General features: G+C 73.0%; 48 protein-coding genes and 1 riboswitch (2 of these 49 running past the window's edge). Of the genes, 24 read left to right on the plus strand and 24 right to left on the minus strand.

Going from position 1 to position 56,612, the window contains the following annotated elements:
* The 3 genes in view from ACGFZF_RS02605 to ACGFZF_RS02615 are tightly spaced (each overlapping or abutting the next) and all read right to left on the minus strand, a layout consistent with a single transcriptional unit that may run on beyond the window.
* Positions 1-579: the 5' end (the start) of a bifunctional RNase H/acid phosphatase gene (locus ACGFZF_RS02605; protein ID WP_393550684.1), read on the minus strand. It extends 897 nt beyond the left edge of the window; 579 of the gene's 1,476 nt are visible here — the first part of the coding sequence; its start codon is at positions 577-579; its stop codon lies beyond the left edge, outside the window.
* The gene (locus ACGFZF_RS02610) at positions 579-1,322 is read right to left on the minus strand and encodes a zinc ribbon domain-containing protein (RefSeq protein ID WP_393551007.1); all 744 of its coding nucleotides are present in this window, start codon (positions 1,320-1,322) and stop codon (positions 579-581) included. Before ACGFZF_RS02610 ends, ACGFZF_RS02605 begins: the two co-directional genes overlap by 1 nt.
* Positions 1,319-2,155, minus strand: coding sequence for a Nif3-like dinuclear metal center hexameric protein (locus tag ACGFZF_RS02615; protein WP_393550685.1), 837 nt, complete (start codon positions 2,153-2,155; stop codon positions 1,319-1,321). Before ACGFZF_RS02615 ends, ACGFZF_RS02610 begins: the two co-directional genes overlap by 4 nt.
* 861 nt (positions 2,156-3,016) lie before the next feature.
* On the opposite strand from ACGFZF_RS02615, the gene ACGFZF_RS02620 reads away from it, so the two are divergent.
* Positions 3,017-4,120, plus strand: a complete 1,104-nt coding sequence (locus ACGFZF_RS02620) for a hypothetical protein (RefSeq protein WP_393550686.1) — start codon at positions 3,017-3,019, stop codon at positions 4,118-4,120.
* A 572-nt stretch (positions 4,121-4,692) separates the two neighbouring features.
* Here ACGFZF_RS02620 and ACGFZF_RS02625 read toward each other — a convergent pair.
* The 3 genes from ACGFZF_RS02625 to ACGFZF_RS02635 are packed head-to-tail and all read right to left on the minus strand — an operon-like array spanning position 4,693 to position 7,607.
* Entirely contained in the window at positions 4,693-5,637 is a 945-nt protein-coding gene (locus ACGFZF_RS02625; protein ID WP_393550687.1) for a 3-oxoacyl-ACP reductase, read from the minus strand.
* Between the two features lie 14 nt (positions 5,638-5,651).
* Complete coding sequence (locus ACGFZF_RS02630; protein WP_393550688.1) at positions 5,652-6,728, minus strand: Zn-dependent alcohol dehydrogenase; 1,077 nt, start codon at positions 6,726-6,728, stop codon at positions 5,652-5,654.
* 24 nt (positions 6,729-6,752) lie between these two features.
* Positions 6,753-7,607, minus strand: a complete 855-nt coding sequence (locus tag ACGFZF_RS02635) for a MaoC/PaaZ C-terminal domain-containing protein (RefSeq protein ID WP_393550689.1) — start codon at positions 7,605-7,607, stop codon at positions 6,753-6,755.
* A gap of 439 nt (positions 7,608-8,046) precedes the next feature.
* On the opposite strand from ACGFZF_RS02635, the gene ACGFZF_RS02640 reads away from it, so the two are divergent.
* On the plus strand, positions 8,047-9,192 hold the full coding sequence (locus ACGFZF_RS02640) for a sensor histidine kinase (protein ID WP_393550690.1): 1,146 nt from the start codon (positions 8,047-8,049) through the stop codon (positions 9,190-9,192).
* A complete protein-coding gene (locus ACGFZF_RS02645; RefSeq protein WP_393550691.1) occupies positions 9,189-9,794 on the plus strand; it encodes a response regulator in 606 nt (201 codons plus the stop codon). The genes ACGFZF_RS02640 and ACGFZF_RS02645 overlap by 4 nt, the downstream gene beginning before the upstream one ends.
* A 10-nt stretch (positions 9,795-9,804) precedes the next feature.
* Here the strand turns inward: ACGFZF_RS02645 and ACGFZF_RS02650 are convergent, their stop codons facing one another.
* From ACGFZF_RS02650 to ACGFZF_RS02660, 3 genes are all read right to left on the minus strand, one after another.
* Positions 9,805-11,283 carry an MFS transporter gene (locus ACGFZF_RS02650; RefSeq protein WP_393550692.1) on the minus strand — a complete coding sequence of 493 codons (1,479 nt, stop codon included), beginning with the start codon at positions 11,281-11,283 and terminating at the stop codon, positions 9,805-9,807.
* Between the two features lie 108 nt (positions 11,284-11,391).
* Entirely contained in the window at positions 11,392-12,585 is a 1,194-nt protein-coding gene (locus tag ACGFZF_RS02655) for a lipid-transfer protein (RefSeq protein ID WP_393550693.1), read from the minus strand.
* 12 nt (positions 12,586-12,597) lie between these two features.
* Entirely contained in the window at positions 12,598-14,826 is a 2,229-nt protein-coding gene (locus ACGFZF_RS02660; RefSeq protein WP_393550694.1) for an acyl-CoA dehydrogenase, read from the minus strand.
* Positions 14,827-15,082: 256 nt separating this feature from the next.
* On the opposite strand from ACGFZF_RS02660, the gene ACGFZF_RS02665 reads away from it, so the two are divergent.
* Both ACGFZF_RS02665 and ACGFZF_RS02670 read left to right on the plus strand, forming a co-directional pair.
* Positions 15,083-15,490 (plus strand): DUF4259 domain-containing protein, encoded by a 408-nt coding sequence (locus tag ACGFZF_RS02665; protein ID WP_393550695.1) that lies wholly within the window; start codon positions 15,083-15,085, stop codon positions 15,488-15,490.
* A gap of 196 nt (positions 15,491-15,686) precedes the next feature.
* The gene (locus ACGFZF_RS02670; RefSeq protein ID WP_393550696.1) at positions 15,687-16,313 is read left to right on the plus strand and encodes a class I SAM-dependent methyltransferase; all 627 of its coding nucleotides are present in this window, start codon (positions 15,687-15,689) and stop codon (positions 16,311-16,313) included.
* Between the two features lie 1,100 nt (positions 16,314-17,413).
* Here the strand turns inward: ACGFZF_RS02670 and ACGFZF_RS02675 are convergent.
* Complete coding sequence (locus ACGFZF_RS02675; RefSeq protein WP_393550697.1) at positions 17,414-19,057, minus strand: hypothetical protein; 1,644 nt, start codon at positions 19,055-19,057, stop codon at positions 17,414-17,416.
* Positions 19,058-19,423: 366 nt separating this feature from the next.
* On the opposite strand from ACGFZF_RS02675, the gene ACGFZF_RS02680 reads away from it, so the two are divergent.
* From ACGFZF_RS02680 to ACGFZF_RS02690, 3 genes are all read left to right on the plus strand, one after another.
* Positions 19,424-20,326 carry an N-acetylmuramoyl-L-alanine amidase gene (locus ACGFZF_RS02680; RefSeq protein ID WP_393550698.1) on the plus strand — a complete coding sequence of 301 codons (903 nt, stop codon included), beginning with the start codon at positions 19,424-19,426 and terminating at the stop codon, positions 20,324-20,326.
* A 90-nt stretch (positions 20,327-20,416) separates the two neighbouring features.
* Complete coding sequence (locus ACGFZF_RS02685; RefSeq protein WP_393550699.1) at positions 20,417-21,256, plus strand: hypothetical protein; 840 nt, start codon at positions 20,417-20,419, stop codon at positions 21,254-21,256.
* A gap of 126 nt (positions 21,257-21,382) precedes the next feature.
* Positions 21,383-22,414, plus strand: coding sequence for an LLM class F420-dependent oxidoreductase (locus ACGFZF_RS02690; protein WP_393550700.1), 1,032 nt, complete (start codon positions 21,383-21,385; stop codon positions 22,412-22,414).
* Here the strand turns inward: ACGFZF_RS02690 and ACGFZF_RS02695 are convergent.
* Positions 22,411-22,968, minus strand: a complete 558-nt coding sequence (locus ACGFZF_RS02695) for a hypothetical protein (protein ID WP_393550701.1) — start codon at positions 22,966-22,968, stop codon at positions 22,411-22,413. The two genes, ACGFZF_RS02690 and ACGFZF_RS02695, sit on opposite strands and share 4 nt — an antisense overlap.
* A 248-nt stretch (positions 22,969-23,216) precedes the next feature.
* On the opposite strand from ACGFZF_RS02695, the gene ACGFZF_RS02700 reads away from it, so the two are divergent.
* Together ACGFZF_RS02700 and ACGFZF_RS02705 are read left to right on the plus strand one after the other, a co-directional pair.
* A complete protein-coding gene (locus ACGFZF_RS02700; protein ID WP_393550702.1) occupies positions 23,217-24,077 on the plus strand; it encodes a helix-turn-helix domain-containing protein in 861 nt (286 codons plus the stop codon).
* A gap of 290 nt (positions 24,078-24,367) precedes the next feature.
* Positions 24,368-24,727: a hypothetical protein gene (locus ACGFZF_RS02705; RefSeq protein ID WP_393550703.1), complete on the plus strand. Its 360-nt coding sequence runs from the start codon at positions 24,368-24,370 to the stop codon at positions 24,725-24,727.
* Between the two features lie 7 nt (positions 24,728-24,734).
* Here ACGFZF_RS02705 and ACGFZF_RS02710 read toward each other — a convergent pair whose 3' ends face one another.
* The 4 genes from ACGFZF_RS02710 to ACGFZF_RS02725 form a co-directional block, all read right to left on the minus strand.
* Positions 24,735-25,631, minus strand: coding sequence for a DUF2690 domain-containing protein (locus ACGFZF_RS02710; protein WP_393550704.1), 897 nt, complete (start codon positions 25,629-25,631; stop codon positions 24,735-24,737).
* Between the two features lie 133 nt (positions 25,632-25,764).
* On the minus strand, positions 25,765-26,838 hold the full coding sequence (locus ACGFZF_RS02715; RefSeq protein WP_393550705.1) for a prenyltransferase: 1,074 nt from the start codon (positions 26,836-26,838) through the stop codon (positions 25,765-25,767).
* Positions 26,835-27,587 (minus strand): class I SAM-dependent methyltransferase, encoded by a 753-nt coding sequence (locus ACGFZF_RS02720; RefSeq protein ID WP_393550706.1) that lies wholly within the window; start codon positions 27,585-27,587, stop codon positions 26,835-26,837. Before ACGFZF_RS02720 ends, ACGFZF_RS02715 begins: the two co-directional genes overlap by 4 nt.
* A gap of 130 nt (positions 27,588-27,717) precedes the next feature.
* Positions 27,718-29,031, minus strand: coding sequence for a glycosyltransferase family 4 protein (locus ACGFZF_RS02725; RefSeq protein ID WP_393550707.1), 1,314 nt, complete (start codon positions 29,029-29,031; stop codon positions 27,718-27,720).
* Positions 29,032-29,237: 206 nt separating this feature from the next.
* On the opposite strand from ACGFZF_RS02725, the gene ACGFZF_RS02730 reads away from it, so the two are divergent.
* A complete protein-coding gene (locus tag ACGFZF_RS02730) occupies positions 29,238-29,888 on the plus strand; it encodes a TetR family transcriptional regulator (protein WP_393550708.1) in 651 nt (216 codons plus the stop codon).
* Between the two features lie 59 nt (positions 29,889-29,947).
* Here the strand turns inward: ACGFZF_RS02730 and ACGFZF_RS02735 are convergent, their stop codons facing one another.
* From ACGFZF_RS02735 to fxsT (ACGFZF_RS02755), 5 genes are all read right to left on the minus strand, one after another.
* Positions 29,948-30,478 carry a hypothetical protein gene (locus ACGFZF_RS02735; protein ID WP_393550709.1) on the minus strand — a complete coding sequence of 177 codons (531 nt, stop codon included), beginning with the start codon at positions 30,476-30,478 and terminating at the stop codon, positions 29,948-29,950.
* 82 nt (positions 30,479-30,560) lie between these two features.
* Entirely contained in the window at positions 30,561-30,794 is a 234-nt protein-coding gene (locus tag ACGFZF_RS02740) for a ferredoxin (RefSeq protein WP_147977806.1), read from the minus strand.
* The gene (locus ACGFZF_RS02745; protein ID WP_393550710.1) at positions 30,794-32,263 is read right to left on the minus strand and encodes an aldehyde dehydrogenase; all 1,470 of its coding nucleotides are present in this window, start codon (positions 32,261-32,263) and stop codon (positions 30,794-30,796) included. The genes ACGFZF_RS02740 and ACGFZF_RS02745 overlap by 1 nt, the downstream gene beginning before the upstream one ends.
* 407 nt (positions 32,264-32,670) lie before the next feature.
* Positions 32,671-35,313 (minus strand): FxSxx-COOH system tetratricopeptide repeat protein, encoded by a 2,643-nt coding sequence (gene fxsT / locus ACGFZF_RS02750; protein ID WP_393550711.1) that lies wholly within the window; start codon positions 35,311-35,313, stop codon positions 32,671-32,673.
* Positions 35,314-35,466: 153 nt separating this feature from the next.
* A complete protein-coding gene (gene fxsT, locus ACGFZF_RS02755; RefSeq protein WP_393550712.1) occupies positions 35,467-37,866 on the minus strand; it encodes an FxSxx-COOH system tetratricopeptide repeat protein in 2,400 nt (799 codons plus the stop codon).
* A gap of 330 nt (positions 37,867-38,196) precedes the next feature.
* On the opposite strand from fxsT (ACGFZF_RS02755), the gene ACGFZF_RS02760 reads away from it, so the two are divergent.
* The 7 genes from ACGFZF_RS02760 (at position 38,197) to ACGFZF_RS02790 (ending at position 45,884) form a co-directional block, all read left to right on the plus strand.
* The gene (locus tag ACGFZF_RS02760; protein WP_393550713.1) at positions 38,197-39,234 is read left to right on the plus strand and encodes an MBL fold metallo-hydrolase; all 1,038 of its coding nucleotides are present in this window, start codon (positions 38,197-38,199) and stop codon (positions 39,232-39,234) included.
* A gap of 72 nt (positions 39,235-39,306) precedes the next feature.
* Positions 39,307-39,394, plus strand: a riboswitch (cobalamin riboswitch).
* Positions 39,395-39,493: 99 nt separating this feature from the next.
* Complete coding sequence (locus ACGFZF_RS02765; protein ID WP_393551008.1) at positions 39,494-40,753, plus strand: prenyltransferase/squalene oxidase repeat-containing protein; 1,260 nt, start codon at positions 39,494-39,496, stop codon at positions 40,751-40,753.
* Positions 40,754-40,827: 74 nt separating this feature from the next.
* The gene (locus ACGFZF_RS02770) at positions 40,828-41,514 is read left to right on the plus strand and encodes an SCO2322 family protein (RefSeq protein ID WP_393550714.1); all 687 of its coding nucleotides are present in this window, start codon (positions 40,828-40,830) and stop codon (positions 41,512-41,514) included.
* Positions 41,511-42,617 carry an energy-coupling factor transporter transmembrane protein EcfT gene (locus tag ACGFZF_RS02775; RefSeq protein WP_393550715.1) on the plus strand — a complete coding sequence of 369 codons (1,107 nt, stop codon included), beginning with the start codon at positions 41,511-41,513 and terminating at the stop codon, positions 42,615-42,617. The genes ACGFZF_RS02770 and ACGFZF_RS02775 overlap by 4 nt, the downstream gene beginning before the upstream one ends.
* Positions 42,614-44,329: an ABC transporter ATP-binding protein gene (locus ACGFZF_RS02780; protein ID WP_393550716.1), complete on the plus strand. Its 1,716-nt coding sequence runs from the start codon at positions 42,614-42,616 to the stop codon at positions 44,327-44,329. The genes ACGFZF_RS02775 and ACGFZF_RS02780 overlap by 4 nt, the downstream gene beginning before the upstream one ends.
* Positions 44,326-45,195 (plus strand): ECF transporter S component, encoded by an 870-nt coding sequence (locus ACGFZF_RS02785; protein WP_393550717.1) that lies wholly within the window; start codon positions 44,326-44,328, stop codon positions 45,193-45,195. Before ACGFZF_RS02780 ends, ACGFZF_RS02785 begins: the two co-directional genes overlap by 4 nt.
* Before the next feature lie 287 nt (positions 45,196-45,482).
* Positions 45,483-45,884: a transglycosylase SLT domain-containing protein gene (locus ACGFZF_RS02790; RefSeq protein WP_147977813.1), complete on the plus strand. Its 402-nt coding sequence runs from the start codon at positions 45,483-45,485 to the stop codon at positions 45,882-45,884.
* 142 nt (positions 45,885-46,026) lie between these two features.
* Here ACGFZF_RS02790 and ACGFZF_RS02795 read toward each other — a convergent pair whose 3' ends face one another.
* Positions 46,027-47,196, minus strand: a complete 1,170-nt coding sequence (locus tag ACGFZF_RS02795) for a steroid 3-ketoacyl-CoA thiolase (RefSeq protein ID WP_393550718.1) — start codon at positions 47,194-47,196, stop codon at positions 46,027-46,029.
* Positions 47,197-47,436: 240 nt separating this feature from the next.
* Here ACGFZF_RS02795 and ACGFZF_RS02800 point away from each other — a divergent pair, with 240 nt between their 5' ends.
* The 3 genes from ACGFZF_RS02800 (at position 47,437) to ACGFZF_RS02810 (ending at position 50,642) form a co-directional block, all read left to right on the plus strand.
* Entirely contained in the window at positions 47,437-48,684 is a 1,248-nt protein-coding gene (locus ACGFZF_RS02800) for a cytochrome P450 (RefSeq protein WP_393550719.1), read from the plus strand.
* 234 nt (positions 48,685-48,918) lie between these two features.
* Positions 48,919-49,977 carry a DUF2330 domain-containing protein gene (locus ACGFZF_RS02805; RefSeq protein WP_393550720.1) on the plus strand — a complete coding sequence of 353 codons (1,059 nt, stop codon included), beginning with the start codon at positions 48,919-48,921 and terminating at the stop codon, positions 49,975-49,977.
* Positions 49,974-50,642, plus strand: a complete 669-nt coding sequence (locus ACGFZF_RS02810; protein WP_393550721.1) for an O-methyltransferase — start codon at positions 49,974-49,976, stop codon at positions 50,640-50,642. Before ACGFZF_RS02805 ends, ACGFZF_RS02810 begins: the two co-directional genes overlap by 4 nt.
* Positions 50,643-50,667: 25 nt before the next feature.
* Here ACGFZF_RS02810 and ACGFZF_RS02815 read toward each other — a convergent pair whose 3' ends face one another.
* Positions 50,668-51,072: a hypothetical protein gene (locus ACGFZF_RS02815; protein ID WP_393550722.1), complete on the minus strand. Its 405-nt coding sequence runs from the start codon at positions 51,070-51,072 to the stop codon at positions 50,668-50,670.
* A 90-nt stretch (positions 51,073-51,162) separates the two neighbouring features.
* The gene (locus ACGFZF_RS02820; protein ID WP_393550723.1) at positions 51,163-52,251 is read right to left on the minus strand and encodes a serpin family protein; all 1,089 of its coding nucleotides are present in this window, start codon (positions 52,249-52,251) and stop codon (positions 51,163-51,165) included.
* 12 nt (positions 52,252-52,263) lie between these two features.
* Between ACGFZF_RS02820 and ACGFZF_RS02825 the strand changes: the two genes are divergently transcribed.
* Together ACGFZF_RS02825 and ACGFZF_RS02830 are read left to right on the plus strand one after the other, a co-directional pair.
* Positions 52,264-52,593 (plus strand): antibiotic biosynthesis monooxygenase family protein, encoded by a 330-nt coding sequence (locus ACGFZF_RS02825; protein ID WP_393550724.1) that lies wholly within the window; start codon positions 52,264-52,266, stop codon positions 52,591-52,593.
* 124 nt (positions 52,594-52,717) lie between these two features.
* Complete coding sequence (locus ACGFZF_RS02830; RefSeq protein ID WP_393550725.1) at positions 52,718-53,203, plus strand: GNAT family N-acetyltransferase; 486 nt, start codon at positions 52,718-52,720, stop codon at positions 53,201-53,203.
* A gap of 52 nt (positions 53,204-53,255) precedes the next feature.
* Here ACGFZF_RS02830 and ACGFZF_RS02835 read toward each other — a convergent pair whose 3' ends face one another.
* Positions 53,256-55,310: an MFS transporter gene (locus tag ACGFZF_RS02835; protein ID WP_393550726.1), complete on the minus strand. Its 2,055-nt coding sequence runs from the start codon at positions 55,308-55,310 to the stop codon at positions 53,256-53,258.
* 151 nt (positions 55,311-55,461) lie between these two features.
* On the opposite strand from ACGFZF_RS02835, the gene ACGFZF_RS02840 reads away from it, so the two are divergent.
* On the plus strand, positions 55,462-56,612 hold the 5' portion of the coding sequence (locus tag ACGFZF_RS02840; RefSeq protein WP_393550727.1) for a peptidoglycan-binding protein. 175 nt of this gene lie beyond the right edge of the window; the window shows 1,151 of its 1,326 coding nt (coding positions 1-1,151); its start codon is at positions 55,462-55,464; its stop codon lies beyond the right edge, outside the window.

Genomic DNA, 56,612 nt, shown 5'->3' on the forward strand with positions numbered 1-56,612 from the left:
GCTCCTGCCGGCGCCCGTGCCCGTCAGGGCCGCGCGGGCCCGTGCCGCGCCGGCCGTGGCGTCGCCGGGGGGACCCGACGGGGGCGGTGCGGCGGCCGCGCGGGCCGCGGCCGCGTCGCGGGCGGCGAAGGACCCCGAGGAGTCCGCCGGCTGCCACTGCCGGCCCTGCTTGCCCGCGTCCATCGCCTCGTTCGCGAGACGGTCGGCGTGCTTGTTCCGCTCGCGCGGGATCCACTCGTAGCGGACCTGGCCCGCCGGGTAGACCCGGCCGGCCTCCGCGGCGAGCGGCTTCATGTCGGGGTGCTTGATCTTCCAGCGGCCGGACATCTGCTCGACGACCAGCTTGGAGTCCATCCGGACGTGGACGGCGGCGTCGGGGAAGAGCTCGCGCGCCGCCTTCAGCCCGGCGATCAGGCCCTTGTACTCGGCGACGTTGTTGGTGGCGACGCCGATGTACTCGGCGGCCTCCGCGAGGGTCTCCCCGGTCGCCGGGTCCAGGACCACCGCGCCGTAGCCGGCGGGCCCCGGGTTGCCCCGGGAGCCGCCGTCGGCCTCGACGATCAGTTCCCTGGCCGTCATTACAGGCCGGACTCCGACGTGCGGACGAGGATCCGGCGGCAGTTCTCGCAGCGGAGAACCGTGTCCGCGGCGGCGGCCCGGACCTCGTTCACCTCGGTGATGTTCAGCTCGATGTGGCAGCCCTCGCACTTGCGCTGGTACAGCCGGGCGGCGCCGACGCCACCCTGCTGCTCACGCAGCTTCTCGTAGAGCTTGAGCAGGTCGGCCGGGACGGAGCCGGCGACCAGCTCGCGCTCCTTGCCGACGGAGGCGGCGTCGCGGTCCAGCTCGGCCTGCGCGGCGTCGCGACGGGAGGTCGCGTCGTCGGTCTTGGCCTGGACGGCGGAGGCGCGCTCGGTCAGCTCGGCCACCCGCTCCTGCGCGGACTCGCGGCGCTCCATGACCTCCAGGACGATGTCCTCGAGGTCGCCCTGGCGCTTGGCCAGGGAGGTGATCTCCCGCTGGAGGTTCTCCAGGTCCTTCGGGGAGGAGACGGCGCCGGAGTCGAGGCGCTGCTGGTCCCGCACGGCGCGCTGGCGGACCTGGTCGACGTCCTGCTCGGCCTTGGTCTGCTCGCGGGCGCAGTCGCTCTCCTCCGTCTGCGCGGCGACGAGCAGGTCGCGCAGCTGGGTGAGGTCCTTGGTCAGCGACTCGATCTCGGCGTGCTCGGGCAGGGACTTGCGCTTGTGGGCGAGCTGCTGGAGACGTACGTCCAGGGACTGGACGTCGAGGAGTCGGATCTGGTCGGCGGGCGCGGCGTTCAGTTGGGGGCTCCAGGGGAGGTGTGGTGGGAGGACCAGGGGTCGGTGACCGTCTTCGAGACGTGGACGCGGAGGTCCCAGCCGTGACGGTCGGAGATCTCGTCGAGCTGGGCGGCGGCCTGCTCGCACCAGGGCCACTCGGTGGCCCAGTGGGCGGCGTCGACCAGGCCCGGGCCGGGCCGGCCGGAGTGGGCGGCGTGCTGGGTGGCCTCGGAGACCGGGTGGTGGCGCAGGTCGGCGGTGAGGAACGCGTCCACGCCGGCGGCCCGCACCGCGTCGAAGAGGCTGTCGCCGGAGCCGCCGCTGACGGCGACCCGGCGGACGGTCATGTCGGGGTCGCCCGCGACGCGGATGCCCTGCGCGGTGGCGGGGAGCCGCTTCGCGGCGCGGGCCGCGAACTGGGCCAGCGTCTCGGGCTGGTCCAGTTCGCAGATCCGGCCGAGGTTGTTCTCGGGGACCAGGGGGCCGGTGATCCGCAGGTCGAGGGCGCCGGCGAGGGCGTCGGAGACCCCGGGTTCGGCGGTGTCGGCGTTGGTGTGGGCGACGTGCAGGGCGATGTCGTGCTTGATCAGCGTGTGCACGACGCGTCCCTTGAAGTGGGAGGCCGCGACCGTCGTCGTCCCGCGCAGGTAGAGCGGGTGGTGGGTGACGATCAGGTCGGCGCCGAGCGCGACCGCCTCGTCGGCGATCTCCTGGACGGGGTCGACGGCGAACAGGACGCGGGTGACGGAGGCGTCGGGCTCGCCGCACACCGTGCCGACGGCGTCCCACTGCTCGGCCCGCTCGGGCGGCCAGAGGGCGTCGAGTTCGGCGATGACTTCAGACAGACGGGGCACGGAGGAAAGGCTACCTGCCCTGCGTACCCCGTCCTCCTGCCCCGTGGGCGGCGAGGGCGCCACCGGTCCCGCCGCGTCCTGCCGGGGCGGGCCGCCGCGAGGCCCGGGGGTGCCGTGGAGGGGCGCGGACTCTCCGGACCCACCGGTCGGCGAGGTCGCCGCGCAGGTCGTCCAGGACGCGTCGGCCGCCGTCACGCCGAGCCCGAGGCCGGTTCTCCCTCCAGGTGCCCGACGGAATCGGGGTGGCCCGCGTCCTCTTCGGAGATACGTGGGGATGCCATCGTCTCCGTCGGCAGGGACGTGGCCGGAGGGCTTCACGCCGAACGGGACGACGTCGTCGAGCCCGCCGTCGTCGAGGACGACGACCCGCCTCGGGGCGGACTCGATCTTCGTCGCGCCGAGGGTGCTTGGGACGGTGCGGGGGAACCGGCCGGGCGGGGCGTCCGCGCCCACGGCCGCGGTCCTGGCGGCGGCGTCGCCGGTGTCCGAGCCGCCGGCGGCGCGGACTTCCCACCCCCGCCGTCCCTCTCACCTGCGCAGGCGTCCGGACCCCGTCGCCGCCTCCGCAGGCCGCGAGACCGGGCGCGGCGGCGTTGCCGCGGCGGCGCGGGAGGGGGAGGGACTCCCGCACGAGGACGGGTGCGGCGGCCCGCGACCGGTGCGGGAGAGGCGCCCGCACCCGGAGTCGCCGACTCCATGGAGGGTCGCCTTACCTCACGCACCCCTTATCTCTCCAGCACAACCCGCCCTTCCCCCTCAGCAAAATCGGTTCAGCGCCATCCCAATGTGTGAAAAGCCGGAGCTCGTGTTGTTCGGCTGGAAGTGCGAAAACTAGCTTCGGTGGCCGGAGGTGACGAGTCGATGACAGCCTGTGCCATCGAGACCGCGGCGGAGGACAACGGCGCGGTACGGCCGACAGAGATCATCATCACGGCGAACGGGGCGTACGCGGCACGGCTCGCGGGCGCCGGGGACGCCCTGTACGTGGAGCGGTGGACGCTCGACGGCCCGGAGCCGTACGCCGTCCCGCTGCCGCTGGACCAGCCCGAGGACCCCGCGACCCGGCTGCTGCCGCTGGCGGACGGACGGGTGCTCGCCGCGCGCCGGGTGGACGGGAACCGCCACACGTTCTCGCTGCTGTACCCGACCGGGCCGGGGACGGGCGAACTGGCCCTGGGCGCGGTGGAGGCCGAGGAACTGACCCTGCTGCCGCCCTCGCCGGACGGCATCTGCGCCTACGCCCTGTGCGCCGGCCCGGACACGACGACGCTGTGGCTGGTGGCCGGCGGGGCGTTCGGACCGGAGCAGGTCGCCGAGATCAAGGGCCGCTGCTCGGGCGGGGTGTGGCTGGACCGCACGGGGCGGATACTGGCCCTGGACCGCCGCGTGGACGACGGGCCGGTGAAGGCGGTGGCGGTCGACCTCGAACGGGGCGGCGAGGTGACACCGCTCCTCCAGATCACCGAGGAGAGCGACGACCGGCTGCTGATGGCCGACCCGGACAGCGGACTGCTGCTGCTCCGCTCCGACGCGCCGTCCCCGGGGCACGACCGGCTCGGCTGGGGCGTGCTCGGCAGCCTGCTGCCGGTCCGGTTCCCGGACTGCCTGCGCCTCGACGACGCCGCGGTCACCCCGTTCGCGGTGCAGCCGGGCCAGGTGCTGCTGCCGGAGAGCTGCGGGGTCGCGCTGCGGATCGACGCGGCGACCGGCAGCTGGGTCGGGATGTGGCGGCCGTCGGGGCGCCGGATGCACCAGGCGGCGGCGCCCGCGGGATGGCTCGCCGGGGCGGGACTGTGGACGCCCGAGGGCGTCCTCCGGCTGCCGTACACGACGGCGGAAGCACCCTGCGGCCTCACCGACCTGGAGGTGCCGTGCGAACCGGAACCGGCCGCGCTCGAACCCCGGGTCTGCCGGCCCGTGCCCCTGCAGCAGGCACCCCTCACGGATGCCAAAGCCGCTGGTTAGACTCACGGGTCGCACAGCAACAGAGATCACTACGGGGTGAGTTCCAGCATGTCGCAAGCAAGCACGGACGGGTCGGAGCCGAACGGGTCCGGCAAGCACCGCGGACCTTCGGCGCCGGCGGAGGACACCACGTCCTCCCCGCACGGCCGCCACCGTCGCGAACCGGAAGCGCACTGAGCGAACGGGCCCCGGGGGACTCCCCCGGGGCCCGTTCTCGTCTCCGCCGCGACCGGTGTCCGCGACACCGCCGCCGCACCCGTCCCGGTCCCGCCGGCGCTACCGACGCCGGGAGCCCGCCTGGACCGGCGAGCCCGGCAAGATCGGCAAGACGCCCCCTAGGGCGTGTTGCGAAAGTAGCGCCGTCCGCCCGAAGGGCGGGCCCGGCGGCGTCTGGTGCGTGCGATCGCAAGGCGGAGGGTCGCCCTCGTACCGGGCGTACTCGGGCGATCCCGACAACGCGGCGTGGGGGCCCCTCCCGTGCCCGAAGGGCTACGGGGGAGTGCGTGCCAGGCGTCGCCAGGCGGGGGCACCTCCCGGGCGAAGCCCAGGGGGAGGGACTTTCGCAACGCGCCCTAGCCCTTCTTGAGGCCCAGTACCTCCGCCGCCGCGAAGGTCTCCCCCGCCGGCCGCCCCGCGTAGTGCGCGGACAGCAGCCCGTCCAGCTCCTCGTAGGTGAAGACGTCCTTCGCCGTGTCGAACTTCGCCGCCACCCTCGGCCGGTCGACGATCGCCACCATCCCGCCGTGGACGACCAGCAGCTGACCGTTCACCGCCGCCGCCGCGGGCGACGCCAGATACCCCACGAGCGGCGCCACGTGCTCCGGCGACAGGGGATCCAGCTCCCCCTCGGCGGTCGGTTCCGCGAAGCCCGCGAAGACGTCCTCCGTCATCCGCGTCCGGGCCCGCGGGCAGATCGCGTTCGCCGTCACCCCGTACTTCGCGAGCGCCAGGGCCGTCGAGGTCGTCAGACCCACGATCCCGCCCTTGGCCGCCGCGTAGTTCGGCTGGCCCGCCGAGCCGGCCAGGAACGCCTCCGACGACGTGTTGACGATCCGGCCGTAGACGCCGGACTCCCCGGCCTTCGCCCGTCCGCGCCAGTGCGCCGCCGCGAAGTGCGTGGTGTTGAAGTGCCCCTTCAGATGCACCCGGACGACCGAGTCCCACTCGTCCTCGCTCATCGAGAAGACCATCCGGTCCCGCAGGATCCCCGCGTTGTTGACCAGGACGTCCAGCTTCCCGAAGGTCTCCACCGCCAGGTCGACCAGCTCCCGGGCGGTCCCGAAGTCGGCCACGTCGCCCAGGTGCGCGACCGCACGGCCGCCGGCCGCGCGGATCTCCTCGGCGACCCCTTCGGCCGGCGCCGCCGAGGCCGCGCCGGAGCCGTCGCGCCCCGGCCGGCCGTAGTCGTTCACGACGACCGCCGCGCCCAGCCGCGCCAGCTCCAGCGCCTCGGCCCGGCCGAGGCCCCGGCCCGCGCCGGTGACGATCGCGCTCAACCCCTCCAGAGGGAGTGCCATCTCGCGGTGTCCTCTCAGATCTCGATGCAGGTGCGCAGCGCCACGCCCGTGCGCATCTGCTCCAGCGCCTCGTTGATCCCCGACAGCGGGACCCGGTGGGTGATCAGCGACTCCAGGTCGATGCGGCCCGCGCGCCACAGCGCGATGGCCCGCTCGTACGAACGCAGCACGTCGCCGCCGCCGTACATGGACGGCAGGATCCGCTTCTCGTCGAAGAACAGCTCGAACATGCTGAGCTGGAGGTGGTCGTCGAGCGCGCCCGCGCCGACCACGCACAGGGTGCCGCCGCGCCGGGTCGTCTCGTAGGCGGTCCGGGCGGTGGCGGACTTCCCGACGACCTCGAAGACGTAGTCGAAGCCCTCGCCCGCCGTGATCCGCTGCTTGGCGTCGCCGAGGGCGTCGGGTGCCACCGCTTCCGTCGCCCCGAACCGCAGGGCGGCCTCGCGCCGGGACCCGACCGGGTCGACGGCGACGATCTGGGCGGCCCCCTGGAGCTTTGCGCCCTGGATGGCGGAGATGCCGACGCCTCCGCAGCCGATGACGGCGACCGACGAACCGGCCTCCACCTTGGCCGTGTTGATCGCCGCGCCGAGTCCGGTCGTCACGCCGCAACCGATCAGCGCCGCGATGTCGAAGGGCACGTCGTCGGGGATCGGGACGGCGCAGCCCGCGTCGACGACGACCTCCTCGGCGAAGGTGCCGGTGCCGGCGAATCCGAAGAGGTCCCCACCGGGTCGCTTGAAGTTGGGCGTGCCCGCGTTCATGAAGCCGGCCAGGCACAGCTGCGTCTGGCCGCGCTTGCAGGCCGGACAGATCCCGCAGGCGGGCAGCCAGCACAGCAGCACCCGCTGCCCCTCGCTCAGCCCGGTGACGCCGTCGCCGAGGTCGACGATCTCACCCGCGCCCTCGTGGCCGGGGACGAAAGGCGCGGGCTGCGGCAGCACACCGCTCATGGCGGAGACGTCGGAGTGGCACAGTCCGGTCGCCCGGACGCGGATCCTCACCTTGCCGGGGCCGAAGCCCACGGCCTCGACGTCGTCGAGCACTTCGAGTTTGTCCTGGCCGATCTCGTGCAGTACGGCTGCGCGCATGGTGCGGCTCCCTCCGGGATGGATCTACGAGTGTTCGACGAGGGTGTCGGCGAGGACCGGGGCGTCGTCGCGCTCCACGGCCGTCACCGTCACCTGGACGCGGCCGCCCCCGGCCCACATCCGGATGCGCAGGGTCTCGCCCGGGAAGACGACCCCGGCGAAGCGCGTGCGGTACGAGCGGACCCGGGCGACGTCGCCGCCGAGCACGGTGTCCACCACCGCCTTGAGGGTCATGCCGTACGAGCAGAGGCCGTGCAGGATCGGCCGGTCGAAGCCGGCCAGCTTGGCGAACTCGGGGTCGGCGTGCAGCGGGTTCCAGTCACCGGAGAGCCGGTAGAGCAGCGCCTGGTCCTCGCGGACGGGCCGCTCGACGGTCCTGTCCGGCTCGCGGGCGGGCGTCTCGAGACGCTCGGAGGGGCCGCGGTCGCCACCCCAGCCGCCCTCGCCCCGGACGAAGATCTGGGCGTCGCTGGTCCACAGCGGGCCGTCGTCGTCGGCGGTCTCGGAGCGCAGCACGAGGACGGCGGCCTTGCCCTTGTCGTGGACGGCGGCGACGCGGGAGGTGGTGACGGCCCGGCCCGCGACGGGGATCGGGCGGTGCAGGGTGATGCTCTGGCCGCCGTGCAGGACCGCGGCCAGGTTCACGTCGATACCGGGGGCGGAGAGGCCGCCGACGACGCCCATGCCGGCGCCGGCGACCGTGGCGAAGCTGGGCAGCACGTGGAGCCGGGACTCGAGGGTGTAGCGGAGCTCGTCGGGGTCCGTGGCGGGCGTGCCGGCGCCGAGACCGAGGTGGTAGAGCTGGACGTCCTTGTGGTCCCAGCCGATCTCGGCACTGCGGGGCTCGGCGGCGACGGCCTTGGCGGCATCAATGGGCATCGGGATGCTGCTCCTTGGAGATCCGTGGGGATCCGTGATGAGGGAAGGACCTCGGTGCGACCGTCCGCACCGTCGGCCGCACCGAGGCCGTGCGGGACCGCCCCGTACGCGCCGTTCTAGAACGCGTTCTAGGTCGGTGATCCTCATGTATAGCCGAGCCGTCAGGAGTTGTGAACCCTCCTGACGGCATGTCAGATGTCGTGTCGGGCAAGGGACCCGGGACATTTGTCACCGCCGGGTCCGTACATTCACGCCTGCCGCCGCACCCGCCCCGCTCCGTAGCGTCGTGGACATGAAGAACGAGCGGCCGGGCCATGACGGAAGGCAGCCGCCCCGGCGCACCCACCGTCACCGTGATCGCCTGCTGGGCGCTGGTGTTCGGCGGGTACGCCGTGGTCTCGTACCGTCGTGCCGGCCTGACGGCCTGAGGGGAGCGGTCATGAGAGGCACGAGGAAACGACGCGCACGCATGGCGGAGGAGACGAGGCCGCCGAACGGCTTCGCCCTGCTGCCCTGGCTGCTGATGGGCATGGGCGCGGTCTCCAACCTCCTCCACGGCGAGACACCCAATCCCTGGATCGGCGGGATCGGCGTCCTGCTCTTCAACTCCCTCTACATCTCGGTCGTCTTCCGCGCCTTCCACCGGCGCGGCCGGGAGGCGCCGGCCACCTGGTGGCTGCTCGGCACCATGACGGCGGTCACCCTCTTCCTGGCCCTCGCGTACGGCGGCCCCTGGCTGCTCTACTTCCCGCTGCTCGGCCTCGCCGCCGGCTCGGTCCTGCGCGGCCGGAGACTGGCCCAGGTGGTCCTCCCCCTGTGCGTCGTGGCCGGCGCCGTCGCCGGCTACCGGGACGGCTGGGGCGCGATCGACGTCGCGTACGGCACCTTCATCTCGGCCATGGTCACGTCCGCGGTCCTCACCCTCTCCGAGACCGTGAAGGAACTCCGCCGCACCAAGGAGGAGTTGGCGCGCGCCGCGGTGGAGAAGGAACGGCTGCGGTTCTCCCGCGACCTGCACGACCTGCTCGGCCACACCCTGTCCGTCATCGTGGTGAAGTCGGAGGCCGCCCGGCGGCTCGCCCCGCGCGACATCGACGCGGCGCTGGCCCAGGTGTCCGACATCGAGTTCGTGGGCCGCCAGGCCCTGACCGAGATCCGCGAGGCCGTCACCGGCTACCGGGAGGGCAGTCTCGCCACCGAACTCGACCGGGCCCGCGACGCCCTGTCCTCGGCCGGGATCGAGCCGGTCGTCCGGCAGTCGGGCCCGCCGCTGGCACCCCAGACGGAGGCCCTGCTCAGCTGGGTCGTCCGGGAGTCGGCCACGAACGCCGTTCGGCACAGCCGCGCGACCCGCTGCGAGATCGACGTCGGCGGCACCACCGAGCGGGTCCGGCTGACGGTCACGGACGACGGCCGCGGCGCCGACGGGAGCGCCACGGGCAGCGGACTCACGGGCCTGCGCGAGCGCGTCGCCTCCGCAGGCGGCACCCTGGAGTCGGGACCCGCGCCGCGCGGCGGGTTCCGGGTCACCGCGGAACTGCCCGTGGCGGCCCTGGTGTCGACGGAGCTGGAGCCGACCGAATGATCAGAGTTCTCCTCGCCGAGGACCAGGGCATGATGCGGGGCGCCCTGGCGCTGCTGCTCGGCATGGAACCCGACATCGAGGTCGTGGCCCAGGTCGGCCGCGGCGACGAGATCGTGGACGCGGCCCTGGCCGGCCGCCCCGAGGTGGCCCTGCTGGACATCGAACTCCCGGGCCGCTCGGGCCTGGACGCCGCGGCCGACCTGCGCGACCAGGCCCCCGACTGCCGGGTCCTGATCCTCACCACCTTCGGCCGGCCCGGCTACCTGCGCCGGGCGATGGAGGCCGGCGCGGCGGGCTTCCTGGTCAAGGACGGCCCGGTGGAGGAGCTCGCGGAGGCGATCCGCCGGGTCCTGCGCGGCGAGACGGTCATCGACCCGGCCCTCGCCGCGGCCGCCCTCGGCGCGGGCCCGAACCCGCTGACCGCCCGCGAACGGGACGCGCTCGGCGCGTCCGTCGACGGGGCGACCATCGCCGACATCGCGGCCACGCTCCACCTCTCGGAGTCGACGGTCCGCAACTACCTCTCCTCGGCGATCGGCAAGACGGGCACCCGCAACCGCATGGAGGCGGTACGGGCCGCACGGCAGCAGGGCTGGCTGTAGCACCGGTGGCTCACAGGCGGCCGGGAGTCCCCGGCGCTCGGACCGCGGGCCCGGGAGACACCGCGCGCCGCCGCTTCGGCAACCACAGCAGCATCAGCAGCGCACCCGCCAGCAGCACCCCCGCCGCCGTGCGGAAGGCCAGGGCGTAGCCCTCCGTCAGGGCCTGCGGGTCGGCGGCACCGTCCGTCCGGGACGCGGCGACGGTGGAGAGCACCGCCAGACCCAGCGCGCCGCCCATCGTGCGGGAGGTGTTGACCAGCCCCGAGACCAGCCCCGCCTCGCCGGGCGGCGCGCTCGACGTGGCGAGGGTGGCGAGCGGCGTGGTCAGCAGCCCCATACCCGCCATCATCAGGATGCCGGGACCCAGGATGGTCCCCAGGAACGTGCCGTCGGCGGTCATCGTGGACTGCCAGGCGAAGCCCGCCGCGGCCACGACCGCACCGATGACCGCGAGGGCCCGGGCGCCGGTGGCCGGCATCAGACGGGGCGCCAGCTTCGATCCGAGGATGACGCTGACCGAGCTCGGCACCAGCGCGAGCCCGGCCTCCAGCGGCGTGTAGCCGAGAACGTTCTGCGCGTACACCGTCATGAAGAACCACATCGAGAACGACGTCGAACCGCACAGCAGGATCGCCACGTTGGCCGCCGAGACCGCCCGCGAACGGAACAGCCGCAGGGGCATCAGCGGCGCCGCCGTACGCGCCTCCACCACGACGAAGACGGCCAGCAGCACCGAACCGCCGAGCAGCGGCACCAGCGTCGAACGGGAGCCCCAGCCCCCCTCCTCCGTCTGCACGATGCCGTAGGCGACGGCCGCCAGGCCGCCGGTGACCAGCACCGCGCCCGGCAGGTCGAGCCGCCGGCCCGCCGCGGTCCGGCTCTCACGCAGCCACAGCGCGGCGCCGGCGAGGACGAGCACCCCGACCGGGACGTTGATCAGCAGGACCCAGCGCCACGACAGCAGGTCCACCAGGACACCGCCGACGAAGCCACCCGCCGCGCCACCGGCCGCGCCGACCGCCGTCCAGGTCCCGATGGCACGGGTCCGGGCGGCGCCCGCGGGGACGGCGGCCGTCACGATGGTGAGCGTCGCGGGCGCCAGGACCGCGGCCCCCAGCCCCTGCACGGCCCGGCCCGCGACGAGCTGCCAGCCCTCCTGCGCCAGGCCGCCGGCCACGGACGCCGCGGTGAAGAGCCCGAGGCCCAGCAGGAACATCCGCTTCCGGCCGAACAGGTCGGCCGCGCGCCCGCCCAGCAGCATGAAGCCGGCGAAGGCGATCGAGTACGCGCTGAGCACCCACTGCAACCCGGTGGCCGACAGGCCGAGATCGGCCCGCATCGACGGCAGCGCGACGTTCACCACGGACACGTCGAGGACGACGAGGAACTGCCCCGCACAGGCGGCGAGCACCACCAGCCAGGCGCGCGGTGCGGGGCGTGCGTGGGCGGACTGTTCCGCGGCTGACTCGGTGTGGACCATGCCGGTCATGGTCGCAGAGCCTCCGTGGCCCGTACATCAGAAAATCGATGTACGGGCCCGGGACCACGGACGTAGGCCCTGCCCGCCCGCCCCCCCTGGGCCCCTTGAGGACACGCCCTAGGAGCGGCGCAGCAGGGTCACCACGGCCGCGCCGCCGAGGCCGATGTTGTGCGCCAGCCCCACCCGCGCCCCGGCCACCTGCCGGGCACCCGCCTCACCCCGCAGCTGCCAGACCAGCTCGGCGGCCTGCGCCAGCCCGGTGGCGCCCAGCGGATGCCCCTTGGAGATCAGCCCGCCCGACGGGTTCACCACCCACCGCCCGCCGTACGTCGTCGCGCCGGACTCCACGAGCTTCCCCGACGCCCCCTCCTCGCACATCCCGAGGGCCTCGTACGTCAGCAGCTCGTTGACGGAGAAGCAGTCGTGGAGCTCGACGACGTCGACGTCCTCGATGCCGAGGCCCGACCGCTCGTACACCTGCCGGGCCGCGGCCCGGGACATCGGCAGGCCGACCGCGTCGATGCACGACCCGGAGGCGAAGGACTCCTCGGTGTCGGTCGTCATCGACTGGGCCACGATCTCCACCGCCTTGTCGTGCAGGCCGTGCTCCACGACGAACCGCTCCGACACGACGACCGCGGCCGCCGAGCCGTCCGACGTCGGTGAGCACTGCAGCCTGGTCAGCGGCCGGTGGACGGTCTTGGCGGCGAGGACCTCCTCGACCGAGTACACGTCCCGGAACTGGGCGTAGGGGTTGTTCGCCGAATGCCGGTGGTTCTTGGCGCCGACCGCCGCCAACTGGACCTCCGTCGTCCCGTACCGCTCCATGTGCTCACGGGCCGCGTTGCCGAAGATCTGCGCGGTCGGCGGGGACATCTCGAAGCCGTGGCCGGCGGCCATGATCCCGTAGTGGCGGGCGACCGGCGAGGCACTGAAGTCGCCGGCGCCCGATCCGCCGCCGAGCGCTCCGCGGGTCATCTTCTCGAAGCCGAGCGCGAGGACGCAGTCGGCGACCCCGCCCTCGACGAACTGGCGGGCCATCATCAGCGCCGTCGACGCCGTCGCGCAGTTGTTGTTGACGTTGTAGACGGGCACGCCGGTCAGCCCGAGCTCGTACGCGGCGCGCTGCCCGGCCGTGGACGCCTGGAAGCAGTAGCCCACCGGCACCTGCTCCACCCGCGCGTAGTCCACGCCCGCGTCGGCGAGCGCCGCCGCCCCCGCCTCCCTCGCCATGTCCCAGTACTGCCAGTCGCGCGTCTCCGGCTTCTCGAACTTCGTCATCCCGACGCCGACGATGTACGCCTTCCCCATCTTCCGATCCCCTCAGTCCCGCGGCAGGCCGAGCAGCCGCTCGGCGACGACATTGAGCTGTACCTGTGTGGTGCCGCCCGCGATCGTCAGACAGCGGGACATCAGCAGCCCGTGCACGGCCCGCTCCCCCGCCCCCTCGCGCACGGCGCCCTCCGGCCCGAGCAGTTCGAGCGTGAGCTCGGCGACCTTCTGCTGGTGGAGGGTCTGGACGAGCTTGCGGACGCTGGCTCCGGCGCCCGGTTCCAGGCCCGACACCTGGAGCATCGTGGTGCGCAGCCCGATGCAGGCGAGCGCGTGCGCCTCGGCCGCGAGCGCGCCGATCCGTACGCGTACGGAGTCGCCGGCGCCGTCCGCCCGCTCGATCAGCGCTTCGAGGCCGGAGTCGAAGGCGACCTGGTCGGCCATGTGGACCCGTTCGTTGCCGAGGGTGTTGCGCGCGACGCGCCAGCCGTCGTCCACGGCGCCCACGACGGCGTCGGCGGGCAGCAGCGCGTCGTCGAAGTAGACCTCGTTGAAGAGGGAGTCCCCGGTGATCTCCTTGAGCGGCCGGATGTCGATCCCCGGCGTGTTCCTCATGTCGACGAGGAAGTACGTGAGCCCCCGGTGCTTGGGCGCGTCGGGGTCGGTGCGGGCGAGCAGGATGCCGTGGTCGGCCCACTGCGCCGCGCTCGTCCACACCTTCTGCCCGTTGATCCGCCAGCGGCCGTCCTCGGTCCGTTCGGCCCGGGTGCGCAGAGCGGCCAGGTCCGAGCCGGCGTCCGGCTCGGAGAACAGCTGACACCACAGCCGGTCGCCGCTCAGGGTGGGGCCGAGGTGGCGGGCCTGCTGCTCGGGGGTTCCGTAGGCGAGCAGGGAGGGGACGACCCAGGTGGCGATGCCGAGCCCGGCGAGGGTGACCCCCGCCGCGTCCAGTTCCCGTTGCACGGCGAGTTGCCGCAGCGGTCCGGCGTCGAGTCCGTACGGCGCCGGCAGGTGCGGGGCGGCGTAGCCGGTGGGGGCGAGGGCGCGGCGCGCGGCGCGCGGGTCGAGGCCGACGGCGACGGCGAGCGCCTCACGGGCGTCGGCGCGGAAGTCGTCCGCTTCCGGAGGCAGTTCGAGGCGCAGCTCGCGACGGACGCCGTCGGCGGCGAGACGGACGGCCCGGGAGCGGTGGCCGTCACCGCCGCCCAGGAGCTGCCGGGCGACGAGGGCACGGCGCAGCTGGAGGTGGGCGTCGTGCTCCCAGGTGAAGCCGATCCCGCCGAGGATCTGGATGCAGTCCTTGGCACACGTGTAGGCGGCGTCGAGAGCGGTGGCCGCGGCGAGGGCGGCCGTCAGGGACCGCGGCCCCGCAGGGCCCGCACCGGCCGCGCGGGCCGCGTCCCAGGTCAGCGCGCGGGCCTGCTCGACCCGGACCAGCATGTCGGCGCAGAGGTGCTTGACCCCCTGGAACCGCCCGATGGGCTGCCCGAACTGCTCGCGCACCTTGGCGTACGCGGCGGCGGTGTCCAGTGCCCGCGCCGCCGTCCCGCAGGCGTCGGCGGCGAACAGCACGGCGGCGAGGTCCCGCACGAGGGCGGAGTCGACGGCGAGGAGCCGGTCCCCCGGGACGTGGACCCCGTCCGCGGCGACCTCCGCGGTCGGCCGGGTGGGGTCGGCGCTCTCGTGGGTCCGTACCGCGAAGTCCCGGGCGTCGGCGGCCAGCCAGACGGTGCCGCCGGCGGTGCGGGCGGCGAGGACGAGCAGGTCGGCCTGCCCGCCCCCCAGGACGGGCGGCGCGACGCCGTCCAGCCGGTACCCGTCGGCGGTGCCGACGGCCGTGAGGGTGCCGGGCCCGAGCGCCACGGCCCCGGTCCGCGCCCCGTCGGCGAGACCGGCGAGGAGACCGGCGGCTTCGCGGACGGGGGAGGGAACGGCCGCCCCGGTCGACCGGGCACCCGGGGCGGCGGCGTCGTGGGCGCGCCGGAGCACTTCCGCGGCGAGGACGGTGGGGAGGTAGGGCCCGGGCAGCAGCGCCTGCCCGGCCTCCTCCAGGACGACGGCCAGGTCGACGAGATCGCCGCCCCCGCCGCCGTGCTCCTCGGGCAGGTGGACGCCGAGGAGTCCCTGCCCGGCGGCGGCGTCCCAGTAGGCGGGCCGGCCGGTGGCGATGTCGGGGACGTCGAGGTGCTTGCGCACCTCCTCGGGAGGCACGGTGCGCGCCAGCCATCCGCGCACGGACCCGGCCAACTCCCGCTGTTCCTGCGTGATGGCGATGCCCATGCGCGGCAGACTAGAACACGTTCCAATCTGACGGAAGGTCAGATACACGCCGAATGCCGAACGTCGACCGCCGACCGCACGGCGAGGAGGACCGTGGGACGGGGGCCCGCGCCCGGGCCCGCCGCGCGCAAGGGGACCCAACCCGCGCACGGCGACTCCCGCCCACCGCCCACCGCCCGACTGTCAGTGGCAGCTGCCACGATCCCGGTACGCACGTCGAACCGGCGGCGATCGAGCGATCGGAAGTGAACACATCATGGGCACCTGGGACATCGGCCCCTTCGACAACGACACCGCCGCCGACTTCTCGGGCGACCTGGACGACACACCCCCGGCCGAGCGCGCCGCGCTCATCCGGGCCACGCTCGGCGAGGTGATCGAGACGGGCACGGACTACCTGGACAGCGACGTCGCGGTGCAGGCCGTCGCCGCGGCCGCACTCGTCGCCTCGCAGTGCCCGGGCGGCGACCCCGTCCCCACCCCGTACGGCCCGGACGAAGCACTGCCGGAACTGCCGGTGGAGCTGCGCCCGCTCGCGATCGAGGCCCTGGACCGGGTCCTCACGGAACCCTCGGAACTCCTCGAACTGTGGGACGAGACGGACGAGGCCGGGCCGTGGAAGGCGACCCTCGTCCGGCTGCGCGAGGTCCTGGCGCCGCGCTAGGACCTGTGACGCTCCACCCTCCGGGCCGGGTCGCTCAGCGACGGCGGGGAGGGCGGGCGGGGGCACGGGGCCGGGACCCGCCGGCGGGCGTCGACGCAGGTGGCGGCGGCCCCACCGCGACGGCGGGTGTGGTCCGCCCGCGGCGCGTAGGGCACCATGGGCGCTCGCACGTCTGTACCCGCCAGTAGGAGGACCGATGCCCGCTCCGGAGATTCTCTCCGCCTTCGAGGCCGCGAAGGGCTTCATGCCCGTGAAGGAAGGGCTCGCGCTGTACGAGGCCGCCGCCGAGGCGGCGAAGCTCGGGCTGCCGCTCCTCGAGGTCGGCACCTACTGCGGGCGCTCGACGATCCTGCTGGCGGACGTGGCCCGGGAGGCGGGGACGGTCGTACTGACCGTGGACCACCACCGGGGCAGCGAGGAGCAGCAGCCGGGGTGGGAGTACCACGACGAGACCGTCGTGGACCCGGAGGTCGGCCTGATGGACACCCTGCCGACGTTCCGCCGGACCCTGCACAAGGCGGGCCTGGAGGACCACGTGATCGCGGTGGTGGGGCGTTCCCCGCAGGTCGCGAAGGTATGGACCGGAGCGCTGGGCTTCGTCTTCATCGACGGCGGCCACACGGACGAGCACGCGACGGCGGACTACGAGGGCTGGGCACCGAAGGTCGCGGAGGGCGGGATCCTCGTCATCCACGACGTCTTCCCGAACCCGGAGGACGGCGGCCAGGCCCCGTACCGGATCTACTGCCGGGCGCTGGAATCGGGCGACTTCGAGGAGATCTCGGTGACGGACTCCCTGCGGGTCCTCCGCCGCAAGCCCTGAGGGGGCGGGGGGGGCGCTTGGGGGGTGGGCCTTTGGGGTCTTGGGGCCGGGCGGTCCCCGTTGGCTTCTGGTGGTTGGCCGCCCCCTCTCCGAGTGTGGCAGCCGGGTCCGTGCCCTCAAGGGCGCTCCTCGTTCCTCGTCGCGTCGCTGCGCGATGGCCTGGCGGCCACCCTTGACCGCCCGGTCCCGGCTGCCTTTTCACACTCGGAGGGCGGCCCGGGGGGATGGGCCCAGGCGGGGGGTTCGGGGTGCCCCGGGCGCCGTAGGCGGCCGTCTGTCTTGGGGTGGCTTCCCGCTCCCGTTGAATGGGGTGACCCGGCAGGGCTTAGCGGCAATCCGTCGTGTCCTGGCTGGGATTCATGCCCCGCTGGTCATTCTCCGGTGGTGGGTGAAGCCGAATCCGCAGCCAGCATTGCTAGGACGGGCCAGGAGCATGGGCCGCGCGGGGCGGCAGGCCGGGCGGGTCCCATCCGTCCCACCAGTCCCATCGCCGGTCTGGGATCGGCTGCCCGATGACGCTACGGCGTACATTAAGCCCCCCGAGAGTCCGATATGCCCCGTGAAGTCCCATATCCCGTCCGGTTACCGCGAGTAATGTACGCGCTAGCGTCATTCGGGATGACTCCGCCTGCCGGGATGGACCGGGCCGGGTGGTGGAGGCCCGCCCTTGTCGGCAACCATCCCAAGGGCTCTCGGATTCGGCTTCACTCCATCGGACATTGACCAGCGGGGCATGAATCCCCGCCAGGAATCGAGTCGCACCCGCTAAGCCGAGCCCGACTGCCCCATTCAATGGGTGCGGGAAGCCACCCCGAAAGCCCTCGGCCGCCGACGGCGCCCGAGAGGCACCGGCCCCCCGCCTGGACCCCCTCCCCGGGCCGCCCTCCGAGTGTGAAAAGGCGGGTGAAGGCGACGGGTCAAGGGTGGCCGCCAGGCCATCGCGCAGCGACGCGACGAAGGAGCGCCCTTGAAGCGGCGCCGCAACCCGCCACACTCGGAGAGAGGGCGGCCAACCACCAGAAGCCACCCAAGACCGGCCCGCCCCAAGACCCCAAAGGGACCCGCACCCCCCCAAGCCCCCCAGCCGAGGACACCCCCCCTCAGAACCCCAGCCCCGAGGTCACGTACAGGCAGTTCGTGTAGCTGTACCCCGACTCGATCTTCGTCGTGCTCGCCTTGTTCACCGCCATCGACGTGTTCGAGCTGTCCCGCTTCTGCAGGAAGTGGTAGTTGCCCGGCGGGAGCAGCAGGGTCGCCTTCGGGTACTTGGACGACGGGCCCGTGCACGCCTTGACCTTCTGCGTGTTCAGCGCGGCCAGGCTGCCGGGGTACGTCCTGCACGTCCCGCAGGACTTCAGCGTGACCCGTCCGGTGATCGGCCCCGTGTAGAGCAGTTCGACCTCCCCCGGCCCGTCGTTGGACACGACCATGACCATCCGGGATCCGCCGGGCGCCGTCGCCGGGGGCAGCTTGCCGCCGGCCGCCGGGGCCTCCTGGGCGATCTCCGCGGCGATGGCGATGTTCCGTGCCTGGGCGGCCCGCCGGCTGCCCGGGTACTTCGTGACGAAGTCGGTCATCGACGTCCTGGCGTCCGTGTACTCCTTGTCCTTGAACTGCTTGACGCCGCAGTTGAAGTCGCCCTTCTCCACCGCCTCGCCGTTCTCCCTCGCGAGCGCGGTGTACGTGTCCCGGGGCAGCAGGTCGACGGTCGTGCCGACGCGCCGCAGTTCGGTCACCGTGTCGCACGGGTCGGTGGAGGAGCCGTCGAGCGTGGCGGCGCGGGTGCGGATGCTGTCCTTGACCGCGGCCTCGACCTTGGTCGCGTGCGGCGACTGCGGGAAGGTCGTGAGCAGGGCGTTGAGCTGGTCTCCGGCCGTCCGCTCGGCGCCCGCCTTGCCGATGCTGCTGGTGCCGCACTCGTACCAGGACTGGGCCAGCGGTTCGTCGGCCTTGCCGATCAGGCCGGTGAGGAGCCCGCGGTCCACCTTCGTCGGCAGGTCGCGCAGGTGCTTGAGGGGTTCGACGGCCTCGCAGTACTTCTTCTGCTCGTACGGGACGGACACGCTGCGGTAGTAGGCGGCGAGCCGGTCGGGGACGAGCCGCCCGGCGCGGGAGCCGGCGTGCTTCGTGCCGAGTTCCTGGTACGTGGCCAGCGCCTTGCGGTAGTTCTCCGCGGCCCCGCCGAAGCTCTGCCCTTCGACGGCCTTCACGAGGGTGTCCGCCGCCGCCAGCCGGTCGAGGTACGACTGCTCCACGGCCTCGTCCCGTGCGGCTCCGTAGGCCACCGAGCCGCCGACCGGCACGAGCAGCAGGACGACGGCGAGCGGGAGCGCGAACCGCAGTCGGCTCGGTCTCCCGCTGCCCGCGTCCGCCGGGCCGGCGGGGCCCAGGACGAGCGGGGCGCGCAGTCCGCGCCGTGCCCCGTCGGCCGCGGCGGCCAGCAGGAAGAGGCCGTAGCCGATGAGTGCGCCGGCGGGCACGCCGTCGACGTCGGCGGGCAGGGCGATCACGAGCAGGATCACGGTGGCGGCCCAGCACACGGCGGCGGACCGCCAGTGCTTGAGGAGCACGTAGCCGAGGCCGAGGCAGGAGAGGTTCAGCAGTCCGACCAGGACGGCCTGGGCGGGGTTCGATTCCAGGGGCACCGGCGGGCCGGGCATGCCCGGCGTGGACGAGCCGATGACGGGCGGCTGCCCGGGGGGCGGCGGGATCGCTCCGCCCGCCGCCCAGGGCGAGGCGGTCACGGTCGGCGCCCCGGGTCCGCCGCCGGGTGCCCCGGCCCCCGCACCCGCTCCGGCGCCGAATGTGCCCCCGGGGCCGTAGGCCCAGGGCGTCTCGGCGACGGTCCTGCCGTCGCCCGTGTCCGGAGCGTCCGGCCTCTCCGGTAAGGCGTCCGCGGCACCGGGTACGCGGTCCTCCGGCTCCGGACGTGCCTCGTGCTGCTCTTCCCCCGCCACAGTGCCCCCCGTGGTCCGTGCGCGGTGCTGCTCACCGGCGCACCCTCCCCATACCCGTCACAATCCCTCCACAGTCACGCGGTGCCGACGAACTATGCGATCGAGATCGGCGGGCCGCGCATCGCCTCCGGCGGCTCGCATTAGAGTCGCGGGGTGCCGTACGACCACCGGAAGTCCCTCGCCCCCGCCCTCGCCCTGCTCGGATGCGCTCTCGGGTGCCTCGCGCTGGCGGGCTGCGGCGGGGCGGCCGACCCTGCGACGGGTGTGCCCGACGCCACATCGTCCTCTCGGGCGCCTCGCACCTCCGCGGCTCCTTCCGACCCGTCCGGCTCGGCGGAGGCCACCGGCACCACGGGCTCCGGAGACGACGCTCCCGGCCGGCTTCCCCTGGCCGGCCGCACCGTCGTCGTCGATCCCGGACACAACCCCGGCAACTTCCGGCATTCCCGGGAGATCAATCAGAAGGTCGACATCGGTACCGCACGCAAGGAGTGCGACACGACCGGCACGTCGACCCGTGCCGGCTACACCGAAGCCGCGTTCACCCTGGACGTCTCCCATCGCCTGCGCGATCTCCTCGAGGGGCTGGGCGCGAAGGTCGTGCTGACCCATGACGCCGACCGCCCCTTCGGCCCGTGCATCGACGAGCGGGCCCGGACCGGCAACGCCGCCCGGGCCGACGCCGTCGTGTCCGTGCACGCCGACGGCTCCGCCACGGGGAACCGTGGCTTCCATGTGATCCTGCCCGCACGTGTCGACTCCGGCGGCGCCGACACCGCGAAGATCGTCGGCCCGTCCCGTGCGCTCGGTGAGGACATCGCCGCACAGTTCGCGCGCGCGACGCACACATCGCCCTCCAACTACATCGGTTCCGGTACCGGATTGGACGTCCGCGACGATCTCGGCGGGCTCAATCTCTCAACCGTCCCCAAGGTCTTCGTCGAATGCGGCAATATGCGTGATCCGAAGGACGCCGCACTGCTGGCCGATGCGGCATGGCGCCAGAAGGCGGCGCAGGGGCTCGCGGACGGCATCAGGACCTACCTCGAGGGGTAGAACCGGCGAGCGATAGATTCGCTCCGTACGATGGGGCCGCCCCCGTGCTTCGCGCCACCCCGACGAGACGACCCGACGAAGGACTCTTACGTGAATATCCGCTCCCTCACTCGAGGCGATGGCGTGCTGATCGGTGCAGCGGTGGTGCTGTTCATCGCCTCGTTCCTCGGCACTTCGAGCTGTGAAGCCAGCGCGTCGATCTGCGACTCCATCGACATCCCCAACTCCTGGGAGATCTCGCCGCTGGGCTGGGGCTCGTTCTTCCTCGGCATCGCCGGTGCCGCGCTGGTCGTCGTCTCGCACGGCCTGCCGCAGCAGCGCAAGGTGGCCGGCCTGGAGCTCGGCCAGGTCGGTGCCGCGTTCGGCATCGCCTCCGCCTGGACGCTGCTCATGTGGGTCTTCGAGTCGGAGAACGCCGGCGCCGGCCTCATCCTCGGCCTGATCGCCGCTCTGGTCCTCGCGGGTGCGGCGGTCGCCGGTCCGCTGGTGCCGGCCCTGAAGGCCCCGCTGATGAGCGCTCCTTCTCCGCAGGCGCAGCAGCCGTACGGCGTGCAGCCGGGTCAGCCCGGCGTCCCGAACGGCTACGGCTACCCGGGCGCCCAGCAGCAGCCGTACCCGGGGCAGCCCGACCCGCAGCAGGGCCAGCCGCACGGTTCCCCCTTCGGTGCCCAGGGCCAGCAGCCGCCGGCCGCCGCCCAGGCCCCGCAGGCCCAGGCCCCGCAGGGTTCGGGGGACTTCTCGCCCTTCTGGTTCGCGGTACCGGTCGCCCGTCCGCTGTACGGGGAGGACGGCTCGCCGTCGCCCATCGCCGAACTGGCCCCCGGTACCTGGTACCTGGCGGTCGAGCAGCGTGGTCCCGGCCTGATCGCCCAGACCCAGGACGGCCGGCGCGGTGTCCTGCAGGACACGACCGGCATCCAGCGCGGCTGACCGGACGCATCGGCGGCAGTACCGCCCGACGGCCCCGCCCCCGGAATCCCTTCCGGGGGCGGGGCCGTTGCCGTACAGTCCCCCCATCCATGAACTGACGCTCCGTCAGAAAGGTTGGTGGGGGCCATGCGTCTCGGACTCGCCCTCGGCTACTGGGGACGCGGCCCCTCCCCCGACCACCTCGCGCTCGCCCGGGAGGCCGAGGGACTCGGCTACGACTCCGTGTGGACGGCCGAGGCCTGGGGGTCCGACGCGTTCACCGCGCTGACCTGGATCGCCGCGCACACCAGCCGGATCCGGCTCGGCACCGCCGTCGCGCAGATGGCGGCCCGGACCCCGACCGCCACCGCCATGCACGCGCTCACCCTCGACCATCTCTCCGGCGGGCGGATGATGCTCGGCCTGGGGCTCTCCGGACCGCAGGTCGTCGAGGGCTGGTACGGCCGCCCCTTCCCGCGCAGCCCGCTCACCGCGACCCGCGAGTACGTGGACGTCGTCCGCCAGGTGCTGCGCCGCGAGGGGCCTGTCGCGCTGGACGGGCGCTTCCACTCGCACCCCTACGCGGGGGCGGACGGCACCGGGCTGGGGAAGGCGCTCAAGCCGATCACCCACCCGCTCCGGGCGGACCTGCCCGTCCTGCTCGGCGCCGAGGGGCCGAAGAACATCGCCCAGACCCTCACCCTCGCGGACGGCTGGCTGCCGCTCTACTGGTCGCCGACCCGGTACGCGCAGGTGTACGACCTGCCCGCGACTCTGCCCGAGGGTTTCCTGGTCGCTCCCCTGGTCCGCGCCCGGGTCTGCGACGACCTCGCCGAGGGGCTGCTGCCGGTCAAGGCGATGCTCGGCTTCTACATCGGCGGCATGGGGCACGCGGCCCGCAACTTCCACGCCGACCTGATGGGGCGGATGGGGTACGAGGCCGAGGCCCGGCGCATCCAGGAGCTGTTCGCGGCCGGGCGGCGCGAGGAGGCCGTGCTCGCCGTGCCGGACGCCTTCGCGGACGAGATCTCGCTCGTCGGGCCGAAGGAGAGGATCGCCGAACGGCTTGAGCTCTGGCGCAAGGGTCCGGTCACCGACCTGCTGGTGACGGCGCCGGACCCGGCGACCCTGCGGGTCCTCGCGGAGCTGAACGGCCTCGGTTCCCGGGACACGCCTTAACCGCCCAGCTGGGAGGTGCTCGGGACCTGGTCGGTGACCTCGGCGCCCGCGCTCCTGCCCGCGTCCTTCACGCTGTTGATGACGTTCTCGAAGGCGCCGACGTCGGCCTCGCTCGCCTCGCCCTTGCGGAGCTTGGTGCCCAGGTCCTTCAGCGACTCGATGCCGGCGGTCAGCGGTGCCACCGCCTTGGAGAGCAGCTCGTCGCCCTTGGCGTTGTTCACCGCCGCCTTGAGCCGGTTGTAGGCGAAGGCGCCCGCGAGTCCGGCCTTGACGAGGGCGAACTTCTGGCCGTCCGCGCCCTTCCTGAACCTGCCTTCGCGGTACGGCTTGATGATCCACTGGTAGGTGGCCCCGGCCGCCAGGCCCGCGTTCGCCACGAAACGGGTCTTGGCGAGCTTCTGCTGCTCGACGGTGCCCGTCGGGCTCGCGCTGCCGCTCGCGGAGGGCTCGTCGTCACCGCCGCAGGCGGTGGCCGTCACGAGCAGGGCGCAGGACAGCAGCAGCGCCACGACGGCGCGGCGTATCGGGTGGGCGGGCACGGCGCTACGGGACACGGCAGACCTCCCTGCTGGCTTCCGCGTCAGCCTCGCCCCGCCGCGCGCGCTCCGCCACCCGGGGGACTCCGCTCTCGGCTCCACCGGTCGCCGGCATGTCCCTCGTTCACGGCATCACAGCAGGTCAGGGCCGTGGGACGTCCCACTCCATCCCTGGGACGGCGCCGCCTCTGGTCCTGCCCGACCGGGTGATCCGAGAGTGATCGGGACGGTCCGGGACCGTTCCGGATCCTGGGGGGATTTCGTTCATGGTGAGGCGCCGTGTCTGCGAGGCGGGCGGAAGATGCCAGTGGTTCTACGCGCGGCCGGACGCGCGGCTCCGGCCGGGCATCGGGGTGTACAGGGGCTTCCGGTCGACGGCCGGTCTGGCACAGGAGCGGCTGGTGGTGCCGAGCGGCCGGGTGTCGCTGCTCATCGGGTTCGGCAGCGAGATGCGGCTCGGGCGGGCGGGAGTCCGGCGGGAGTCCGGGGCCCGCGCCCCGGTGCACACGTCGGTGGTGTCGGGGTTGCACACCCGTGCGCGGGTACTGGGTCATCAGGGGGACCTGCACGGGGTGGAGCTGACCCTCGCGCCCTGGGCGGCGTACCGCCTGTTCGGCACTTCCCTGGGCGAGCTCGCGGACACGGTCACGGATCCGGTCGACGTGCTGGGCCGCCGGGCCCGGGATCTCGCCGGCGCGCTGGAGGCCGCTCCCGACTGGCGCGGACGGTTCGCCGTGCTCGACGAGACGCTGCTGCGCTGGGCGGCCGAGGCCGCGCCGTCCCGCGAGCCGTCGCCGGCGGTGCTGGGGGCCTGGCAGTTGCTGAGCCGGACGTCGGGGGCGGTGCCCATGGCGGAGTTGGCGGCTCGGACGGGGTGGAGCCTGCGCCATCTGGAGAGTCGATTCCGCGAGCAGATCGGGCTGCCGCCGAAGCGTCTGGCCCGCATCCTGCGGCTCAACCGAGCGATCCGGCTGTTGACGGCGGGGAGCTCCGCCGTCGACGCCGCGCTCGGCTGCGGCTTCTACGACCAGTCCCACCTCAGCCGCGAGTTCAAGGCCATGACGGGCATGCCGCCGGGCCGGTTCCTGGCGGCTCGTGCCGCGGCGAGTCCCTGGCTGGCCGGCTGACCGGCGGGCGGGGACGGGCGGGCGGACGGGCTGAACCGGCGGGCGGGGACGGGCGGGCGGACGGACGGGCTGAACCGGCGGGCGGGACGCCCGCGGGACCCGGGCCGACGGGACGTCGCCCGCTGTTCGTTTTTGTCCAAGACCCGGCAGCGGGAGGGGTGGCAGTCTTCCGTCCCGAACGACCCGACGACACGGGGGTGCGTCGGGTTGTCCGTCTTCCTCGCGTGCCGCGTGCCGGCCCGGCGCTTCCTCCGGGCCGGCTTCCACGCCCGTCCTCTCCAGGTGAGTCCATGAAGAACCGGAAGAACCGCTTGAAGTCCGCGTCCGTCGCCCTCGCCGGCCTGCTGGCCGCGACGTGCCTGAGCGGCGCCACCGCGAGCCCCGCCGCCGCGGCCTCGTGTCCCTGGCCCTACGTCTGCTTCCAGGACGGCAACGGCACCATCCTGACGATGTACAAGGACACGGGCTGGCAGACCACCAGCGCCAAGACGCGTACCGCGCGCTGGGTCACCAACGCGCGGAACGAGGACTGCGCCTGGCTGAAGTTCTCCAGCGGCTTCATCGACCAGCTGCGTCCGGGACAGAGCTTCGGCCTGGGCTCGGGCGTCGTCGCGATCAACATCACGTACGGCTGCCCCACGTCCGTCTGAGCCCGGGTCAGCGCTCCTGGCTGGGCACGAAGTAGCCGGTGCAGCTCTGCTTGCCCTTGGGCAGTGAGGCGCAGACCCAGGTCGAGCCCGACTCCGGCGCCGCGATCAGGGGTGTGTAGACGTCCCGGTCGTAGTGCACGACGTCGGCCGCGGCGGCGCCGTCCGAGTTGTTGACGACGACGGTGGCGCCGACCTCGGCGAAGGTGATGCGGCCCCAGGCCGCCTGGCAGGCCTTGCTGTACCGCAGCTCCATCACCAGGTCCTTGGGGATGGAGCCGGTGCGCACGGTGACGGCGTCGGCGCCGCAGTTCATCTTCTTCGGGTCCTTGCCCTCGCACCCGGTCCCCTCGCAGCCCGTCGCGGGGCCGGCGATCTTGACGGTGGGCCGGGCGGCCGGCTCCTCGCCGCCGGTGCCGACGCCGGCGTAGGCGGCGGCAGCGCCCGCCACCAGGACCAGACCGGCGACGGCCGACATCCACAGCCCGCGGCGTCCGCGCCGCGCCGGGGCGGCCTCGGCACCGCCCTCGGGGGCGGCATCCACACCCGCGACGGCCGGCTGCGGCACGACGTCGGCGGCGGCGCCCGCCTCCGCCGTACCGGCGCTCCCGTCGGACTCCGGGAGTTCGGACTCCCGCCCGGTGGCGGCGGATTCCCGCTCCCCGTCGGCCCGGTCCCACACGTCGAGGAGTCGCGCCGGCGGCGTCTCGCACAGCCGGGCCAGGCTCTCGACCGCGTCACGCGGCGGGAACTGCTTGCCGTTCACCCATCGTTCCCACGACGACTTCGCGTAATGGGTCTTCTTGCTGAGCTGGGCGAAGCTCAGTCCCGACGCCTTCTTCAGGGCGAGCAGTTCGCTCGCCAGCTCCTCGGCCGCGGCTCCGGATCTACCACTGACAGTCCCCACACCGTCCACCTGGTCCTGCTCTCCCGCATCTGTCACGCATGTTCATGCCAGCCATGAACGCGGACATCGTAAAACCGGGGAGGGGACCACTTTGCCGTGGCTTTACCGTTTGGGGGACACTGTTCCAAAATGGTCAACAGCAGTCGGGATCCAGCCCCTTCGGCAGCCTTTCGCCGCCGAACACCGCCACCGTCGCCTCGTCGCCGCCGAGTGCCGCGACGGCGAGCAGCAGCGATCCGGCGGTCCAGGTGGTGAGTTCCTCGGGCCACACGGCCGCGTCGCCCTCGAAGACGTATCCCGTCCAGTACATGCCGCCCTCGGCCCGCAGGTGCTGGATGGACTGAAGGATCTCCAGAGCCCGGTCCGACTCCCCCGTCGCCCAGAGGGCGAGGGCGAGTTCGCAGCTCTCGCCGCCCGTCACCCAGGGGTTGGGCAGCACGCAGCGGACGCCGAGTCCGGGCACCACGAAGTCGTCCCAGTGCGCGTCGATGCGGGCCTTCGCCGCCGGCCCGGTGAGCGCGCCGCCGAGGACCGGGTAGTACCAGTCCATGGAGTAGCGGGACTTGTCGAGGAAGCGCTCGGGGTGACGGCGGATCGCGTGTCCGAGGGCGCCGGCCGCGAGCTCCCAGTCGGGCTGCGGTTCCTCGCGCGTCTCGGCGATGGCGAGGGCGCAGCAGAGCGCCTGGTGGATGGACGAACTGCCGGTCAGCAGGGCGTCGTCGACCGGCGTCCCGTCGGCCTCGCGCTTCCAGCCGATCTCGCCGCCCGGCTGCTGGAGCGCCAGCACGAACTCGACGGCGGCGTAGACGACGGGCCACATCCGGTCGAGGAAGGCGTCGTCGCCGGTCGCCAGGTAGTGGTGCCAGACGCCGACGGCGACGTAGGCGACGAAGTTGCTCTCGCGACTGTGGTCGGTGACCCGGTCGTGCTCGCCGTCGTGGTACGCCGCGTACCAGGAGCCGTCCCCGTTCTGGTGCCGGGCCAGCCAGTCGTACGCCCGGGCCGCGGCGGCGTGTTCGCCGGCCGCGTCGAGGGCCATCGCGGCCTCGGTGTGGTCCCAGGGGTCGAGGTGGTGGCCGCGGAACCACGGTATGGCGCCGTCCGCGCGCTGGCCGGCGAGGATGCCGGCGACGGTCTCGGCGGCCTGCTCGGCGGTCAGGACACCGGGCAGGAGCAGGTGTTCCGCGATCCGCTCGGGACTCGTCACGCGCCGGCCCCGGCGGCGTCGGAGCCGGTGGAGGGCAGGTGGGGCTTGGTCGCGTAGACCACGAAGCTCTTGCCGACCACCGGGTTGAGCAGCTGCTCGGCGACCCGGGTCACGGCGGGCTTCTTCATGATGTCCCAGACCAGGAGCTTGTGGTACGCCCGGACCGGCAGCGCCTTGTCGTTGTCCACGCCGAAGGCGCACTTGAGCCACCAGTAGGGAGCGTGCAGCGCGTGGGCGTGGTGGCTGCCGTAGGGCCGCAGGCCGGCCTGGCGGATCTTGCCGAGGAGTTCGTCGGCCTTGTAGATGCGGATGTGGCCGCCCTCGACCTCGTGGTACTCGTCGGAGAGCGCCCAGCAGACCTTCTCGGGCCCGTAGCGCGGGACGGTGATCGCGATCCGGCCGCCGGGGCGGAGCACCCGGACCATCTCGGCGAGGACGCCCTTGTCGTCCGGGATGTGCTCCATGACCTCGGAGATGATCACGACGTCGAAGGAGTCGTCGGGGAAGGGCAGGTTGAGCGCGTCGCCCTCCATGGCGGTCGCGGTGGCGCCCGCCGGGGCCTCGCCGGCCTCCTTCATCGCCGCGAACCACTTGGCGACCTCGCGGATCTCGTCGCCGTTCTGGTCGAGGGCCACGACCTGGGCGCCGCGCCGGTAGCACTCGAAGGCGTGCCGGCCCGCACCGCAGCCCAGGTCGAGCACGCGGTCGCCGGGGGCGAGCGGGAAGCGGGTGAAGTCGACGGTCAGCACGAGGTCTGCCCTTCCGGATGGCCGGGGGCCGCGGGGCGGCCCGGAGTCGTACCCGCGGTGCGGGACAGGGGGGATCCCGCGGGGCGGGAGTGGGGGTGGTGGTTCGGCGCGGCGCGGTGTCCGCGGGCGGTCACCGGCGCGCTCCCTGGCGGGCGATCGCCTCGCGGTAGAGGTCCGCCGTGCCCTGGGCGGCCCGGGCCCAGGTGAAGTTCGCCAGGACTCTCGCCCGGCCGGCGGCGCCCAGGCGGGCGCGGAGCTCGGCGTCGTCGAGCGTCCGGCCGAGGGCGGCGGCGAGCGCGCCCGCGTCGCCGGGGGGCACCGCGAGGCAGGTCTCGCCGTCGGGGCCCGCGACCTCGGGGATCGCGCCGCCGGTGGTGGCGACGAGGGGGGTGCCGGTCGCCATGGCCTCGGCGGCGGGCAGGGAGAACCCCTCGTACAGGGAGGGCACGCAGGAGACCTGGGCGGAGCGCACGAGGTCCACGAGCTCGGCGTCGGAGATCCCCTTGACGAACTCGACGGCGTCCTGGAGTCCGTAGCGCTCGATGGCCTGGGCGACCGGGCCGTCCTCGGCGCGCTTGCCGACGACGACGAGGTGGGCGGCCGGGTTCTCGGTGCGCAGCTTGGCGAGGCCCTCGATCAGGTGGATCAGGCCCTTGAGGGGGACGTCGGCGCTGGAGGTGGTGACGATCCGGCCCGGGACCTCGGCGACGGAGGGGTCGGGCGACCACAGGTCGGTGTCGGCGCCGATGTGGACGACGCGGATGCGGGTGTCCCGTACGCCGAGGTGGTCGACGATCTCCTGGCGTGAGGTGCCGGACACGGTCAGCACGGAAGGCAGCCGGCGGGCGACCCGCTTCTGCATCCGGGTGAAGGCGTACCAGCGGCGGACGGAGGCGCGGCGCTTCCAGTCGGCGGCGGCGTCGAGTTCGAGCTGCCGGTCGACGGTGATGGGGTGGTGGATGGTGGTGACCAGCGGGGCGCCGATCGCGCCGGGGCCGCCGAGGAGTCCGTAGCCGAGCGTCTGGTTGTCGTGCACGACGTCGAAGTCGCCGCGGCGGGCGGCGAGCATGCGCCGGGCGCGCAGCGAGAAGGTGAGCGGCTCGGGGAAGCCTCCGGTCCACATGGTGGCGACCTCGAGCGCGTCGATCCAGTCGCGGTACTCGTCGCGCTGGGGCGTGCGGAACGGGTCCGGCGACCGGTAGAGGTCGAGGCTGGCCAGCTCGGTGAGCGGAACGCCTTCGTCCAGGGTCGGGTAGGGCTGGGAGCCGATGACCTCGACGCTGTGCCCGAGGCGGGCCAGTTCGCGGGAGAGGTGCCGTACGTAGACCCCTTGGCCGCCGCAGAACGGGTTCCCCTTGTACGTCAGGAGAGCGATCCGCAACGGACGGTCACCGTCGATGGTGACGCCCTGGCGGGGGCCTGCTTCTATGGCCTCAGCGGTCACTCGCTGCCCCCTTCGAGCTTGCGTTTCGCGGGAGCGTAACCGCTCGCGCTAATCTAGAACAAGTTACAGACTTGATCGTTCTTGATCCTTCAAGGAGCACTGAATCTACCGGCAGGTAGCTCCGCCGTAAGAGCCGGATCAGGTGATTCGCGCCACGGCGGGCAGCGCGCCATACTGTCGCTCCCTCACCGCACGGAACGGGACCCATGACCGCGGAAGACAGACCCGACTCGCCGCCCCTGACAGAGCGCCAGGAGGCGCGCCGTCGCCGCATCCTGCACGCCAGCGCGCAGCTGGCCGGGCGGGGCGGCTTCGAGGCCGTACAGATGCGTGAGGTCGCCGAGGCGGCCGGGGTGGCGCTGGGGACGCTGTACCGCTATTTCCCCTCCAAGATCCATCTGCTGGTCGCGACGATGCAGGACCAGCTCCAGCACATGCACGCCACCCTGCGGAAGCGGCCCCCGGCGGGCACGACGGCGGCGGAGCGGGTGGCGGAGACCCTGATGCGGGCGTTCCGCGCGCTCCAGCGGGAACCGCAGCTCGCGGACGCGATGGTGCGGGCACTGACGTTCGCCGACCGGAGCGTCAGCCCGGAGGTGGACACGGTGTCCCGGGTGACCACGGCGATCATCCTGGACTCGATGGGCCTGGAGCATCCGACACCGCAGCAGCTGTCCGCGGTGCGCGTGATCGAGCACACCTGGCATTCGGCCCTGATCACCTGGCTCTCGGGCCGGGCCTCGATCGCACAGGTGAAGATCGACATCGAGACCGTCTGCCGGCTGATCGACCTGACGGCGCCGGCCGAGCCGTCCACGCCCCCGGAGGGCCGCGGACGGCTCACGGCCTCGCACTGAGCGACCGGCCGCCGGCCGGCCGGGCCGGCGACGCGCGCCGCCCGCGCGACGACCGGGGCTCAGGACTTCTTGTTCTTCTCCAGGTCGGCCTTGAACAGCGCCTCGCACTCCGCGCCGTTGTCCGTGGCGACGAAGAGGACCATCTGGAAGCCGGACATGCCGTGCCGGCTGGCCTTCACGGTCCAGTCGCTCTTGGTCAGGGACATGACGGTGGAACCGCTCTGGTCCACCTTCTGCCCCTCCTTCCAGCCGCCCTCGCCCAGCGCCGCCGTGGTGGCGTCGAAGGACTTCTTCGGGTCGGCCGCCTTGTCGGCGTCGGCCTGCCAGGACACCATGCAGTTCTTGAGCTCGGCCGGCACCGGGTCGTCCGCGGTCTTCTCGGTGAAGCCCGCGGCCGTGGCCGCCGCCGTGATCTCCTTGGTGACCGCGGCGCCGTCGAGGCCGCCGCCCGCCTCCGAGCCGCCGCCGGAGGACCCGGCGGTCGAGCCCGCCGACGACGAACCGCCCTTGTCCGAACCGCCCTCGCTGCCGCAGCCCGCGACCAGCATCACCACACCGGCGGCCGCGGCCACCCACTTCGCCTTGCGCACAACGCTCCCAATCCTGGGCGCACGCGGGCCCGTTGCCCCCGTGATCAAGGCAGAAGTTTTGCACGTGGGAACGACTCCTCGGTTACTCCTCCGGCGGGAAGACCGGCTCCCCGCCGTCCAGGAGGGTGATCAGGATCGCCTCCACCGGGCAGCCCTCGGCCGCCGCGAGGACCCCCTCGTTCGCGTCCGACTCCGGTGCGGTGGGGTGCGACTGACGGGCCGTGTCCAGCCGGAAGCCGTGCGGGGCGTGGTTGACGCACATGCCGGAACCGATGCACACCCCCCGGTCGACCTCCACGAGCCAGCGGTCCCCCATCACGCGCCACCGGGCCCCTCGTACCCGGCGGGCAGGTGGATCATCTTGTGCTCCAGGTACGCGCCGAGCCCCTCGGGACCGAACTCCCGCCCCAGGCCGGAGTTCTTGTAGCCGCCGAACGGGCCCAGCATGTCGAGGCTGAAGGTGTTGACGTTGAAGGTGCCGGTGCGCACCCGGCGGGCGAAGTCGATGCCGTGCTCCACGTCCCCGGTCCAGACGCTGCCGCTCAGCCCGTAGTCGGAGTCGTTCGCGATGCGCAGGGCCTCGCTCTCGTCGCCGTAGGGCAGGAGACAGACGACCGGACCGAATATCTCCTCCCGGGCGATGCGCATCGAGTTGTCGACACCGCCGAAGAGGGTGGGCTCGACGTACCAGCCCCGGTCCAGTCCGGCCGGCCGGCCGCCGCCCGTGAGGACCTTGGCGCCTTCCTCCTGGCCGAGCCTGATGTAGTCGAGCGACCGCTGCTGCTGGCGCCGGGCGACCAGGGGGCCGACCTGGGTGGCCGGGTCGAGCGGGTCGCCGACGGCCAGTGCGCCGGCCGCCGCCGCGAACGCCTCGGCGATCTCGTCGTACCGGCTGCGCGGCACCAGGATCCGGGTCTGGGCGACGCACGCCTGGCCGTTGTTCATCCAGGCGGCGGGGACGATCCCGGCGACGGCGGTCGCCAGGTCCGCGTCCGGCAGGACGACGGCCGCGGACTTGCCGCCGAGCTCCAGCGTGACGCGGGTGAGGTTGCGCGAGGCCACCTCCATCACGCGCTTGCCGGCGGCGACGGATCCGGTGAAGGAGACCTTGTCGACGCCCGGGTGCCCGACCAGGTACTCGCTGACCTCGCGGTCGGCGGGCAGGATCGACAGCACGCCCTCCGGCAGTCCGGCCTCGGCCGCGATCTCGGCGAGGATGTACGAGTCGAGGGGGGACTCCGGTGACGGCTTGAGGATCACCGAGCAGCCGGCGAGCAGCGCGGGGCCGAGCTTCGCCGCGGCCGTGAACTGCGGCACGTTCCAGGGCACGACGGCGGCGACCACGCCCACCGGCTCGCGGCGCACCAGGAGCGGCCCGAGCACGCCCGCGCGCCGCTCCTCGTACGGGAAGGCGCGCGCGACGGTGATGGCGGCGTCCCACACCATCATCGCGCCGAGCGCCTGCGCGAGCACGCTCCACGAGTACGGGGAGCCGTTCTGGGAGGAGATGGAGCGGGCGATCTCCTCGTGGCGCACCGCGACGGCGTCCTTGATGTGGCCGACGACCTCGATCCGCTCCTCCAGGGTCGTCCGCGGCCACGGCCCGTGGTCGAAGGCCGCGCGCGCGGCGGCGACGGCCCGGTCGACATCGGCCTCGGAGGCGTGCGGCACCCGGCCGATGACCTCCTCGGTGTGGGGCGAGACGACCTCGATGACGTCACCGCCGAGCGGGTCGGCCAGTGCTCCGCCGATGAACAGCTTTCCGTGCTCCACAAGCTCGGTCATGACCGACTGCCTCCCGGAACCCGCGATGTTTTCTGACTGTGTTTCAGAACTGATACCAGTTCTAGTTATACTTGGCCAGGCTCAGCGCAGGACAGGATCAGCGCAGGACAGGCTCCCACCAGCGGGTTTGGCGCGGGTGGGGCCTGTGTCATGCCGCTTGGGCCGTCTCTGGGCCGTCTCTGGGCCGTCAGCGGCTCCGTCGGTCCGCCGGTACCTGTCATCAACGGCGTTACGGGTGCGGCTCTCGCTGCTCGGCACGAGGTGCGTGTACACCCGCAGGGTGGACCTGGGGTCGGCGTGGGCCCAGGTAGCCGACCGCGCAGGTCGTTGTGCCGCTCAGACCTGGGGAGCGGATGGTGTTCGGGCCGAAGACTTCACAGCTGCGTCAGCACGGCGGACACGGCTCTCTAGCGGCGCTTCTTGCGCTTCCGGCGCTGGCCTGCCTTGCCACCGGAGGCGCGCAACTTCTGGGCCTCGAACGGTCTGCCCAGGGAGATGAGTACCCGGGCGAGACTCTCGGTGATCTCTTGAGTTTCGGGGTGGTTCTCGCCCAGGACGCGTCGGCTTCGGGCATGAGCGTCCCTGAGGAGCTTCTCTGCTGCTGCGAACTGTCGAAGACGGCACAAGGCGCTGGCGAGGTTGTTGGCGGAGGTAAAGGTGTCGGGGTGGTCCTCGCCCAGGACGCGGCGACGGCGTTCGAGGGCGTCCTCGTGCAAGCGGTGTGCCTCCTCGTACCTCCCCAGCCGGTGCATGGCGCTTGCGAGGTTGTTGGCGGAGGAGAGGGTGTCGGGGTGGTCGTCGCCCAGGACGCGGCGGCGGCGTTCGAGGGTGTCCTCGTCCATGCGGCGCGACTCCTCATACTCCCCGAGAAGGTCCAAGGTGACGGAGAGGTTGCTGGCGGAGATGAGAGTGTCGGGGTGGTCCTCGCCCACGACGCGGCGGCGGCGTTCGAGGGCGTCCTCGTTCAACCGGCGCGACTCCTCGTGCTCCCCGAGACTGCCCAGGGAACCGGCAAGGTTGTTGGCGGACTGGAGGGTGTCGGGGTGGTCCTCCCCCAACACACGACGCCGACGTTCGAGAGCATCCTCCTGCAAGCGACGCGCCTCCTCGTACTCCCCGAGAAGGTCCAAAGTGACGGAGAGGTCGTTGGCGGAGGTGAGGGTGTCGGGGTGGTCCTGGCCCAGGGTGCGGCGACGGCGTTCGAGCGTGTCCTCGATGATGAGGCGCGCCTCGGCATGTCTCCCGAGATCAGCAGTGGCATGGCCGAGGTACTGCGCGATCCCGAGCGTGTCGGGGTGCTCCTCGCCCAGGGTGGTGATCCAGATGGCGTGGAGAGTTGCGGCCAGGTCGCGGCCGGCGCGTGCCTGCCCGCTCACGCAGAGATAGCGGGCGGCCCGGATGAGTGTCTGGTGCAGTGGAGGGTGTGGGGCGGCGGCGTGCAGGCGGGCGTTGAGGTGGGAGGTCAGAGCGGCCCACGTCGGCCAGAAGACCGGGTCCACCGCGTCGCTCGGCGCAACGGCGGCCAGAAGGGTGGTGACGTCGACCTCTGCCGCGGTGGCGTCGGCTTCGCCGGTGTGGTCGCGGACGATGGCCTGGGTGAGTCGGTGGATCTGGAAGGTTTCGTGGTCGACGCGGGCCAGGCCGGAGCGGGCCAGGGGCTGGAGCGCGGTCTGGGGCCACATGATGTCGTCGGGGCCGACGGTGAGCGTGGCGAGCCGGTCGCGGCTGGTCTCCAGCCAGGCGGTGGGGATGGGGTCGGGTCCCAGGAACGCGGCCAGGCGCAGCAGTTCGGCGGCCTGGGGGTGGCTTTCGGCCAGACCGGTGGTGGCGATGGCCACCGCGGCCGCCAGAGAAGCGGGATAGTGAGGCGGGCCACCGTTGCCCATCAGAGCCGTGGTCTTGCTGGTGAGCAGGTGGCGGTAGCGGTCCGGGGTCATGCCGGAGGTGATGACGCCGACGGCCTGGGCCAGGGCCAGGGGCAGGTCGCCGAGTTCGCCTGCGAGTGCGTCGGCCTGCTGTGCGGCGATGCCGGGGATGCGGTTGGTCAGGTAGGCGACGGAATCGCCGCGGGGGAACACGTCCAGGCCGTGGCTCGGGACGATGTCCTTCCAGCCGGGGTTGCGTGAGGTGATCAGAACGTGGCCGGGGCCGGTGGGCAGCACCGCCTCGAAGGCACCCGGGTCGTCGGCGTTGTCCAGGACGATCAGCCAGCGGTCCCTGGTCCGTAAGTGCTGGAGCAGGGAGCGGGTGACGTGGTCGGTGCCGGCCTCGGGCCGAGCGACACCCAGCCGGGCGGCCAACTCGGCGTAATGCACCGGGATCTGGTCCGCCTGCTCGGCATCGATCCACCACACGATGTCGTACTGGCTGGCGAAACGGTGGGCGTACTCCAGAGCGAACTGGGTCTTGCCGATCCCGCCCAGGCCGTGCACGGCATGCACCACCGCCTGCCGGCCCCCCACCAAGCCCTCCCGCACTTGCGTCATCGCCGCCTCGCGGCCGGTGAAATGCGGATTGCGACCTGGCACGTTCCACACCCCCGGCACACCCGCACTGCTCGGCAACCGCGGACGCCCGTCAGAAGCGGTCCCTGAGGAGGCGGAGACCGCTACACCGCCCGGGAACGTTGGAGCGGCGAGCGGGCCGGTGGGGCCGTCGACGGCGTCCCGGAGCGCGGCGATCGCGGCCGGCTCGTCCAGACCGTGCAGGTCCTTGCGGATCGCCGCAGTCAGGATGTCGGGGATGTCGCCGCCGCTGAGAGGTTCGATCGTCAGCGGGATGAACCGGCGCCGGCCCGCGACGACGGAGGTCCACTCCTCATGGGTCCAACGCTCAGGATCGAAATAGCTGTCGGAGAACAGTGCCACCACGGCAGTGGCGCGCCGCAGCGCCTGATCCATCCGCTGCACGAAGTTGTCACCGGTGCGCCAGTCCCACACGTCCAGCTCCACACGATGACCGGCCTCACGCAACTGCCACGCCACCCACTCCGCCCACGCCCGATCAGCCCCGGCGTAGCTGACGAACACCGACTCCGCTTCCCCCGGCATTCCTCGTCCCCCTCCAACGCGCTCATGCCCCGCACCCACCGCGGAAACCCCACCCATGCTCCTGCCTCTCCGGCGGCCTCAGGGCGTGAATCCAGAAACCCGATCACAGGGGCCCACCCGCACCATTCGGCCATCCGCATCTTTGGCGCTGGATCAGGCGGACCCGTCTTCCGCCAGCCCTTCAAGCTGCTTGGCGCTGCGCAGGGTGTCGGGGTGGTCCTCGCCCAGCACACGTCGTCGGCGGTTCAGCGTGTCCTCGGCAAGGGCGTGTGCGGCTTCGTTCTCCCCCAGCGCGGCCAGCAAGATCGCAAGGTTGTGAGCGCTGGTCAGGGTGTTGGGGTGGTCATCACCCAGCACCCGGCGTCGGCGGGTCAACGTGTCTTCGCCCAGGACACGTGCGGCTTCGTTCTCCCCCAGCGCGGCCAGCCAGATCGCGAGGTTGTGGGCGCTGCTCAAGGTGTTGGGGTGGTCATCACCCAGCACCCGGCGCAGTCGGGCGAGCGTGTCCTCGTCCAGTTCACGTGCGGCCTCGTGGTCCCCTAGTGCAGCCAGCCTGTTGGCGAGGCTGTGAGCACTGCTCAAGGTGTCGGGATCGTCCTCACCCAGCACGCGTCGTCGTCGGGCGAGCGTGTCCTCGTCCAGTTCACGTGCGGCCTCGTGGTCCCCTAGTGCAGTCAGCCGGATGGCGAGGCTGTGAGCGCTGCCCAGCGTCTCGGGGTGGTCCTCACCCAGTACCCGCCGCAGTCGGGCCAGAGTGTCTTCTGCCAGGGCGTGGGCCTGCGTGAGGTTACGGGTTTCGCCGTAGGCGCGGGCGAGGTAGTTGACGGCCCACCGGGTGTGCTGGTGGTCGGGGCCCAGTTGCTGCGTCCAGGTGTCGTGCAGCTGTTGCAGGCGGGGCAGGGCGATCGGGGCGCTGCCGCGGTCTATGAGATAGATACATGCTTCGCAGGCCGCGAACCTGCCGTCGGCGGTGGCGAAGTCGCCGGGATCCAGGGCGAGCAGGTGGGGCACCAGGGCGGGCCAGGCGGGCCAGGTCGCAGGGTCCGATACTCCACCGGGGTAGGCGGTGGTCAGGAGGGTTTCCGCCGCCCGGGCCGCGTCCGCGTAGTCGGCGGAGTCGAGCTGGTCGCGGATCACCGCCTGGGTGAGGCGGTGCAACTGGATTGTGCCGTCCTGGATCCGCGCCAGACCCTGCGCAGCAAGGGCACCCAGCGCCGTGCGGACTGCGAGTGGGTTGCCGAGCAGTTCCGTCAGCGACGGCGACGGGTCGGTGACGGGGTGCGTGCAGGTGTGCAGGGGGAAGGGTTCGGGTGCCAGCAGCGTGCAAGCCCGCAGCAGAGTCAACGCGTCGGGATGTGTGGTGGCCAAGCGCTGGGTGGACAGGCGGATCTGGGCCGCCAGCGAGACCGGATAGGTGTCGGGGCAGCCCTCGTCCAGGACCTCGCTGATCCGCTCCCGCAGCAGGGTCAGGTACTGGGGGACGGTGAGGCCGTCGACGAGGAGGGCGGCGGCCTGGACCAGGGCCAGCGGCAAATCCTCCAACTCCTCGGCCAGTCGGCCCGCATCGCCCTCGCTCAGGCCCGGGACGCGGGAGCGCAGCAGGGCGATCGACTCCGAGCGGGCGAAGGCGTCCACCTCCACCGCCACAGCCTGGGAATGCCAGCGAGGATTACGGGAAGTGATCAGCACATGCCCATTCCCGCCAGGCAAATACGGACCCAGCGCGGCGGGGTCCTCGGCATTGTCGAAGACCAGCAGCCATCGCCCCCGGGTGCGCAGTTCCTCCGCCAGCGCCGCGCACGCCTCAGCCGGCGAGGTGTCGCTCTGCGCCGCTCCGGTCTTCACCGCGAGCTGCGCCAACTGGTCCGGAATCAGAGCGGGTTCCTCGGAACGGACCCACCAGACCAGCTCGTACTCCCCGGCGAACCGGTGCCCGTACTCGATCGCCAACTGCGTCTTGCCCACCCCACCCCGGCCGCGTAACGCCTGCACCGCCACCCGAGACCCCGACGCAAGTGCCTGCCGCAGCCGCACCAGCAGGTCGTCCCGGCCGGTGAACCCGGCGTTGCGCCCCGGCAGGTTCCACACCCGCGGCAGACTCCCCGGCAACCGCGGACCCGACCCGCCCATCCCCCGTAACCGGCCCGCATCACCGGGGAATCCGGGCCGGCCGTCCGGACGGCGCGGCCCGCCCACCGCCTGCAGGAGCACCGTCCGCGCCTCGTCCTCGCCCAGCCCCACCAGCGAAGGCGCGAGCAGCGGGCGCAGGATGGGCGGGGCGGGCGCGGAGTCGATCCGCACCGGTATCAGCCTCTGCTTGGCCGCGAGGACGGCCGTCCACTCCTCGGTCGTGAACCGGTCCGGATCGAAATACGCCTCCGAGAACACCGCCAGCATCCGCCCCGAGGCCAGCGCGGCATTCATCTTCAGGACGAAGTTCTCACCCGCGCCCCAGTCCCAGTAGTCCAGCTCCACCTCATAGCCGGCATCCACCAACTGCCAGGCCACCCACTCCGCCCACGCCCGGTCCGCCCCCGCATGACTGACGAACACCCGACCACCATCGCCGACCAACCCACACCCCCGACGCAACCCCGGCACCAGACCACCGACACTAGGCCAAACAACCCCACACCCGCCCACACATCACCCCACTCCCCCACCGATCCACGGATGCGCACCCTGCGTGGGCAGCCTCCGGCTGAGAAGCGGACGATCGCCAGGTCTTCCCGCAGGCATCGACTCCGGCGCCCTGACCGGCGCGAAGGCGATCCAGGGGAATTCGCGCGCCTCTCTCACCCCACCCTCTCTGACGCCTCGTCAGTTCTCGTTATAGTGGCCCTGGTCGAGCAAGTGCCGTGCGTCGCGCAGAGATGAGGGCCCATGACCCAGGTGACCGAGCACGGTGGAGGCGTCTGGTCGATCCGGGTCCCCATTCCGGACAACCCTCTCGGGCACACCCTCGTCCACCTCCTCGACACCGATCGCGGGCCCGTCCTGATCGACACCGGCTGGGACGATCCGGCGTCGTGGAGCGAACTCTCCGACGGACTGGAGGCGTTGGGCACCTCCGTGCGCGAGGTGCACGGTGTCGTCATCACCCACCACCACCCCGACCACCACGGCCTCTCGGGCAAGGTCCGCGAGGAGTCCGGTGCGTGGATCGCCATGCACGCCGCCGACACCGACGTCGTACGCCGGACCCGCGCCTCCGAGCCCGCGGCCTGGCTCGACTACCTCGCGCGCAAGCTGGCCGCCGTCGGCGCCCCCGAGGAACACACCGCCCCGCTGCTCGCCGCCCGGTCGGGCCGCCGGATCCGGACGCTTCCCGGACTGCGCTCGGCCCTGCCCGACCGCGAGATCGTCCCCGGCGAGCTGCTCGACCTGGCCGGACGCCGGCTGCGGGCGATCTGGACGCCCGGCCACACGCCCGGGCACGTCTGCCTCCACCTGGAGGAGGAGCATCCCGCGCGACTGCCCGGCCACGGCCGGCTCTTCTCCGGCGACCACCTGCTGCCCGGCATCACCCCGCACATCGGGCTCTACGAGGACCCCGACGACGCCACCGTCACCGATCCGCTCGGCGACTACCTGGACTCGCTGGAGCGCATCGGCCGCCTCGGCGTCGCCGAGGTGCTCCCCGCCCACCAGCACGCCTTCGCCGACGCCGCCGGCCGGGTGCGCGAACTGCTCGACCACCACGAGGAAAGGCTGACCGGCCTGCTCGACCTGCTGACGACGCCGCTCACGCCCTGGCAGCTGGCCGAGCGGATGGAGTGGAACCGGCCGTGGGAGCAGATCCCGAACGGGTCGCGGAACATCGCCGTCAGCGAGGCCGAGGCCCATGTGCGGCGGCTGGTGAAGCTGGGGCGGGCGGAGCGGGCCGAGGGTACGGACCCGGTGGCGTACGTCGCGGTGTGAGGCGCCTCGCACCCACGGGGCGGGCCCCCTACGGCCCGGTACAGTGGGCGCGTCGTCATCATGCCCGTGCGGGGGGAAGCCGGTGGGAATCCGGCACTGACCCGCAACCGTGAGCCGTCCTCGCAGCCTTCCCGGCCGCCGTCGGTGAGTCGGAATGCCCCGTCCGGGACGTGAACGCCGGCACCGTCGAGGAATACGGAGCCGAGCCTGGTGCCCTGTGCGTGCCGGTGCCCGGCCGCAGGAGAGGCCAGCACGCATGATCATCGTTCGCCGAGGCGCCGCCGCGCTCGCAGCCGCCACCGTGCTGTGCACCGGGATGGCCCCGACCGCGTTCGCCGCGCCGTCGCCGTCGCCCACCCCCGCGCCCGTGATCCCCGCCGGGCTGTACGGCGAGAAGGACCCGACGTACGACGGTGTCTGGCGCCAGTCCCTCGCCTTCATCGCCCAGCGGACGAACAAGGTCCAGCCCGCCGAGCAGGCCGTGGCCTGGCTGCAGCGCCAGCAGTGCGAGAGCGGTGCCTTCGCCTCGTACCGTCCGGACCCGGCCAAGCCCTGCGACCCGGCCACCATGCTCGACACCAACGCCACCGCCGTCGCCGTCCAGGCGCTGTCCGGGGTGCGCCGCGAGAGCGCCGACCCCGAGGCGGTCGGCACGGCGGCCAAGGCCGGCGCGGGCTGGCTCAAGGGCGTGCAGAACAAGGACGGCGGCTGGGGTTACAACCCCGGCAGCCCCAGTGACGCCAACTCCACCTCGATCGTGATCGGCGCGCTCGCCGCGCTGGGCGAGAAGCCGGGCGAGGTCAGGTCCACCGCAGGCAGGACCCCGTACGACGCGCTGCTCGGCTTCGCCGTGCCCTGCGCGGTCAAGGACGGCGCGGGCGCCTTCGCCTACCAGCCCGACAAGAGCGGCAAGCTGCTCGCGAACGCCGACGCGACGGCTGCCGCGACCCTCGCGGGTCTCGGCAAGGGCATCACCGCGCGCGGTGTGACGCCGGAGCAGGCCCCGGTCTGCACGGACCTGCCCAAGCCGACCGCCGAGCGGGCCGCCCTCAACGGCGCCTCCTACCTGGCCACCGCCCTCGCGAAGACCGGCCATCTGGACACCCCGCCGATGCCCGGCGCCGCCGAGACGGCCCCGCTGCCCGACTTCGGCAACACCGCCGACGCGGTCGTCGCGCTCGCCGCGTCCGGCGCCATGAAGGAAGCGAACGGGGCACTGACCTGGCTGGAGCAGAACGCCCTCGGCTGGGCACGGGACAACGGCCCCGCCGCCTACGCGCAGCTCGTCTTCGCCTCGAACGCGATGGGCGTCGACCCGCGCCACTTCGGTTCGACCGACCTCCTCAAGGCGCTGAACTCCACCGGCCCGGCGCCGCAGGCCACGGCCACCGCCGCGTCCTCGGCGGGTGACGAGGCCGAGGACGACGACTCCGGCTCCTTCGACCTGTGGTGGATCATCGGCATCGGCATGGTGGTGGGTGTCGGCATCGGCTTCCTGATCAGCGGCCGCAAGAAGTGAGGGCCCGGCTCGCCGGCGCCGCCCCGGGACCGGCCGGCCGGTCGCGCCCGGGCGCCGCGCCGCGGTCCGCCGCCGTGCTCGTCGTCGCCTTGCTCGCGGCGGTCTTCGCGGCGCTGGCCGGCGCCGCACCCGCGCAGGCCGCGGGCTACCGGTACTGGTCGTTCTGGGAGAGCGACGGCGGCGGCACCTGGGCGTACGCCACGCAGGGCCCGGCGACCCTCCGGCCCGCGGACGGCGACGTGAACGGCTTCCGCTTCGCGGTCAGCAAGGACTCGAACGACGCGGCGCGTCCCTCGGTCGCCCCCGACTTCACGGCGGTGTGCGCCGACACGAAGGCGAAGGCCGGCACCAAGCGCGTCGCGGTCGTGGTCGACTTCGGCGTTCCGGCGGACGCGCCGCAGGGCGAGAAGCCGCCGGCCCCCGCGCTGAGGACCGGCTGCGCACAGGTGCGCGAGGACGCGACGAGCGCGGAGGCGCTGGCGGCGGTCGCCAAGCCGCTGCGCTACGACAGCGCCGCGCTGCTGTGCGGGATCGCGGGCTACCCGGCGCGGGGCTGCGGCGAGCAGGTGGCGGACACGGCGCCGTCCGGCGCGACCGCCACCGAGACGCCGGGCGGCGCTCGGCCGACGTCCTCGGACGGCACGCGGGAGAGCGCCGGGAAGGACGACGGCGCCGGCCCGTCCGTCGGGATCGTCGCGGGCGGAGCGGCCGTGCTCCTGCTCGGTGGCGCGGCCGTCCGGCAGGCCCGCCGCCGGCGATGACACCGCTGCACGCCCCGGAGGCGAACCGCTCCAACGCCCTGCACGCCGGCGCCTGGTGGCTGTGGGCGCTCGGCCTGGCGGTGGCCGCCTCCCGCACCACCAACCCGCTGGTCCTCGGTCTGATCGTCGGGGTCGCCGGCTATGTCGTGGCGGCCCGCCGTACCGACGCGCCCTGGGCGCGCTCGTACGGGGCGTTCGTGAAGCTGGGCCTGTTCGTGGTGTTCCTGCGGGTGGTGTTCTCGGTCGTCCTGGGTTCGCCGATCCCGGGTTCGCACGTGCTGTTCACGCTGCCCGAGGTGCCGTTGCCGGAGTGGGCGCAGGGGGTGCGGATCGGGGGCCGGGTGACCGCCGAGCAGGTGGTGTTCGCGCTGTACGACGGCCTGAAGCTGGCGACCCTGCTGATCTGTGTGGGCGCGGCGAACGCGCTGGCCAATCCGGCGCGGCTGCTCAAGTCGCTGCCGGGTGCGCTCTACGAGGCCGGGGTGGCCGTGGTGGTGGCCATGACCTTCGCGCCGAATATGGTCGCGGACGTGATGCGGCTGAGGACGGCCCGGCGGCTGCGGGGGCGGTCGACGGGCGGGGTGCGGGCGGTTCTCCAGATCGGGCTGCCCATCCTGGAGGGCGCCCTGGAGCGGTCGGTCGCGGTGGCGGCGTCGATGGACGCGCGCGGGTACGGGCGTACGGCGCAGGTCCCGGTGGCCGTGCGGCGGACGACGAACGTGCTGACGCTGGGCGGGCTGCTCGGGATGTGCGCGGGTTCGTACGGTCTGCTGGCCGCGGAGGGCGCCTCGTACGGGCTGCCGCTCGTCGTCGCCGGACTCGTCGCGGCCATGGCCGGGCTGCGGCTCGGCGGCCGGCGGGCGGTCCGGACCCGGTACCGGCCGGACCGGTGGGGGGTCAGGGCGTGGCTCGTGGCCGGTTCGGGTGTCGCGGTGGCGGTGCTGATGATCCGGGCGAACGCGTACGCGTACGGGGCGCTGCATCCGGGGGTCGTGCCGCTGGTGGCGCCGGAGCTGCCGGTGTGGCCCGCCGTCTCGGTCCTGGTGGGCCTGGTGCCCGCGTTCGTCGCTCCGGTGCCCGCTGCCAAGGAGGTCTCCTCGTGATCCGCTTCGAGAACGTCTCGGTGACGTATGCCGAGAGGGGTGCGCCGACGCTGCGGAATCTGGACCTGACGGCCCCCGAGGGCGAACTGGTGCTGCTCGTCGGCCCGTCGGGGGTCGGCAAGTCGACGTTGCTCGGCGCGGTGTCGGGGCTCGTCCCGCACTTCACGGGCGGGACGCTGACGGGCCGGGTGACGGTCGCGGGGCGGGACACCCGGACGCACAAGCCGCGCGAACTCGCGGACGTGGTCGGGACGGTGGGCCAGGATCCGCAGGCGCACTTCGTGACGGACACGGTCGAGGACGAGCTGGCGTACGGGATGGAGTCGCTGGGCCTGGCGCCGGCGGTGATGCGGCGCCGGGTGGAGGAGACGCTGGACCTGCTGGGGCTGGCGGAGCTGCGCGACCGGCCGATCGCCACCCTGTCCGGGGGGCAGCAGCAGCGGGTCGCGATCGGTTCGGTGCTGACCCCGCATCCGCGGGTGCTGGTCCTGGACGAGCCGACGTCGGCGCTGGACCCGGCGGCGGCGGAGGACGTGCTCGCGGTGCTCCAGAGGCTGGTCCACGATCTGGGGACGACGGTTCTGATGGCGGAGCACCGTCTTGAGCGTGTGGTGCAGTACGCGGACCGGGTGCTGCTGCTGCCCGAGGGTGTGATGGGTCCGCCGGCCGAGGTCATGGCGGTGTCCCCGGTGTGTCCGCCGGTGGTGGAGCTGGGTCGGCTCGCGGGCTGGAGTCCGCTGCCGCTGACGGTCCGCGACGCACGTCGTGAGGCGGCCGGGTTGCGGGAGCGGCTCGGGGACGTGTCCCCGGCGAGCCCTCTCCCGGCCGTGCCGCCGCTGCGGGACGCCGGCGACGCCGGCCCGGCTTCCGAGGCGTCCGGCTCCGGGCGGCGCGGGCGGTTCTCGCCGTTCCGGCGGCGTCGGAGCGGCGAGAGCGTGGACGCGTCGGGGCGGGCCGGGGCACCGGGCCTGGTCGACGTCCGAGGGCTCGGGGTGCGGCGGGGCCGGGTCGAGGCGCTCCGGCGGGTCGACCTGCGGGTCGCGCCGGGTGAGACGGTCGCGCTGATGGGGCGCAACGGCGCCGGGAAGTCGACGCTGCTGGGCTCGCTCGTGGGGATGGTCGAGCCGACGTCCGGCAGTGTGCTGGTGGGCGGCCGGGCCCCGCACCGTACGGATCCCCGCGAGCTGATCCGGCGGGTGGGCCTCGTGCCGCAGGAGCCGCGGGACCTGCTGTACGCGGACACGGTCGCCGCCGAGTGCGCGGCGGCCGACGCGGACGCGGGCGCCGCGCCCGGCAGCTGCCGCGCCCTCGTGTCGGAGCTGCTGCCGGGGGTGTCGGACGGGACTCATCCCCGGGACCTGTCGGAGGGCCAGCGCCTCGCGCTCGCCCTGGCCGTCGTCCTCACCGGGCGTCCGCCGCTGCTGCTGCTCGACGAGCCGACCCGGGGTCTGGACTACGCGGCCAAGGGCCGGCTCGTCGCACATCTGCGCGCGCTGGCCGCCGAGGGGCACGCGATCGTGCTCGCCACGCACGACGTGGAGCTCGCGGCGGAGCTGGCGCACCGCGTGGTGATCCTGGCCTCCGGCGAGGTGGTGGCGGACGGCCCGACCGCCGACGTGGTGGTCTCCTCCCCCGCCTTCTCCCCTCAGGTCGCCAAGATCCTCGCCCCGCAGCCCTGGCTCACGGTCGAGCAGGTACGGGAGGCGCTGTGACCGCGGGGGCCCGTCCGATCCGGCTCGGACCGCGTTCCGTCGCCGCTCTCCTGCTCGTCTCCGTGATCGGGCTGATCGCCATCGGGTGGCCGCTGCTCGCGGACGGTGACGCCGCGGTCACCACTCATGCCGCGGACGCGCCGTGGCTGTTCGCGGCGCTGCTGCCGCTGCTGATCGGCGTGGTGGTCGCGACGATCGCCGACTGCGGCATGGACGCGAAGGCGGTCGCGATGCTGGGCGTGCTGGCGGCGGTGGGGGCCGCGCTGCGGCCGCTGGGCGCCGGGACGGCCGGGATCGAGCCGATGTTCTTCCTGATGGTGCTGAGCGGCCGGGTTCTGGGGCCGGGCTTCGGTTTCGTCCTCGGCTCGGTGACGATGTTCGCGTCCGCCCTGCTCACCGGCGGGGTGGGGCCGTGGATGCCGGTGCAGATGCTGGCGATGGGCTGGTTCACCATGGGGGCCGGTCTGCTGCCGGGGCCGGAGCGGCTGCGGGGCCGGGGCGAGCTGCTGATGCTGGCGGCCTACGGCTTCGTCGCGGCGTTCGCGTACGGCACCGTCACCAATCTGTACGGCTGGGTGACGGTCGGTGGCCTCGCGCACGGGGTCTCGTTCCAGCCGGGGCAGCCGGTGGACGAGAACCTGGTGCGGTTCCTGGCCTACGTGCTGGCGACCTCGCTCGGCTGGGACCTGGGCCGCGCCGTGCTGACCGTCGTCCTCACGCTCACCGTCGGCGGCACGCTCCTGCGGGCGCTGCGACGGGCGACGCGGCGGGCCAACTTCGAGGCCCAGGTCACATTCGAGCCCTCGGAAGGGTCCCTTCGCGGTGAGGCGCCCCACACGACCAAAGTCCCCTACGGCCCGGAGTAGTAGCGGGTCACCACCCCTCCAAATCCCCCCATAACCGTCTCTGGGCTGCGAAAACGCCATGCGTCCGGCACCGGGGCCTTCCGCGGTGGTGCGATCGGCACTAGTACCAGGGGTCGTTGCGTCGCCCTTCCGGCCCTGCTTCTCTGGTGGACGTCGCCGGGCAGCAAGCGTTCGCCGCTGCTCCCCCGGACAGGCCGACTCCCTCCGGTTCCCGGATTCCCCGGGCTCTGGTTCCGGCTTGCCCGAATCGCCCGGCGCAGACATGTCCCCGACGTAAGGTGTCTCCCTTGATCCGCTCCATCGCCACTCGTGTCTCCGACCGCAAGAAGACCGTCGCCGCCTCCGCAGCCGTGCTGCTGGCCGCCTCGGGTGCGGTACTGGGAACGACCGCTTCGGCCTCGGCCGCCAGCCCGCAGGAGATCGCCAAGAAGATCGTCCCCGCCGGCCAGTACCAGGCCTTCAGCAAGATCGTCGAGCACGAGTCCGGGTGGAACTTCACGGCCACCAACTCCTCCAGCGGCGCCTACGGCCTGGTCCAGGCCCTGCCGGCCTCGAAGATGGCCTCGGCCGGTTCCGACTGGAAGACGAACCCCGCCACGCAGATCAAGTGGGGTCTGAACTACATGAACGAGCGCTACGGCAGCCCGAACGCCGCCTGGTCGTTCTGGCAGGCCAACGGCTGGTACTAAGAGCGCCTCGTACCGCCACCGGCAGCCGCGCACGCATACGCAAGGCCCCGCCCTCCGCTCGGAGGGGCGGGGCCTGCCGCGTTCTCCGGGTCTTTCACGGCGCCGTTCCCGCCGCCCCGGGGTCCCGGACACCCCTGCGGGGTCAGAGCCGCTGGATGATGGTGCCGGTCGCCAGCGCGCCGCCCGCGCACATCGTGATCAGGGCGAACTCCTTGTCCGTGCGTTCCAGCTCGTGCAGCGCGGTGGTGATGAGGCGCGCCCCGGTCGCCCCCACCGGGTGGCCGAGGGCGATGGCGCCGCCGTTGACGTTGACCTTCTCCAGGTCCTGGTCGAAGACCTGCGCCCAGCTGAGCACCACCGACGCGAAGGCCTCGTTGATCTCGACGAGGTCGATGTCCCGGAGCGACATCCCCGCCTTGCCGAGGACCGCCCGGGTCGCGTCGACGGGGCCGTCGAGGTGGAAGTGCGGGTCGGAGCCGACCAGGGCCTGGGCCACGATCCGGGCGCGGGGGCGGAGCTTGAGCGCGCGGGCCATCCGCTTGGACGCCCACATCAGCGCGCAGGCGCCGTCGGAGATCTGGGAGGAGTTCCCGGCGGTGTGGACGGCGGTGGGCATGACCGGCTTGAGCCGGGCGAGCGCCTCCATGCTGGTGTCGCGCAACCCCTCGTCGCGGTCGACGAGCCGCCACATGCCCTGCCCGGCGGCCTGCTCCTCCTCGGTGGTGGGGACCTGGACGGCGAAGGTCTCCCGCTTGAAGCGCTCCTCGGCCCAGGCGTCGGCGGCCCGCTCCTGGGACAGCAGCCCGAGCGAGTCGACCCGTTCGCGACCGAGACCGCGGCGGCGGGCGATCCGCTCGGCCGCCTCGAACTGGTTGGGCAGGTCGACGTTCCACTCGTCCGGCCAGGGCTTCCCGGGCCCGTGCTTGGAGCCGGAGCCGAGCGGCACCCGCGACATGGCCTCCACACCGCAGCTGATGCCGACGTCGATGACACCGGAGGCGATCATGTTGGCGACCATGTGGCCGGCCTGCTGCGAGGATCCGCACTGGCAGTCGACGGTGGTCGCGGCGGTCTCGTAGGGCAGGCCCATGGCGAGCCAGGCGTTGCGCGCCGGGTTCATGGACTGCTCGCCGGCGTGGGTGACGGTGCCGCCGACGATCTGCTCGACGCAGTCGGCGTGGATGCCGGTGCGCCCGAGGAGTTCACGGTAGGTCTCGCCCAGCAGGTAGGCGGGGTGCAGGTTGGCGAGCGCGCCTCCGCGCTTGCCGATGGGGGTGCGTACGGCTTCGACGATGACGGGTTCCGCGGCCATGAGCTCGTCCTCTCCTCGCCCAGGCGGGGTGTCCCGGCACCCCGCCGCAGGGAACTAGTACGCGTTCTAGTTCTGAGTGCAGTCTTATGACTGCTACCGCGGGTACGCAAGAGTTGTGCACACACCTGCGTGCACCGCCTCCCGGCAACACTTCCCGCCACGGGCCTTGCCACTTGTAGAACTCGTTACTACCTTTCGGGCAACTTCTGATGGGCCGTCAGACAATGGAGCGTGTTGCCGATGCCCTGCCCTCACCTCCCCGAAGGGTTCGACGCCACCGACCCCGACCTGCTCCACAGCCGCATCCCCTTCCCGGAGTTCGCGCAGCTCCGGGAGACGGCGCCCGTCTGGTGGTGCCCCCAGCCGCGCGGCGTCACGGGCTTCGACGACGAGGGCTACTGGGCCGTGACGCGGCACGCGGACGTCAAGTACGTCTCCACCCACCCAGAGCTGTTCTCCTCCGCGGAGAACACGGCCGTCATCCGCTTCAACGAGCACATCACCCGGGACCAGATCGAGGTCCAGAAGCTGATCATGCTCAACATGGACCCGCCGGAGCACACCCGGGTCCGCCAGATCGTCCAGCGCGGTTTCACACCCCGTGCCATCCGGAGTCTGGAGACGGCCCTGCGCGCACGCGCCCGCGCGATCGCCGAGGAGGCGAGGCGGAGCGCCGGCCCCGACGGCTCCTTCGACTTCGTCACCCGGGTCGCCGTCGAACTGCCGCTCCAGGCCATCGCCGAACTCATCGGCGTCCCGCAGGAGGACCGCGCCCGGATCTTCGACTGGTCGAACAAGATGGTGGCGTACGACGACCCCGAGTACGCCATCACCGAGGAGATCGGCGCCGAGTCCGCCATGGAGCTCATCGGCTACTCCATGAACCTGGCCGCGGCCCGCAAGGAGTGTCCGGCCAAGGACATCGTGACCCAGCTCGTCGCCGCCGAGGGTCAGGGCAACCTCTCCTCCGACGAGTTCGGCTTCTTCGTCCTGCTGCTCGCGGTGGCCGGCAACGAGACCACCCGCAACGCCATCAGCCACGGCATGCACGCCTTCCTCACCCACCCCGAGCAGTGGGAGCTCTTCAAGCGGGAGCGCCCGGCGACGGCCGCCGAGGAGATCGTCCGCTGGGCCACGCCGGTGGTCTCCTTCCAGCGCACGGCCACCCAGGACACCGAGCTGGGCGGCCAGAAGATCCGCCAGGGCGACCGGATCGGGCTCTTCTACTCCTCCGCCAACAACGACCCCGAGGTCTTCGAGAACCCCGAGACCTTCGACATCACCCGCGACCCCAATCCGCACCTGGGCTTCGGCGGTGGCGGTCCGCACTTCTGCCTGGGCAAGTCCCTCGCCATCAACGAGATCGAGCTGATCTTCAACGCGCTCGCGGACGTCCTGCCCGACCTCGTGCCGGCCGGCGAACCCCGTCGGCTGCGGGCCGCCTGGCTGAACGGGATCAAGGAGCTGCGGGTCCGGATCGCCGACTAAGGGCTGTCCGGGCGATCTTCGAGGATCGCCCGGACAGGGTCCGAGCAGGGAGGCGGGGGCTCCCCCCGACGCCTGATGTCCCCGCCTCCCGCCGGGCCGGGGCGCGGGCGTCGGTGCCGGGGCGCGGGGCCGATGGCGGCCTGTGGGCCGCGGGTGCGGCGGCCCCGGAACCGGAACCGGATCTTGGTGCGCCGCGTCTGAACCCGCATGCGGGGGAATCACAGAATTCTGACCATGCTGCTCGCGCTGCTCGCGCTCCAGCTCGGCTCACTCGTCGCACCGGCGTACGCCTGTGGCTGCGGCGCCATGATCCCGGACCGGACCCAGCGCATCGGCGTCGACCGGGAGACCTCGGCCGTGCGCTGGGACGGCCGCACGGAACAGATCGTCATGCGCTTCACCGTGCGCGGGACCGCGGAGCGGGCCGCCTGGATCATGCCGGTGCCCGGCCGGGCGGACGTGACGCTCGGCGACGGGGCCCTCTTCGACGTGCTCGACCGGATCACCCGGCCCGAGCACCGCGAACGGCACTACTTCTGGCCGCGCGGCGACGACTGGCCCTTCGCCGGCGGCGACACGGACGGTGCGGCGGCCGCCCCGCCCGGCGCCGGAGCGGACGTCGGCGTCGTCGGCCGCGAACGCCTCGGCCCCTTCGACGTGGCACGGCTGACCGCCACCGATCCGAAGGCACTCAGCGGCTGGCTGAAGGAGAACGGCTTCGAGCTCTCCGACCGGCTCGCCACCGAACTGGAGCCGTACGTCGAGCGGAAGTGGGAGTACGTCGCCGTCCGCCTCGCGCCGCAGGAGCGCGGCACGGCCCTGCACGGTGAACTCGACCCGCTGCGGATCTCCTTCGCCAGCGACCGGCTCGTCTACCCGATGCGGCTCTCCCGGCTGGCGCAGAGCCCGCAGTCGCTCGGCCTGTACGTCCTCGCGGACCACCGCATGGAGCCGCGCACGGACATCGGCGGCGGCCCGCCCGAGGTCAGGTTCGCCGGAGCCGTCGAACCGGAAGGCCCCGTCGCGGACCTCGCCGGGCCGGGGAAGGTGTATCTGACCGCCCTGGAACAGGAGTTCCCGGTTCCGTCCCTGATCGACGGCGACCACGAGCTGCGGGCCGCGCCCTCCGACGCGCCGTACCGGGAGGTCGTCTACGAGGACCGGCTGCTGACCGTCGCCGGCGGGGTGCCGGTGTGGCTGCTGACCGTGTCGGGCGTCCTGGTGGCGGCGGTCGGTTCCGTCGTGGCGATCCGGGTGCGACGCGGGGGCGCCGGGGTACGTTCGGCCGTATGACACAAGAGCGATGGACCGCCGTGGACCGCTACTTCACCGATCTGCTCGCACCCGCCGACGACGCCCTCGCCGCCGCGCTGGCCGACTCCACGGCGGCCGGGCTCCCGGAGATCGCCGTCGCCCCGAACCAGGGCAAGCTGCTCCATCTGCTGGCCCGGGTGCACGGCGCGCGGTCGGTCCTGGAGATCGGCACGCTGGGCGGGTACAGCACGATCTGGCTGGCCCGCGCGCTGCCCGCCGACGGCCGGCTGATCAGCCTCGAGTACGACCCGGCGCACGCCGACGTGGCCCGCGCCAACATCGCCCGGGCCGGACTCGACAAGATCGTCGAGGTCCGCACGGGGGCGGCGCTGGACACCCTCCCCCTGCTGGAGGCCGAGGGCGCGGGCCCGTTCGACCTGGTCTTCGTCGACGCCGACAAGGTGAACAACCCGCACTACGTGTCCTGGGCGCTCAGGCTCTCCCGCCCCGGCACGGTGATCATCGTCGACAACGTGGTGCGCGGCGGCCGGGTCGTCGAGGCCGACCCGGACGACCCGGCCGTCACCGGCACCCGCGAGATGCTCGAACTCGTCTCGCGCGAGCCTCGGTTGGACGCGACGGCCCTCCAGACGGTGGGGTCGAAGGGGTACGACGGCTTGCTGCTGGCGCGCGTCGTCGGCTGACCGGTGCGGGGCCGGGTCGACGCGGCTACCTCCACTCGTGGATCCGGCCCGAGACCTTCCCGCTCTCCTCGGTGTCGAACTCGAACAGGGCCGCGACGCCGACGAGCCGGGCGAAGGAGGAGGCGGCGGTCTCGTAGAAGAGCGCGCCCCGCCAGTCGACCCCGCCGGAGTCGTTGAAACGCCCCACACCCGAGCCGTGCCAGGTGATGGTCTCCCCGTCCTGGGTCATGGTGACGCCCTGGCCCTCGCCGAAGAGAGTGCCGTCGGGCCGTACGAGGGACTCGTAGGTCCCCATGTCCTTGACCGGTGCGCCCAGAAGCGTTCCGGTCGCCTGGAACGAGGCCTCCACGACGGGGTGGCCCCCGTCGGTGGACAGGACTCGCATCCCCGTGGTCTCTCCCTGGATCTCGCCGAGCAGTTCGCCGAGCATGACGGGACTCCTCTCCGTTGCCTCCGGGAGTGGATCGATCCCCGTGTTCCGGACTACGCCTGATGCCCGGCGCCGTCAAGCGGGACCCGCTCAGCCCGTGGGTGCGCCGGTCCGCCAGCCCGCGAAGAGGGGAACGGTGCCCGATCCGTCGAGGACGACGACGCCGAAGGGCCGGTCGAAGGCGATCTCCTCGATGACCTGCGGGCGGGGCCGGGCGGCGCTCCGGGTCATCACGGCGGCGGTGACGGCGGCCGCCTCCACCCCGTCCTCGGCGACTTCGACCAACGCCTCCTGGACGACGTCGGCGAGGAACAGCGCCTGCGGGGAGAGCCCGGAGAAGTCGGCTCCCGGGCGCAGGGACCGGGTGACGCCGAGCGCCGGGAGCTGCCCGTGCACCTCCGTCCTCGTCCGCAGCGAGAACCGGGGCAGCGCGAGGTCGACGCCGTCCGCCTCCACCGCCCGCCGTCCGCCCGCCGCCCAGGCAGCGGGCAGGGTCCCGGCCGGCCCCTCGCCCTCGGCACCGAGCACGAACCGCACCCGCGCCGCCGTCCCTTCGGGGCCCGCGCACGGCAGCTCGACGACGGTGGTCGCGCCGACCCGCCAGGCCCAGGACACCGGGATCCGCCGGTGCATGGTCGGTACGTCGACGGTGGCGCCGCGCCGGTCGGTGAACGGCGCGGGCCGGGTGTCCTCGGTGCGGAAACGGGTCGACCATGTGGCCTTCAGCGCAAGGGCGTTGACCAGCACCAGGTCCTCGGTGCCGTCGAGTCCGACGGGCAGCCGGTCGATCCGGCCGTCGGTGGACTTCCGCACCCAGGTGTCGAGTTCCTCCTGCGCGCGGTCGCCCAGCGGGCCGAAGCCGACGTCGGGGAGCCCCTGCCGGAAGGACGTCAGCACGGGCACCCTGCTCCACACGCCGGTCGCCACCGAGAGCGCGCCGGTCCCGCCGAGCCGCCGCCCCACGACCGTCATCGCGTCGGCCGCCGCGTCCCCCTCGACGCCGAGGAGTCCCCGCAGCTCCGTGGCGGTCGCCCCCCGGGCCCCCGAGGCGACGGCGGCCAGCGCAAGCCACAGTCCGGCCGGGGAGCAGACGAAGTCGCCGTCGCCGAGGTGGGGCAGCCAGCGCTCGGCCAGCGTCCGAATCGCACCCGTATGCGTCGCCGGATCGATGACGGTCATATCCTGCCCTTCATGAGCATCGTGAAGATCAACGTACTGAGTGTCCCGGCGGAGCAGCGCGAGGTGCTGGAGCGGCGCTTCGCCTCCCGGGCCGGGGCCGTGGAGGGCTCCGACGGCTTCGAGTGGTTCGAGCTGCTGCGCCCGGTGGAGGGCACGGACCAGTACCTGGTGTACACCCGCTGGCGCAGCGAGGAGGACTTCCAGAACTGGATGAACGGTTCCATGAAGGCCGCCCACCAGGGCACCGCGGGCGGCGAGGGCGGTGGCGAGCGGCCGAAGCCGGCCGCGACGGGATCCACCCTGTGGTCCTTCGAGGTCGTCCAGCAGGCGGCCCCGAAGTAGCCGGAAGCAGAGCCCGGTCGGGCCTGGCATGGTCGGGCCTGGCCGGGAGCGGAAGTCTCCGCGCGACCCGGGCGCGGGAGGGCCCGTCACATGCAGAGGCGGGCCGGGGGCGTCCCGGGCCACAATGACCCGCATGAGCTGGTCCTTCTCCCCTGAACGCGTCGACACCCCGGACGCCACCGCCCTGCGCCGCGACTACTACGGCGAGGTCGCCGGCCGCTACTGGAAGCGGCCGGCGACCGAGGCCGAGGTCGACGAGGGGCTGACCGGCGACGGGGTCGAGCTGCTGACGGCGCCCACCGGGGCCTTCCTCGTCGGCGCCTTCGCGGGCGCTCCGGCGGCCTGCGGCGGACTGCTGATGCTCGACGCCGAACGCGCCGAGCTGACCCGCGTGTACGTCCGCCCGCCGTTCCGCGGCACGGGCGGCGCCGGCCTGCTGCTCGACGCGCTGGAGACGGCCGCCCGCGACCTCGGCGCGCACAGGATGGTCCTGAACACCCGGCTCGACCTGATCGAGGCGCGCACCCTCTACACCCGCCACGGGTACGAGGAGATCCCCGCCTACTGCGAGGGCCCGTACATGGACATCTGGTACGGCAAGAAGCTCTGAACGCCCGGGCCATGACGAGGCCCGCGCCCCCACAGTCCGTCCGGGACAGCCCTCAGGCGTGGTGGTCGCGGGGCGGTTCGGGTGCGGGGGGCCGTTCGGCGTCCGAACCGCACAGCTCGGACGTCAGTTCCTCCACCAGCGCCACGAGGTCCGTGGGCCGTTCGGGCCCCCACCAGTCGCCGAGCAGTTCGGCGAGCGAGTCCTCGCGTGCCTTCGCCAGCCGGGTCGCGGCCTGGAGCCCCTCCTCCGTCAGGACGAGTTGCACGCCTTCGCGCTGCACCAGCCGGCGTTCCTCCACCTGGCGGGAGGCGTCCGTGATTGCCCGCAGCGGTACGGGCGTGGCCTCGGCGAGCCGGGCCGGTTCGACGGTGCCGTGGCGGCGGATCCGCAGCAGCAGCCAGCTCGCCGCGGGCAGCAGGTCGAAGCCGGCGCGTTCGGTGATCTTCTCGTAGATCTCCTTGCGGCCCTCCCGTGAACCGAGCACGGACAGGGCGCGGGCGCACTCGTCGTGCGAGGAGCGCTCCACCGGGTTCGAGGCCAGGGTCTGACTCGTGTCGGGGGCCGTCACCGAGCCGCGCAGCTTGTCCTCCTTGAGGAACCAGGCGGTGACGAAGGCGACGAGGACGACGGGTGCCGCGTACAGGAAGACGTCGGTGATGGCGGTCGAGTACGCGTGCAGGACCGAGGGCTGGAGGTCCGCCGGCAGGGCGGAGATGGCGCGCGGGTCGGCGGCGATCCGGTCGGGCCCGGTGCCCGGGGGGAGCGTCTGTCCGGCGAGCGCGGCGTCCAGTTCGGCGTTGAGCCGGCTGGTGAAGATCGTGCCGAAGACGGCGACGCCGAAGGACGCCCCGATGGAGCGGAAGAAGGTCGCGCCCGAGGTGGCGACGCCGAGGTCCTCGTACGACACCGCGTTCTGCACGACGAGGACGAGCACCTGCATGACCAGGCCGAGTCCGGCGCCGAAGACGAAGAAGTAGACGCTCATCTCCCAGGTGGAGCTGGTCTCCGTCAGCCGGTGGAGCAGCAGCAGCCCGAGCGCCGTGATGCCGGTGCCGGCGATGGGGAAGACCTTCCACCGGCCCGTGCGGGAGACGATCTGGCCGGACGCGGTCGAGGTGATGAGCAGGCCGAGGACCATGGGCAGCATGTGGACGCCGGACATGGTCGGGGTGACGCCCTGGACGACCTGGAGGAAGGTCGGCAGGAAGGTCATCGCGCCGAACATCGCGAAGCCGACGACGAAGCTGATGACCGAGACGAGGGTGAAGGTCCGGATCCGGAACAGCTTGAGGGGCAGGACGGGTTCGGCGGCCCGCTGTTCGACGCGGACGAAGGCGACCAGGAGGACGGCGCCGAGCACGGCGAGGCCGATGATCTGCGCGGAGTCCCAGGCCCAGGTGGTGCCGCCGAGGGAGGCGACGAGGACCAGGCAGGTGGCGACCGAGGCGATGAGGAAGGTGCCGAGGTAGTCGATGGTGTGGCGGGTGCCGCGGACCGGGATGTGCAGCACCGCGGCGATCACGAACAGGGCGACGATGCCGATGGGCAGGTTGATGTAGAAGACCCAGCGCCAGGAGAGGTGCTGGGTGAAGAGCCCGCCGAGGAGCGGGCCGAGGACGCTGGTGGCGCCGAAGACGGCGCCGAACAGCCCTTGGTACCGGCCGCGTTCGCGGGGCGGCACGAGGTCCCCGACGATCGCCATCGACAGCACCATGAGTCCGCCGCCGCCGAGGCCCTGGACCGCGCGGAAGGCGATGAGCTGCGGCATGTTCTGGGCGATGCCGCAGAGCGCCGAGCCGATCAGGAAGATGACGATGGCGGCCTGGAAGAGCTTCTTGCGGCCGTACTGGTCACCGAGCTTGCCCCACAGCGGCGTCGCGGCGGTCGCCGCGAGCATGTACGCGGTGACGACCCAGGAGAGGTGTTCGAGGCCGCCGAGTTCGCTGACGATGGTCGGCAGCGCGGTGGAGACGATGGTCTGGTCGAGGGCGGCGAGCAGCATGCCGAGGAGCAGTGCGCCGATGGCGACGACGACCCCCCGCCGGCTGCTTCCCGCCCCCGGCGCGGGGCCGCCGCCGATGTCCGGCGGGCGTACTTCCTGGGCCATGGGCGTCTCCGGAGGGTGTCCTCGGGGTCGTAACCCCTCCATCCTGATCCGAATGTCCGGTTATGGCCTGCGGGAGGGGGCTGCCGCCCCTTCCCCGTCCAGGAACGGCCTGCATAATCGCTCGCAAGTTGGTATGGGGAGGGGATCCACGGTGAGCGGACAAGCATGTCCTGAATGCGGTGTACACAGACCTGGCTGCGCCTGCGCCCGGGAGCGGATAGCGGCGGCGGAGGACTTCGATCCGCTGCGCATCCGGCCGTACGTGACGCTGGAGGCGCCGGAGGGGGTGTACGGGCAAGGGGAGGGCCCGGGACACCCGTCGGCGGGTCCCCCGCAGCCGGCGGCGGAGCAGGGGCTTCCGCCGGCTCCGCCCGCGGCCGGTCCGGCCTACGGCGCCCCGGAGTCGCACGGGGAGCTGTCCCCGTACGTGCCGGGAGCGGTGGGACCGGGACCGCTGCCGCCGGAGGCCTCGCACGGGCTTCCGCCGCTGACGGAACCGGGTGCCGGCGGTGGCCACGGGCGGCCGCTGCCGCCGACGGCCACGGGGCCCGGGACGACCGGCGACCCGTCGGAGACGATGCCGCTGCTGCTGCCCGGACTCGGCGGGCAGGGCGGCGGGCCTGCGGCATCCGTGGGGCACGGCGGGAACGAGAGCGCGAGCTTCGCGCCGGGCACGGAGCACGGCGTCGCCGCGGGCGCCGTCGCCGGATCCGCACCCGGTGCCGCGCAGGACCTCGCCGGCGGCCCGGCGCCGCACCTCGCGGCCGGGGCCGCGCCGTACCCGGCGCCCGGTGCCGGGCCCGGTGCCCCCGGGCCGGAGTTCGACGACCACGGGGCCGCGTACGACACCGAAGCGGACTTCGAGATGGGGTACGGGCCCGAGCGGCCCGCCACCCGTCGGCGCGGCGCGGTCGTCGCGCTCGCGGCGGCCGTGGCGGTGGCCGTCGTCGGTACCGCCGCCTTCGCGTCGGGCATCTTCGACGGAGGCGAGTCGAGCGAGGACCGGGCGGCCGTCCCCACGGTGACGTCGAGCGCGTCCGAGAACGTCGCCGTCTCCGAGTCGCCGACGGCCTCGCCGTCCGCCTCCGAATCCGCGTCGCCGTCCGCTTCGGCCTCCGCCTCGCGGTCCGCGCGAGCGACGGCCACCGCCTCCGCGACCCGGACCACGGCGGCCGCCACGTCCGGTGCCACCGCGTCGTCCGCGGCACCCCCGAGCAACTCGGTGGCGCCCCCGACCCCGTCGCAGGACGCGCTCGGCCCGACGCTGCGGTACGGCGACTCGGGGCCCGAGGTCCGGGAGCT

The sequence above is a fragment of the Streptomyces sp. NPDC048338 genome (genome assembly GCF_043201055.1).
Classification (GTDB): domain Bacteria; phylum Actinomycetota; class Actinomycetes; order Streptomycetales; family Streptomycetaceae; genus Streptomyces.

What these genes read in the sequence shown, in the direction of transcription:
- ACGFZF_RS02760 (WP_393550713.1), top strand. Translation starts at nt 38,197, where the DNA reads ATGACCCAGGTGACCGAGCACGGTGGAGGCGTCTGGTCGATCCGGGTC.
- ACGFZF_RS02700 (WP_393550702.1), top strand. Translation starts at nt 23,217, where the DNA reads ATGGTGAGGCGCCGTGTCTGCGAGGCGGGCGGAAGATGCCAGTGGTTC.
- ACGFZF_RS02835 (WP_393550726.1), bottom strand. Translation starts at nt 55,310, where the DNA reads ATGGCCCAGGAAGTACGCCCGCCGGACATCGGCGGCGGCCCCGCGCCG.
- ACGFZF_RS02745 (WP_393550710.1), bottom strand. Translation starts at nt 32,263, where the DNA reads ATGACCGAGCTTGTGGAGCACGGAAAGCTGTTCATCGGCGGAGCACTG.
- ACGFZF_RS02665 (WP_393550695.1), top strand. Translation starts at nt 15,083, where the DNA reads ATGGGCACCTGGGACATCGGCCCCTTCGACAACGACACCGCCGCCGAC.
- ACGFZF_RS02640 (WP_393550690.1), top strand. Translation starts at nt 8,047, where the DNA reads ATGAGAGGCACGAGGAAACGACGCGCACGCATGGCGGAGGAGACGAGG.
- ACGFZF_RS02625 (WP_393550687.1), bottom strand. Translation starts at nt 5,637, where the DNA reads ATGGCACTCCCTCTGGAGGGGTTGAGCGCGATCGTCACCGGCGCGGGC.
- ACGFZF_RS02705 (WP_393550703.1), top strand. Translation starts at nt 24,368, where the DNA reads ATGAAGAACCGGAAGAACCGCTTGAAGTCCGCGTCCGTCGCCCTCGCC.
- ACGFZF_RS02805 (WP_393550720.1), top strand. Translation starts at nt 48,919, where the DNA reads ATGCTGCTCGCGCTGCTCGCGCTCCAGCTCGGCTCACTCGTCGCACCG.
- ACGFZF_RS02655 (WP_393550693.1), bottom strand. Translation starts at nt 12,585, where the DNA reads ATGGGGAAGGCGTACATCGTCGGCGTCGGGATGACGAAGTTCGAGAAG.
- ACGFZF_RS02800 (WP_393550719.1), top strand. Translation starts at nt 47,437, where the DNA reads ATGCCCTGCCCTCACCTCCCCGAAGGGTTCGACGCCACCGACCCCGAC.
- ACGFZF_RS02670 (WP_393550696.1), top strand. Translation starts at nt 15,687, where the DNA reads ATGCCCGCTCCGGAGATTCTCTCCGCCTTCGAGGCCGCGAAGGGCTTC.
- ACGFZF_RS02775 (WP_393550715.1), top strand. Translation starts at nt 41,511, where the DNA reads ATGACACCGCTGCACGCCCCGGAGGCGAACCGCTCCAACGCCCTGCAC.
- ACGFZF_RS02795 (WP_393550718.1), bottom strand. Translation starts at nt 47,196, where the DNA reads ATGGCCGCGGAACCCGTCATCGTCGAAGCCGTACGCACCCCCATCGGC.
- ACGFZF_RS02690 (WP_393550700.1), top strand. Translation starts at nt 21,383, where the DNA reads ATGCGTCTCGGACTCGCCCTCGGCTACTGGGGACGCGGCCCCTCCCCC.
- ACGFZF_RS02740 (WP_147977806.1), bottom strand. Translation starts at nt 30,794, where the DNA reads ATGGGGGACCGCTGGCTCGTGGAGGTCGACCGGGGGGTGTGCATCGGT.
- ACGFZF_RS02810 (WP_393550721.1), top strand. Translation starts at nt 49,974, where the DNA reads ATGACACAAGAGCGATGGACCGCCGTGGACCGCTACTTCACCGATCTG.
- ACGFZF_RS02825 (WP_393550724.1), top strand. Translation starts at nt 52,264, where the DNA reads ATGAGCATCGTGAAGATCAACGTACTGAGTGTCCCGGCGGAGCAGCGC.
- ACGFZF_RS02645 (WP_393550691.1), top strand. Translation starts at nt 9,189, where the DNA reads ATGATCAGAGTTCTCCTCGCCGAGGACCAGGGCATGATGCGGGGCGCC.
- ACGFZF_RS02635 (WP_393550689.1), bottom strand. Translation starts at nt 7,607, where the DNA reads ATGCCCATTGATGCCGCCAAGGCCGTCGCCGCCGAGCCCCGCAGTGCC.
- ACGFZF_RS02820 (WP_393550723.1), bottom strand. Translation starts at nt 52,251, where the DNA reads ATGACCGTCATCGATCCGGCGACGCATACGGGTGCGATTCGGACGCTG.
- ACGFZF_RS02630 (WP_393550688.1), bottom strand. Translation starts at nt 6,728, where the DNA reads ATGCGCGCAGCCGTACTGCACGAGATCGGCCAGGACAAACTCGAAGTG.
- ACGFZF_RS02620 (WP_393550686.1), top strand. Translation starts at nt 3,017, where the DNA reads ATGACAGCCTGTGCCATCGAGACCGCGGCGGAGGACAACGGCGCGGTA.
- ACGFZF_RS02660 (WP_393550694.1), bottom strand. Translation starts at nt 14,826, where the DNA reads ATGGGCATCGCCATCACGCAGGAACAGCGGGAGTTGGCCGGGTCCGTG.
- ACGFZF_RS02730 (WP_393550708.1), top strand. Translation starts at nt 29,238, where the DNA reads ATGACCGCGGAAGACAGACCCGACTCGCCGCCCCTGACAGAGCGCCAG.
- ACGFZF_RS02650 (WP_393550692.1), bottom strand. Translation starts at nt 11,283, where the DNA reads ATGACCGGCATGGTCCACACCGAGTCAGCCGCGGAACAGTCCGCCCAC.
- ACGFZF_RS02830 (WP_393550725.1), top strand. Translation starts at nt 52,718, where the DNA reads ATGACCCGCATGAGCTGGTCCTTCTCCCCTGAACGCGTCGACACCCCG.
- ACGFZF_RS02815 (WP_393550722.1), bottom strand. Translation starts at nt 51,072, where the DNA reads ATGCTCGGCGAACTGCTCGGCGAGATCCAGGGAGAGACCACGGGGATG.
- fxsT (WP_393550711.1), bottom strand. Translation starts at nt 35,313, where the DNA reads ATGCCGGGGGAAGCGGAGTCGGTGTTCGTCAGCTACGCCGGGGCTGAT.